The 57,671-nt window shown below is 72.0% G+C and carries 46 protein-coding genes and 1 other RNA gene (1 of these 47 running past the window's edge); 30 read left to right on the top strand and 17 right to left on the bottom strand.

Annotated features, from left to right (window positions below):
* The 7 genes from J2X59_RS11395 to J2X59_RS11365 all read left to right on the top strand — a co-directional run.
* On the top strand, positions 1 to 364 hold the 3' portion of the coding sequence (locus tag J2X59_RS11395) for a ribonuclease HII (RefSeq protein ID WP_326496751.1). Its footprint begins 341 nt before the window's first position; only the last 364 of its 705 coding nucleotides appear in the window; its start codon lies off the left edge, out of view; it ends in the stop codon at positions 362 to 364.
* A gap of 49 nt (positions 365 to 413) precedes the next feature.
* Positions 414 to 737 carry a DUF2469 family protein gene (locus tag J2X59_RS11390; RefSeq protein ID WP_058730091.1) on the top strand — a complete coding sequence of 108 codons (324 nt, stop codon included), beginning with the start codon at positions 414 to 416 and terminating at the stop codon, positions 735 to 737.
* Positions 738 to 872: 135 nt separating this feature from the next.
* On the top strand, positions 873 to 1,229 hold the full coding sequence (locus J2X59_RS11385; RefSeq protein WP_066654821.1) for a histone-like nucleoid-structuring protein Lsr2: 357 nt from the start codon (positions 873 to 875) through the stop codon (positions 1,227 to 1,229).
* A 153-nt stretch (positions 1,230 to 1,382) separates the two neighbouring features.
* A complete protein-coding gene (locus J2X59_RS11380; protein ID WP_326496750.1) occupies positions 1,383 to 1,736 on the top strand; it encodes a YraN family protein in 354 nt (117 codons plus the stop codon).
* The gene (locus J2X59_RS11375; RefSeq protein WP_326496749.1) at positions 1,733 to 3,253 is read left to right on the top strand and encodes a YifB family Mg chelatase-like AAA ATPase; all 1,521 of its coding nucleotides are present in this window, start codon (positions 1,733 to 1,735) and stop codon (positions 3,251 to 3,253) included. Before J2X59_RS11380 ends, J2X59_RS11375 begins: the two co-directional genes overlap by 4 nt.
* Complete coding sequence (dprA, locus tag J2X59_RS11370; protein WP_326496748.1) at positions 3,250 to 4,500, top strand: DNA-processing protein DprA; 1,251 nt, start codon at positions 3,250 to 3,252, stop codon at positions 4,498 to 4,500. The genes J2X59_RS11375 and dprA overlap by 4 nt, the downstream gene beginning before the upstream one ends.
* A gap of 27 nt (positions 4,501 to 4,527) precedes the next feature.
* A complete protein-coding gene (locus J2X59_RS11365; protein WP_326496747.1) occupies positions 4,528 to 5,532 on the top strand; it encodes a tyrosine recombinase XerC in 1,005 nt (334 codons plus the stop codon).
* Between the two features lie 64 nt (positions 5,533 to 5,596).
* Here J2X59_RS11365 and J2X59_RS11360 read toward each other — a convergent pair whose 3' ends face one another.
* Positions 5,597 to 6,211 (bottom strand): M23 family metallopeptidase, encoded by a 615-nt coding sequence (locus J2X59_RS11360; RefSeq protein WP_326496746.1) that lies wholly within the window; start codon positions 6,209 to 6,211, stop codon positions 5,597 to 5,599.
* 388 nt (positions 6,212 to 6,599) lie between these two features.
* On the opposite strand from J2X59_RS11360, the gene J2X59_RS11355 reads away from it, so the two are divergent.
* The 10 genes from J2X59_RS11355 to J2X59_RS11310 all read left to right on the top strand — a co-directional run bounded on the left by J2X59_RS11355 (position 6,600) and on the right by J2X59_RS11310 (position 15,471).
* Complete coding sequence (locus J2X59_RS11355) at positions 6,600 to 8,039, top strand: sugar porter family MFS transporter (RefSeq protein WP_066654813.1); 1,440 nt, start codon at positions 6,600 to 6,602, stop codon at positions 8,037 to 8,039.
* A 423-nt stretch (positions 8,040 to 8,462) separates the two neighbouring features.
* A complete protein-coding gene (gene rpsB / locus J2X59_RS11350) occupies positions 8,463 to 9,371 on the top strand; it encodes a 30S ribosomal protein S2 (RefSeq protein WP_326496745.1) in 909 nt (302 codons plus the stop codon).
* A gap of 80 nt (positions 9,372 to 9,451) precedes the next feature.
* Positions 9,452 to 10,279, top strand: coding sequence for a translation elongation factor Ts (gene tsf, locus J2X59_RS11345; RefSeq protein ID WP_066654809.1), 828 nt, complete (start codon positions 9,452 to 9,454; stop codon positions 10,277 to 10,279).
* A 155-nt stretch (positions 10,280 to 10,434) separates the two neighbouring features.
* Complete coding sequence (pyrH, locus tag J2X59_RS11340; protein WP_058729969.1) at positions 10,435 to 11,154, top strand: UMP kinase; 720 nt, start codon at positions 10,435 to 10,437, stop codon at positions 11,152 to 11,154.
* A 45-nt stretch (positions 11,155 to 11,199) separates the two neighbouring features.
* Positions 11,200 to 11,754, top strand: a complete 555-nt coding sequence (gene frr / locus J2X59_RS11335; protein WP_066654807.1) for a ribosome recycling factor — start codon at positions 11,200 to 11,202, stop codon at positions 11,752 to 11,754.
* Positions 11,754 to 12,764, top strand: a complete 1,011-nt coding sequence (locus tag J2X59_RS11330) for a phosphatidate cytidylyltransferase (RefSeq protein ID WP_326496744.1) — start codon at positions 11,754 to 11,756, stop codon at positions 12,762 to 12,764. Before frr ends, J2X59_RS11330 begins: the two co-directional genes overlap by 1 nt.
* 72 nt (positions 12,765 to 12,836) lie before the next feature.
* Complete coding sequence (locus J2X59_RS11325) at positions 12,837 to 13,385, top strand: DivIVA domain-containing protein (RefSeq protein WP_200884098.1); 549 nt, start codon at positions 12,837 to 12,839, stop codon at positions 13,383 to 13,385.
* Between the two features lie 60 nt (positions 13,386 to 13,445).
* Positions 13,446 to 14,426, top strand: a complete 981-nt coding sequence (locus J2X59_RS11320) for a transglycosylase SLT domain-containing protein (protein ID WP_235426340.1) — start codon at positions 13,446 to 13,448, stop codon at positions 14,424 to 14,426.
* A 14-nt stretch (positions 14,427 to 14,440) separates the two neighbouring features.
* A complete protein-coding gene (locus J2X59_RS11315; protein ID WP_251159688.1) occupies positions 14,441 to 14,746 on the top strand; it encodes a hypothetical protein in 306 nt (101 codons plus the stop codon).
* Positions 14,743 to 15,471 carry an alpha/beta hydrolase gene (locus J2X59_RS11310; RefSeq protein WP_326496743.1) on the top strand — a complete coding sequence of 243 codons (729 nt, stop codon included), beginning with the start codon at positions 14,743 to 14,745 and terminating at the stop codon, positions 15,469 to 15,471. The genes J2X59_RS11315 and J2X59_RS11310 overlap by 4 nt, the downstream gene beginning before the upstream one ends.
* A gap of 178 nt (positions 15,472 to 15,649) precedes the next feature.
* Here J2X59_RS11310 and J2X59_RS11305 read toward each other — a convergent pair whose 3' ends face one another.
* Positions 15,650 to 17,497, bottom strand: a complete 1,848-nt coding sequence (locus J2X59_RS11305) for a hypothetical protein (protein WP_326496742.1) — start codon at positions 17,495 to 17,497, stop codon at positions 15,650 to 15,652.
* Between the two features lie 185 nt (positions 17,498 to 17,682).
* Between J2X59_RS11305 and J2X59_RS11300 the strand changes: the two genes are divergently transcribed.
* Both J2X59_RS11300 and J2X59_RS11295 read left to right on the top strand, forming a co-directional pair.
* Complete coding sequence (locus J2X59_RS11300) at positions 17,683 to 19,422, top strand: hypothetical protein (RefSeq protein WP_326496741.1); 1,740 nt, start codon at positions 17,683 to 17,685, stop codon at positions 19,420 to 19,422.
* Complete coding sequence (locus J2X59_RS11295; RefSeq protein ID WP_326496740.1) at positions 19,419 to 20,453, top strand: tetratricopeptide repeat protein; 1,035 nt, start codon at positions 19,419 to 19,421, stop codon at positions 20,451 to 20,453. The genes J2X59_RS11300 and J2X59_RS11295 overlap by 4 nt, the downstream gene beginning before the upstream one ends.
* Positions 20,454 to 20,672: 219 nt before the next feature.
* Here J2X59_RS11295 and glgB read toward each other — a convergent pair whose 3' ends face one another.
* The 3 genes from glgB to J2X59_RS11280 form a co-directional block, all read right to left on the bottom strand.
* Entirely contained in the window at positions 20,673 to 23,360 is a 2,688-nt protein-coding gene (glgB, locus tag J2X59_RS11290; RefSeq protein WP_326496739.1) for a 1,4-alpha-glucan branching protein GlgB, read from the bottom strand.
* Positions 23,357 to 25,357 (bottom strand): alpha-1,4-glucan--maltose-1-phosphate maltosyltransferase, encoded by a 2,001-nt coding sequence (locus J2X59_RS11285; RefSeq protein WP_326496738.1) that lies wholly within the window; start codon positions 25,355 to 25,357, stop codon positions 23,357 to 23,359. The genes glgB and J2X59_RS11285 overlap by 4 nt, the downstream gene beginning before the upstream one ends.
* 153 nt (positions 25,358 to 25,510) lie before the next feature.
* A complete protein-coding gene (locus tag J2X59_RS11280; protein WP_326496737.1) occupies positions 25,511 to 27,565 on the bottom strand; it encodes a glycogen debranching protein in 2,055 nt (684 codons plus the stop codon).
* Positions 27,566 to 27,625: 60 nt separating this feature from the next.
* On the opposite strand from J2X59_RS11280, the gene J2X59_RS11275 reads away from it, so the two are divergent.
* On the top strand, positions 27,626 to 28,789 hold the full coding sequence (locus J2X59_RS11275; RefSeq protein WP_326496736.1) for a cysteine desulfurase family protein: 1,164 nt from the start codon (positions 27,626 to 27,628) through the stop codon (positions 28,787 to 28,789).
* Positions 28,790 to 28,951: 162 nt separating this feature from the next.
* Here J2X59_RS11275 and J2X59_RS11270 read toward each other — a convergent pair whose 3' ends face one another.
* Positions 28,952 to 30,442 carry a PD-(D/E)XK nuclease family protein gene (locus tag J2X59_RS11270; protein WP_326496735.1) on the bottom strand — a complete coding sequence of 497 codons (1,491 nt, stop codon included), beginning with the start codon at positions 30,440 to 30,442 and terminating at the stop codon, positions 28,952 to 28,954.
* Between the two features lie 271 nt (positions 30,443 to 30,713).
* On the opposite strand from J2X59_RS11270, the gene prfB reads away from it, so the two are divergent.
* From prfB to J2X59_RS11240, 6 genes are all read left to right on the top strand, one after another.
* Positions 30,714 to 31,823, top strand: a complete 1,110-nt coding sequence (gene prfB / locus J2X59_RS11265) for a peptide chain release factor 2 (protein ID WP_066654787.1) — start codon at positions 30,714 to 30,716, stop codon at positions 31,821 to 31,823.
* A gap of 72 nt (positions 31,824 to 31,895) precedes the next feature.
* Entirely contained in the window at positions 31,896 to 32,654 is a 759-nt protein-coding gene (gene ftsE / locus J2X59_RS11260; protein ID WP_066654786.1) for a cell division ATP-binding protein FtsE, read from the top strand.
* Complete coding sequence (gene ftsX / locus J2X59_RS11255) at positions 32,651 to 33,565, top strand: permease-like cell division protein FtsX (protein ID WP_326496734.1); 915 nt, start codon at positions 32,651 to 32,653, stop codon at positions 33,563 to 33,565. Before ftsE ends, ftsX begins: the two co-directional genes overlap by 4 nt.
* 135 nt (positions 33,566 to 33,700) lie before the next feature.
* Positions 33,701 to 34,177: an SsrA-binding protein SmpB gene (gene smpB, locus J2X59_RS11250; RefSeq protein ID WP_066654782.1), complete on the top strand. Its 477-nt coding sequence runs from the start codon at positions 33,701 to 33,703 to the stop codon at positions 34,175 to 34,177.
* 132 nt (positions 34,178 to 34,309) lie between these two features.
* Positions 34,310 to 34,687: a transfer-messenger RNA gene (ssrA, locus tag J2X59_RS11245) on the top strand.
* 176 nt (positions 34,688 to 34,863) lie between these two features.
* Positions 34,864 to 35,706 carry a hypothetical protein gene (locus tag J2X59_RS11240; RefSeq protein ID WP_326496733.1) on the top strand — a complete coding sequence of 281 codons (843 nt, stop codon included), beginning with the start codon at positions 34,864 to 34,866 and terminating at the stop codon, positions 35,704 to 35,706.
* Positions 35,707 to 35,713: 7 nt separating this feature from the next.
* On the opposite strand, the gene J2X59_RS11235 is transcribed toward J2X59_RS11240, so the two are convergent.
* From J2X59_RS11235 to aroA, 10 genes are all read right to left on the bottom strand, one after another.
* Positions 35,714 to 37,018, bottom strand: a complete 1,305-nt coding sequence (locus tag J2X59_RS11235) for an LLM class flavin-dependent oxidoreductase (protein ID WP_326496732.1) — start codon at positions 37,016 to 37,018, stop codon at positions 35,714 to 35,716.
* 2 nt (positions 37,019 to 37,020) lie between these two features.
* Positions 37,021 to 38,424 carry an O-acetylhomoserine aminocarboxypropyltransferase/cysteine synthase family protein gene (locus tag J2X59_RS11230; RefSeq protein ID WP_326496731.1) on the bottom strand — a complete coding sequence of 468 codons (1,404 nt, stop codon included), beginning with the start codon at positions 38,422 to 38,424 and terminating at the stop codon, positions 37,021 to 37,023.
* Positions 38,425 to 38,499: 75 nt separating this feature from the next.
* The gene (locus J2X59_RS11225) at positions 38,500 to 39,084 is read right to left on the bottom strand and encodes an NUDIX hydrolase (RefSeq protein WP_326496730.1); all 585 of its coding nucleotides are present in this window, start codon (positions 39,082 to 39,084) and stop codon (positions 38,500 to 38,502) included.
* 195 nt (positions 39,085 to 39,279) lie between these two features.
* On the bottom strand, positions 39,280 to 39,993 hold the full coding sequence (locus J2X59_RS11220; RefSeq protein ID WP_326496729.1) for a M50 family metallopeptidase: 714 nt from the start codon (positions 39,991 to 39,993) through the stop codon (positions 39,280 to 39,282).
* Between the two features lie 167 nt (positions 39,994 to 40,160).
* Positions 40,161 to 41,999, bottom strand: coding sequence for a glutamine--fructose-6-phosphate transaminase (isomerizing) (gene glmS / locus J2X59_RS11215; RefSeq protein ID WP_326496728.1), 1,839 nt, complete (start codon positions 41,997 to 41,999; stop codon positions 40,161 to 40,163).
* A 418-nt stretch (positions 42,000 to 42,417) separates the two neighbouring features.
* The gene (locus J2X59_RS11210; RefSeq protein ID WP_326496727.1) at positions 42,418 to 45,132 is read right to left on the bottom strand and encodes an ATP-binding protein; all 2,715 of its coding nucleotides are present in this window, start codon (positions 45,130 to 45,132) and stop codon (positions 42,418 to 42,420) included.
* 528 nt (positions 45,133 to 45,660) lie between these two features.
* The gene (locus J2X59_RS11205) at positions 45,661 to 46,446 is read right to left on the bottom strand and encodes an inositol monophosphatase family protein (RefSeq protein ID WP_209682271.1); all 786 of its coding nucleotides are present in this window, start codon (positions 46,444 to 46,446) and stop codon (positions 45,661 to 45,663) included.
* An 18-nt stretch (positions 46,447 to 46,464) separates the two neighbouring features.
* On the bottom strand, positions 46,465 to 47,607 hold the full coding sequence (locus tag J2X59_RS11200; RefSeq protein WP_326496726.1) for a hypothetical protein: 1,143 nt from the start codon (positions 47,605 to 47,607) through the stop codon (positions 46,465 to 46,467).
* A 120-nt stretch (positions 47,608 to 47,727) separates the two neighbouring features.
* Positions 47,728 to 48,786 carry a ribosome small subunit-dependent GTPase A gene (rsgA, locus tag J2X59_RS11195; RefSeq protein ID WP_326496725.1) on the bottom strand — a complete coding sequence of 353 codons (1,059 nt, stop codon included), beginning with the start codon at positions 48,784 to 48,786 and terminating at the stop codon, positions 47,728 to 47,730.
* Positions 48,783 to 50,171: a 3-phosphoshikimate 1-carboxyvinyltransferase gene (gene aroA, locus J2X59_RS11190; RefSeq protein WP_326496724.1), complete on the bottom strand. Its 1,389-nt coding sequence runs from the start codon at positions 50,169 to 50,171 to the stop codon at positions 48,783 to 48,785. The genes rsgA and aroA overlap by 4 nt, the downstream gene beginning before the upstream one ends.
* A 135-nt stretch (positions 50,172 to 50,306) precedes the next feature.
* Here aroA and J2X59_RS11185 point away from each other — a divergent pair, with 135 nt between their 5' ends.
* Genes J2X59_RS11185 through J2X59_RS11175 form a run of 3 tightly spaced genes read left to right on the top strand, consistent with a single transcriptional unit; the run spans position 50,307 to position 51,815 of the window.
* On the top strand, positions 50,307 to 51,083 hold the full coding sequence (locus J2X59_RS11185; protein WP_066658348.1) for a sigma-70 family RNA polymerase sigma factor: 777 nt from the start codon (positions 50,307 to 50,309) through the stop codon (positions 51,081 to 51,083).
* Entirely contained in the window at positions 51,080 to 51,322 is a 243-nt protein-coding gene (locus J2X59_RS11180) for a zf-HC2 domain-containing protein (RefSeq protein WP_066654764.1), read from the top strand. The genes J2X59_RS11185 and J2X59_RS11180 overlap by 4 nt, the downstream gene beginning before the upstream one ends.
* Positions 51,323 to 51,374: 52 nt before the next feature.
* Positions 51,375 to 51,815 (top strand): GNAT family N-acetyltransferase, encoded by a 441-nt coding sequence (locus J2X59_RS11175; protein ID WP_326496723.1) that lies wholly within the window; start codon positions 51,375 to 51,377, stop codon positions 51,813 to 51,815.
* A 171-nt stretch (positions 51,816 to 51,986) separates the two neighbouring features.
* Here the strand turns inward: J2X59_RS11175 and J2X59_RS11170 are convergent, their stop codons facing one another.
* Positions 51,987 to 55,733, bottom strand: a complete 3,747-nt coding sequence (locus J2X59_RS11170) for a multifunctional oxoglutarate decarboxylase/oxoglutarate dehydrogenase thiamine pyrophosphate-binding subunit/dihydrolipoyllysine-residue succinyltransferase subunit (protein ID WP_326496722.1) — start codon at positions 55,731 to 55,733, stop codon at positions 51,987 to 51,989.
* Between the two features lie 289 nt (positions 55,734 to 56,022).
* Here J2X59_RS11170 and J2X59_RS11165 point away from each other — a divergent pair, with 289 nt between their 5' ends.
* On the top strand, positions 56,023 to 57,462 hold the full coding sequence (locus J2X59_RS11165) for a GuaB1 family IMP dehydrogenase-related protein (RefSeq protein WP_251159708.1): 1,440 nt from the start codon (positions 56,023 to 56,025) through the stop codon (positions 57,460 to 57,462).
* Positions 57,463 to 57,671 lie beyond the last annotated feature (209 nt).

The following is a 57,671-nucleotide window of genomic DNA, read 5'->3' as shown; positions in this document are numbered from 1 at the left end:
GTGCCTCGACGACGCCGTCGTGGTGCTGGACGGCTCGTTCGACTGGTTGTCCCGTGCCGTCCCCACAGCGCTGGTCCCGTCCGCCCGGCCGCTCGACGTCGTGGTGCGCGTGAAGGCGGACCGGGACTGCGCCTCGGTCGCCGCAGCGTCCGTGGTGGCGAAGGTCGAGCGCGACGCCCTGATGGTCGCTGCGCACGAGGAGGCTCCGCACTACGGGTGGGCGTCCAACAAGGGGTACGGGTCCACGGCGCACTACGACGGGATCCGGTCCGTCGGGGCGCACGCGCTGCACCGGAAGAGCTGGCTGCACCAGGCGTCGAGCGTCGCCCTGGACGGCTTCGACGAGCTGGCCGTCACCGGCTGACCCACCCCGTCGTCCATCGTCGGTCGGCTCGCCGTAGACTGTGCGGGCGATGGATGACGACGAATTCGACGACTACGACCGCGAGGTCGAACTTGCCCTGTACCGCGAGTACCGCGACGTCGTGTCGCAGTTCCGGTACGTGGTCGAGACCGAGCGGCGGTTCTACCTGGCGAACGAGGTCGACCTCGTCCGCCGTGACACCGAGCACGACTTCTACTTCGAGCTCACGATGAACGACGTGTGGGTGTGGGACGTCTACCGTTCCGACCGGTTCGTGAAGTCCGTGCGTGTCCTCACGTTCAAGGACGTGAACGTCGAGGAACTCACGTCGCGGGAACTCGAACTGCCCAAGGAACTCGCACTCGACGAGTGATCCACAGCTTTACTGGAATTGCGACTCGGGCTTCTTCCGACGACATTCCCGCAATTGTCGCGCTACGGTGGTGGTGAAGCTTTTCCCGTGACCCACCGTCACGGGGATCACCACCCCTCGACCCAGGAGCACGACATGGCACAGAAGGTCACCGTCCAGCTCGTCGACGACCTCGACGATTCGCCCATCGCCGCCGGCGAAGGCCGCACCGTGGAATTCGCGTTCGACGGTTCGAACTACGAGATCGACCTGTCCGACGACAACGTGGACAAGTTCCGCGAAGCGATCTCGGACTACGTCGCAGCGGCACGGAAGGTCTCCGGTCGTCGTTCCGGTGGCAGCAGCGGTTCTGCGCCGAAGTCCGCGCCCAAGCGCGGGAACTCCGAGGAACTCGCGAAGATCCGCGACTGGGCGAAGGAGAACGGGTACGAGGTCTCGAGCCGCGGCCGTATCTCGACCCAGGTGCAGGAAGCGTACGCAGCCGCGCACTGACGCACGACCTCACGAGGCCCCGGATGTCCTGACGACATCCGGGGTCTCGTCATTCCTGCACAACATTCCCATCAAGAGTGCTCATCCACAGTTCCGTCATCCGGCCGACGGCGCCGGTTGCATTGCCGCATCGTCGTCGGTGGAGGCAACGACATGGAACGACGAACACTGGGGCAGTACGGCGAGGACCGCGCGGTGGAATGGCTCACGGCGCGCGGGTACCGATTGGTGGAACGGAACTGGCGGTGCGCACGCGGCGAGGTCGACGTGGTCGCCTGGCACGGGCGGACACTCGTGTTCATCGAGGTCAAGACGCGAGCGGGCACGGCGACCGGGCACCCGTTCGAGGCGATCTCCACGGCGAAGACCGCGCGCCTCCGACGGCTGGTGCCGCTGTGGTTCGCGGCGCATCCCGACACGCACGCCCCGGCGGTCCGTCTCGATGCGCTGGCGGTGCACGTGGCCGGTGACCGGCACGGCATCGAGCACCTGACGGGGATCCTGTGACCGGCATCGGTCGGTCCGCCGCGGTCGCCCTGCTCGGCGTGACCGGACGGCGGATCGAGGTCGAGGCGCACCTGACGAGCCAGCTGCCCGCCTTCAGCATCATCGGACTGCCGGACACCTCGTTGGGCGAGGCCCGAGAGCGGGTCCGGGCCGCAGCGGCGAACGCCGGGGCGCCCCTGCCGGCCCGGCGGATCACGGTCAACCTGACGCCGGCGGCGATCCCGAAGCGCGGATCGGGCTTCGACCTGGCGATCGCCATGGCGGTACTCGCCGGCGCGGACGTCGCGCCCTGCGTGAGCGAACGGGTCGTGTACATCGGGGAGCTCGGGCTCGACGGGCGACTCCGGCCCGTACCCGGGGTCGTGCCGATGCTGCTCGCGGCACGGGACGCCGGAGCCGAGCGGGTGGTGCTCCCCACGGGGAACGCCGAGGAGGCCCGGTTCGTGCGCGGCGTGGACGTCCGCGCCGTGGACTCGCTCCGTGCCGCCGCGATCGACGCCGGGGCGCTCCTCCCGCCGGTCGAGGTCGACCCGGTCGCCGCACCGCCGGTGCTCCCCGAGCGTTCACCCGTCGCCGAGCTGGCCGAGGTCGTGGGCAACCCCACCGGCGTCCGTGCCCTCGTCGCGGCGGCCGCCGGCGGACACCACGCCCTGCTCGTGGGACCGCCGGGCGCCGGCAAGACGATGCTCGCGGAACGGCTGCCGGGTCTGCTGCCGGACCTCGACGACGACGCGGCGCTCGAGGTCGCGGCGGTCCGGTCTGTCGCCGGGCACGGGGTCGCATCGTGGACCACGAGACCTCCGTGGGAGGCCCCGCACCACTCGGCGTCCGCGGCGTCCCTCATCGGTGGCGGCTCCGGCACGGTCCGACCGGGCGCCGTCTCGCGCGCGACACAGGGCGTGCTGTTCCTCGACGAGGCCCCGGAGTTCCCGCGCGCGGTGCTCGACGCGCTGCGACAGCCCCTGGAGTCCGGACGGATCACGGTGCACCGGGCCGCCGGGGCCGCCGAGTTCCCCGCACGCTGTCAGGTCGTGCTCGCGGCGAACCCGTGTCCGTGCGGCAACGCCGGTTCGACGCGGCAACCGTGCGAGTGCGCGCCGGCCACCGTCCGCCGGTACCTCGGCCGCATGTCCGGGCCGTTGCTCGACCGCATCGACATCCGGGTGCGGGTGCCGCGGGTGACCACCGGCCTGATCCGCGGTGAGGACGGCACGACCCCCAGCACGGCCCAGGCTCGAGCGACCGTCGAGGCGGCACGCCACGCGATGCGCACCAGGCTCGTCGGTACGGGGTGGACCCGGAACGCCGAGGTGTCGGGGGCGTGGCTCCGCGGCCCCGGGCGGGTGGACCGGCGGGCGACGACGGCGCTCGACCAGGCGCTCGACCTCGGCACGCTGACGATGCGCGGCTGGGACCGGACGATGCGCCTCGCCTGGACGCTCGCGGACCTGCAGGGGGACGACCGGCCGGGTGAGCGGCACGTGCGCGAGGCCCTCGCCCTCCGGAGTGCGCTGTGACCGGGGCGCCCGACCTGCTCGAGACGGTCGCGGTGCTCCTCGGTCGGGCTGTGGCCGACGCGGTGGACCCGGTGGAGGCAGCGGCGCGCGTGGCGTGGTCGGCCGTCGTGGAGCCGGGGGACGCGGTGGCGGGGATGCTCGTCCAGGGACTCGGGGCCGAGCGCTCGTTCGCGCTCGTCCGGTCGGCGTGCGACGACGGACCCGTGGGCCTGCTCGACTCCTGCATCGACCGGGGTGTCCCGGGGGCTGAGTCCCCGGCACCCTTCGCCCGCACGCTGCGGGTCGCCCTCGAGCGCTGGCGCCCACGGCTCGCCCGGGTCGACGTGCTGACGACGCTCGAGACCGCGCGCGCGGTCGGTGCGCGGCTCGTCGTGCCGGGCACGGCCGGGTGGCCCACCGGCGTCAACGACCTCGGGCCGCACGCGCCCGTCGTGCTCTGGACGCGGTCGGGGCGTCGGGCCTCCGGTCCTGCCCTGGCCGTCGTCGGTTCGCGGGCGAACACCGTCGCAGGGGCCGAGGCGACCGCGGAGATCGCCTCGGCGGCCGCCGACGCCGGGTGCACGGTGGTGAGCGGTGGGGCGTACGGCATCGATGCGACCGCGCACCGGGTCGCGGTCGCGGCGGGCACGCCGACGGTGGCGGTCCTGGCCGGCGGGATCGACCAGCTCTACCCGACGGGCAACGTCGAACTGCTGCGGAACGTCGCACGGCAGGGCAGCCTGCTGGCCGAGTCCCCGCCGGGTACCCGGCCGACACGGTGGCGGTTCCTCGCACGGAACCGACTGATCGCGGCGCTGGGTGCGGCGACCGTGGTGGTCGAGGCCGGGGCCCGCTCGGGCGCGTTGAACACGGCGCACCACGCTGCGCAGCTCGGCCGCCCCGTGTTCGCCGTCCCGGGGGCGTTCTCGTCGTCGGCGTCGGTCGGGTGCCACCGTCTCGTCGCGCAGGGGCGTGCTCAGATCGTCGTCGGTCCGGGCGACCCCGTCGACGCCGCCGTCGGACGACGCGGATCCGGACGTGGCCAGCCGTCGAGGGACGGTGGGCCGACGCGCGCCGACGAGCCGATCGGCGGGCGGCAGGACCCCGAGGTGGTCCGGGTCCTGGACGCACTCGGTCGACGGGCGCTCGGCGAGCAGGAGATCGCCGTGCGCTCGGGCATGTCGGCGGGTGCGGTGGCGGACGCGCTCGCGCTGGCCGAACTGCAGGGGCTCGTCACGCACACCGTCGGCGGGTGGACCAGGTCGTGACGGCGCCGGACGCTTACCCTGGGGTCCGTGGCGGAGCAGGCGGACGGGCGACTCGTGGCGGCGGTCGAGTCGTTCCTCGACCACGTCCGTGGCGCCCGGGGCCTGAGTGACCAGACCGTCCGTGCCTACGCGAACGACCTCGACCAGCTGGTGCAGTTCGCCGACGAGCGGCGGATCGCCGCCACCGCGGACCTCGGTCTCGAGGTGCTCCGCGACTGGCTGTGGGAAGCGGACCGACGCGGGCTCGCCCGGTCCACGATCGCGCGCCGGTCGTCGTCGGTGCGGGCGTTCACCCGCTGGGCCAGCGAGACCGGTCTGCTCGACACCGACCCAGCTGTTCGACTGCGCGCGCCCAAGGGGGCGGGTCACCTGCCGCGCGTGGTGTCGACCGACCAGGTCCGGACGGTGCTCGACGGACTCGCGGCTCGGGCGGACACGGACGACCCTGCTGCGCTCCGCGACCTGGCGGTCGTCGAACTGCTCTACGCCGCGGCGATCCGGGTGAGCGAGCTCGTCGGCATCGACGTCGAGGACGTCGACCGAGACCGCCTGACCGTGCGAGTGCTCGGCAAGGGCGGCAAGGAACGGGTGGTGCCGTTCGGCGTGCCCGCAAGGGACGCGCTCGAGGCCTGGCTCGGACGGGGTCGCCCGGTCCTCGCTGCGCGCGCTGCCGAGCGGTCACCGGCCCCCGCCCGGCAGTCGGACACCTCCCCGCAGCCGGACCCCTCCGAGCAGCAGGTGCAGCGCTCCGGCGGGCCCGCGCTCTTCCTCGGCGACCGGGGTGGCCGACTCGGGGTCCGCAGCGTGTACCGGGTGGTCGCTCGAGCGCTCGGAGACCTGCCGGGCGCGGGTCCGAGCGGGCCGCACACCTTCCGGCACACCGCGGCGACGCACCTGCTCGACGGGGGAGCGGACCTCCGGGCCGTGCAGGAGCTCCTCGGGCACGCGAGCCTCGGGACGACGCAGATCTACACGCACGTCTCGTCCGCCCGGCTCCGGGAGGTCTACCGAACGGCGCACCCCCGCGCTTGACGGCGAACGGCCGGGCGGGAGTCCCGACGCCGTTCCGCAGCACGGCCTCGCGGCCTCCGGCACGTCACCCCGGCCACGCCGACTCCGGGAGCAGGACCGGCCAGGCAGCCGGCGACAGGAACCGCAGCGGATCGACGTAGCGACCCTCGACCCGTGCGCCGAGGTGCAGGCACGGATCGGCGGCGGCACAGTGTCCGACCGTGACGACACCGACCACCATCCCCTGCTGGACGGCGTCGCCCGTCGCCACCGAGGGTTCGACGGAGTCCAGCGTGCTCACGAGGCCCTCCCCGTGGTCGATGGTCACGACGCCCCTGCCGGCGACCTGCCCGGCGAACGACACCGTGCCGTCCGCCACCGCGACCGCAGGGGTACCGACGGACGTAGCCAGGTCGATGCCGCGGTGACCCGGCGCGTAGTCGTCCGCGGGTGCCTCGAACGGTCGGACCACCTCGCGCGTGCCCGTCGGCCAGACCCACGGCGCCGGAGCGACGTCCTCGCTCGCCACGATCGTTCCGGCCGAGCGGCCAGCCTCGTCGGACGTCGCCGGGTGCCCCGACAGGAGCGCACTCGCGAGCGCGACCACGAGCGGACCCGCGAGTTCGACCAGGAGTGCGACCGCGAGGACGAGGAGCCCACCCGGCCGCCCGGGCCGAGGGAGGAGCGGTGACCGTCTCATGTGACGAGGGTCGTCGAGACGCGCCCGGGCACGAGCGGCGGCAGGCCGATCTGGGGACGGTGCCCGCTGCCTCCAGGGCTGTGCAGGGACGGCTGTCGGACGGCGCCGCGCCACACCACGTCCTCTCGCGGTGCCGGCTGCGACACGACACGCGTCGATCGACGCGTGCAACGTCGGCGAACCCGTGCGATCCACGGCGACCCCAGAACGCGTCCAACCCCGCATGGCCCGCCGCGCAGCCGCGCCGCCGCGCCCCGATGTGCCCCGCGAGCCGCCAGCGAGTACAGTCGGGGCCGCTCCGGAACACGCAACGCCGCTCGGACGGCGAACCAGCCGACCGCCGGGGCACCGTGCGCCACCCAGCACGGCGGCAAGAACCTGGAGCACCGTGTCGAACACGTCCACCCAGCACGGCGAGGACCGTGCGTTCAAGGGGAAGGTCACCCTGTTCGCCATCGCGGCGGCAGTCGGCGGCTTCCTCTTCGGATTCGACTCCTCCGTCATCAACGGAGCCGTCGACGCGATCAAGGGCGAGTTCGGCCTGTCCGAGGCCGCCAGCGGCTTCGCGGTCGCCTCCGCGCTCATCGGCTGTGCCTTCGGTGCCTACTTCGCCGGTCGCCTGGCCGACCGCTGGGGCCGGACGCGCGTCATGTTCTGGGCAGCGGTGCTGTTCTTCGTCAGCTCGATCGGCTCCGCCTTCGCGTTCGCGACCTGGGACCTCGTCATCTGGCGTCTCGTCGGTGGCCTCGGCATCGGTACCGCGTCGGTGATCGCCCCCGCGTACATCTCCGAGGTCTCCCCGAAGGCGATCCGCGGTCGACTGGCGTCCTTCCAGCAGCTCGCCATCACGCTCGGCATCTTCGCCGCCCTGCTCTCCGACCAGCTCTTCGCGGTGACCGCCGGTGGCGCCTCGGAGCAGGTCCTCGGCCTCGCCGCCTGGCGATGGATGTTCCTCGTCGGTGTCGTGCCGTCCGTCGTCTACGGCGTGCTCGCGATCACCCTGCCGGAGTCCCCGCGCTTCCTGCTCTCGAAGGGCCGTGCCGACGACGCCCGTGAGGTCATGGGCAAGATCGTCCCGCGTGACACCGTGAACACGAGCCTGGAGGAGATCCAGGACGGCATCAAGAAGGAGGCCAACGAGAAGAAGGGCTCCATCCGGGGCAACCGCTTCGGCCTGCAGCCCATCGTCTGGGTCGGCATCATCCTCGCCGTGCTGCAGCAGTTCGTCGGCATCAACGTGATCTTCTACTACTCGACGACCCTCTGGCAGGCGGTCGGGTTCAAGGAGAGCGACTCGTTCCTCATCTCGACGATCACGTCGATCGTCAACGTCGCCGTCACGTTCATCGCGATCTTCACCGTGGACAAGCTCGGCCGGAAGCCGCTGCTCGTGGCGGGCTCGTCGGGCATGTTCGTCTCGCTCACGATGGTCGCGATCGCGTTCTCGCAGGCCACGATCGTGGACGGCGCGCCGAGCCTGCCCGGCTCCTGGGGCATCATCGCGCTGATCTTCGCGAACCTGTTCGTGGTCTCCTTCGGCGCCACCTGGGGTCCGCTCATGTGGGTCCTGCTCGGCGAGATGTTCCCGAACCGCATCCGCGCGACCGCGCTCGGTGTCGGCTCGGCCGCCAACTGGATCGCGAACTTCGTGGTCACGATCTCGTTCCCGGTGCTCTCCGGCTTCAACCTGACGGTGACCTACGGCATCTACGCCCTGTTCGCCCTGCTCTCGCTGTTCTTCGTCATCGCGAAGATCCCGGAGACGAAGGGCCGCTCCCTCGAGGAGATGGGCATCACGGCAGAGGGCGACACGGTGTCGGCGAAGTAGCGTCCACCGGCGTCACCACCCGACGGGAGGCGCGGTGCGGGTCGGACCCGCACCGCGCCTCCCGTGCGTCCCGGCTCCGTCGTGTCCCGGGCACGGTCGTGTCCGGGCGCCGTCGTACCGGGCGCGGTCGTGTCCGGGCTCCGTCGTGTCCGGCGACGGCCTGGGCGTCCGGACCTGCTAGCATTGCGACCGCAGCGCGCTCCGGCGCGCTGACTTCGCGCGTCCACAGTGCTCGTGCAACAGCAGTGCTCGTCCAACAGCAGTGCTCTCGCCACGACACGTTCCGCGGCCACCGGTCCTGCTCTCACGAGCGGGCGGCCGCGCGGACAGGGCGCCAGGGGTCACGGCCACCGGTCGCGACCGACACAACCGCAACCGTGCGCACGGCCGAACAGTCGTGTGCCGAGAACAAGGAGGGACGGCATGGCCGTCGTCACCATCCGCCAGCTGCTCGACAGCGGCGTCCACTTCGGACACCAGACCCGTCGGTGGAACCCGAAGGTGAAGCGCTTCATCCTCGCCGAGCGCTCGGGCATCCACATCATCGACCTGCAGCAGTCGCTGGCCTACATCGACCGCGCGTACGACTTCGTCAAGGAGACGGTCGCGCACGGTGGCACGATCCTCTTCGTGGGCACCAAGAAGCAGGCGCAGGGCTCCATCGCCGAGCAGGCGACCCGCGTCGGCCAGCCGTACGTCAACCAGCGTTGGCTCGGCGGTCTGCTCACGAACTTCCAGACGGTCTCCAAGCGCCTCGCGCGCATGAAGGAGCTCGAGGAGATCGACTTCGACGACACGACGAAGGGCTTCACCAAGAAGGAGCTCCTCATCAAGAAGCGCGAGCTGGACAAGCTCCACAAGACCCTCGGTGGTATCCGCAACCTCACGCGGACCCCGAGCGCGCTCTGGGTCGTCGACACCAAGAAGGAGCACCTCGCGATCGACGAGGCGCAGAAGCTCGGGATCCCGGTCATCGGCATCCTCGACACCAACTGCGACCCCGACGAGATCACCTACCCGATCCCGGGCAACGACGACGCGATCCGCTCCGTCGGTCTCCTGACTCGCATCGTCGCCGACGCCGCGGCCGAGGGCCTGAAGACCCGCCACAACGGCGGCGACGAGGAGACGGCCGAGCCGCTGGCCGAGTGGGAGCAGGAGCTCCTCTCCGGTGAGCAGGGTGGCGCGCAGGGCGCTCCGGCAGCCGAGACCGCTCCCGCAGCCGAGGCTCCCGTCGAGGAGAACGACGCCGACGCGCAGGTCGCCGCGAAGGAGATCGGCGAGCCGATCGCCGACGAGGCCAAGAACGCCGAAGCCACCTCGGCCGAGTAGTCACCGGGGGCGTCGGGCCGGTCGGCTCGGCGCCCCTTCCCTCTCTCTCCACAACACCAGTCCAGAAAGGACTCCAGTCAATGGCCAACTACAGCCTTGCTGACGTGAAGAAGCTCCGTGAGGACCTCGGGGCCGGCATGATGGACGCGAAGAACGCGCTCGTCGAGGCCGACGGCGACTACGACAAGGCCGTCGAGCTGCTCCGCATCAAGGGCGCGAAGGCCGTCGCCAAGCGCGACGACCGTGCGACCTCCGAGGGTGTCGTCGTCGCGACGACCGAGGGTGGCGCCGCCACCGTCGTCGAGCTCGCGAGCGAGACCGACTTCGTCGCGAAGAACGAGAAGTTCACCACCCTCGCCGACAAGGTCGTGGCCGCGGTCGCCGCCGCCGGTGCGTCCGACGTCGAGGCCGGCAACGCCGCGCCGCTCGACGGCAAGACCGTCGCCGAGACGATCGACGAGGCCGCCGCCGCGCTGGGTGAGAAGCTCGCGCTGCGCACCGTCGTCCGTGTCGAGGGCGATGCCTTCGAGGTCTACCTGCACAAGACCAGCCAGGACCTGCCGCCGCAGATCGCCGTCGTCATCGCCTACGCGGGCTCCGACGCCGCCGAGGCGCGGTCGATCGCCCAGCACGTCGCGTTCGCGAACCCGACGTACCTGACCCGCGACGAGATCCCGGCCGAGGCCATCGAGAAGGAGCGCGCGACCGTCGAGGCGATCACGCGCGAGGAGGGCAAGCCGGAGGCCGCCCTGCCGAAGATCGTCGAGGGTCGCCTCAACGCGTACCGCAAGCAGGTCGCGCTCCTCGAGCAGGACTACGCGAAGGACAACAAGCTGTCCGTCGCGAAGGCCGCCGAGAACGCCGGTCTGACGATCCAGGGCTTCGCCCGCGTCAAGGTCGGCGCGTAACGAACCCGTGACGGGGCTCGGAACCACATCGGTTCCGGGCCCCGTTTTCTGCGCGCTGCGACGTGCGCGGAGCCGGCCGGGAGGCACGACCTCCTCCGCCGGACCGGCTGCGGCCGGGTAGATTCCCACGAGACATTCGACGAAGGGTGCGCCACATGACGAACGAGAAGACCGGACGCCGCCGGGTCCTGCTGAAGCTGTCGGGGGAGGCGTTCGGGGCCGGGTCCCTCGGGGTGAACCCGGACGTCATCAGCACCATCGCCAAGGAGATCGCACAGGCCGCGCAGGACGTCGAGGTGGCCATCGTGGTCGGCGGCGGCAACTTCTTCCGCGGTGCCGAGCTCTCGCAGCGCGGCATGGACCGCGGTCGTGCCGACTACATGGGCATGCTCGGCACCGTGATGAACGCGCTCGCGCTCCAGGACTTCCTGGAGCAGGCCGGAGCGGCGACCCGGGTGCAGTCCGCGATCAGCATGACCCAGGTCGCCGAGCCGTACATCCCGCGGCGCGCCGAGCGGCACCTCGAGAAGGGGCGCATCGTGATCTTCGGTGCCGGTGCGGGCCTGCCGTACTTCTCGACCGACACGGTCGCCGCCCAGCGTGCGCTCGAGATCGACGCGCACGAGGTCCTCGTGGCCAAGAACGGCGTGGACGGTGTGTACACCGCCGACCCGAAGAAGGACGCCACGGCCGAGAAGCTGCACCACGTCACGTACCAGGACGCCCTGCTGCAGGGCCTGAAGGTCGTCGACGCGACGGCGTTCTCGCTCTGCATGGACAACGGCATGCCGATGCACGTCTTCGGCATGGAGGGCGAGGGCAACGTCGCGGCCGCCATCCGCGGGGAGCGCATCGGCACGGTCGTCAGCAACTGACCCGCACGCTGACTAGACTCGACGCAGTACCGAAGGAGAACCACCGTGATCAGTGATGTCCTGACCGAAGCCACCGAGAAGATGGCGAAGGCCGTCGACGTCGCCAAGGACGACTTCGCGACCGTCCGTACCGGACGCATCAACGCCGCCCTCTTCCAGAAGATCCCGGTTGACTACTACGGCACCCCGACGCCGCTCGCGCAGCTCGCGTCGCTCCAGACGCCCGAGGCACGCACGCTCATCGTCACGCCGTACGACAAGTCGGCCCTCAAGGAGATCGAACGCGCGATCGCGACGTTCCCGAACCTCGGCGCCAGCCCGTCGAACGACGGCGAGATCGTCCGCGTGACGATCCCGGAGCTCACGCAGGACCGCCGCAAGGAGTTCGTGAAGCTCGTGCGCGGCAAGGGTGAGGACCACAAGGTCGTCATCCGGAACATCCGTCGCCGCGCGAAGGACGACCTCGACGCGCTGAAGGGTGAGATCTCCGACGACGAGATCGCCCGCGGCGACAAGGACCTCGAGGCCCTGACGAAGAAGCACGTCGACCAGATCGACGACGCGCTGAAGAAGAAGGAAGCCGAACTCCTCGAGGTCTGATGCGTCTCCCCGAGCCGGGCGGCGACCGCCCCACAGAACCGCGCCCGACCGGAGCAGCCCCGACCACGAAGAAGGGGCTGCGACAGGACTTCGATGCCCGTGCCCGTGCGGCGCGCGCCGACTTCGAGGCGCAGCTCAAGCAGCGCAAGAAGGACTTCGGCGCGCGCAACGAGGCACTGACCGCCCGCACCGGCCGCAACCTGCCGGCCGCGATCGCCATCGCCCTGGCGTTCGCGGTCGTCATGCTGGGGTCGCTCCTCATCTGGAAGCCGGCGTTCATGGTCGTCGCGGCCTTCCTGCTCGGGGTGGCCGTCTACGAGCTCGCGAGTGCGATGCGGTTCGCCGGGCGCGACGTGCCGCGCATCCCGAGCGTGGCCGCGGCCGTCGTCATGGTCCCGGCAGCGTTCCTCGGAGGGCAGGTCGCGGCGCTGTTCGCGATCCTCGGCGGCATCGTCCTCATCGCGGTCTGGCGGCTCGTCGAGGTCGCGATCGCGCGGGAGAAGCCGCCGGCCGGTCACGTCGCCCGCGACCTGACGAACGGCCTGTTCGTGCAGGCCTACATCACCCTGCTCGGTGCGTGCATCGTGCTGCTCTCGGCCCAGCCCCGCGGTGAGCTGTGGGTGATCGCCTTCATCCTGGTGGTCGTCGCCGTCGACACGGGTGCGTACGCCACCGGGCTCAACCTCGGCAAGCACCCGATGGCGCCGCGGATCAGCCCGAAGAAGACCTGGGAGGGCTTCGCGGGATCGGTCGCCGCGAGCATCCTGGTCGGCATCGTGGTGACCTGGCTCATGCTCGGTCTGCCCTGGTGGACCGGCATCGTCCTCGGTGTCCTCATCTCGGGCTCCGCCACGCTCGGCGACCTGACCGAGTCGATGATCAAGCGCGACCTCGGCATCAAGGACATCTCGTCGTTCCTGCCCGGGCACGGTGGGCTGCTCGACCGCATCGACAGCATCCTGCCGTCGTCGGCCGTGGCCTACGTGTTGTTCCTGGTGGTCGTCCACTGACCTGAGCGCCCGACGCCCTGTCGGACCGCGCGTCCAGGTGGCGCCATGGTCCGGTGCTGGCAGAATGTCGCCGTGGCCACGACCTTCCCCTCCGCAGACCGCAAGTCCCTCGGGTACGACGTCGACGAGGTCGAGCGGTTCCTCGAGGACGCCCGTCGTGCGTACACCGCCGGCGACACCGCTCCCGGCATCGAGGCGGCGAAGATCCGCAGGACCGCCTTCTCCATGCGCAAGGGCGGCTACTCCACGGCACACGTCGACGCCGCGCTCGAGCGCCTCGAGGACGCCTTCGCCGCTCGCGAGCGGGAGCGCGAGATCGCCGAGACGGGTCAGAAGGCCTGGTACGCCGAGGCCCGCGCCAAGGCGTCGGACGTCGTCGCGCGACTCGAGCGTCCCACCGGGCAGCGGTTCGCACGCACCAGCCCGCTCGGCACCGGCTACCACCCGAAGGACGTCGACGTCTTCGCGGAGCGGCTGGCGGGCTACTTCCGCGACGGCAAGCCGCTCAGCCTGACCGAGGTCCGGTCGGTGGTGTTCCGCCCGAAGCACGGCGGCTACCGCGAGGCGCAGGTGGACGCGCTGCTCGACGCGGTCGTCGAGGTCATGCTCGCCGTCCGCTGACGACGCGCGGGACACCGGTGCTTCTCTTCCCGTGACCGTTCCGTTATCCTGGACCCACTCATGGGCAGGCACACGGCAGACCTCAGCTCCGACCGCGGTACCCGCGAGCACCTCGACCGTCCGGTCGTCGGTGAGCGCCGCGCGGCACGCGACCGACTCCGCACGACGGGGCACTCGGTCCTCCACGAGACCCCGCGGGTCGAGACGGCAGCGCTGCCGTCGACACCGCTGGGCGCACCCGTGACGGCGCCGACCCCGGTCGCGACGTCCGCCGCACCGGCGACCGCTCCGGTCCTCGTCCGCGGACCGATCGCACCGACCGGTGCTGCCGACCCGCGCATCGTCCAGCAGCGACGCGCGGTCGCCGCACCGGCGAAGCCGAAGGCTGCCCGGACCCTCAACTCGTTCATGCGCGGACGCGCGACCATCCCGACGCTGTCGTTCTTCGCCGTCTTCGGCTTCGTCGGCGGCTCGCTGTTCAACCCGATGCAGCCCGACGTTGCCCAGGCCGCCGTCGTCGCCCCGGTGCTCGTCAAGGCGCCCGTGGAGCCGCAGCAGTTCACGGCACACGGCACGTACGCCGCGTTCGACGTGACGCGCGACGGCTACGGGGTCACGCTGCCGAAGCCCAAGGTCGAGGAGAAGCCGGCCGAGGCCACCGACGACCAGGCCGACCCGGCAGCGAAGAGCACGGCCGTCACGCCGTCGAACACGCTCGCGGCGACGGCCGCGACGCCGAACCCGGGCAGCGCGCAGGAGATCGCCCAGCAGATGGTCGCCGCACGCGGCTGGGGGAGCGAGCAGTTCAACTGCCTCGTGTCGCTGTGGAACAAGGAGTCGGGTTGGCGCGTCAACGCGTACAACCCGAGCGGTGCCTACGGCATCCCGCAGGCGCTGCCCGGCAGCAAGATGGCCACGGCCGGTGCGGACTGGCAGACGAACCCCGCGACGCAGATCACCTGGGGTCTCAACTACATCTCCGGCGTCTACGGCACCCCCTGCGGCGCGTGGGGCCACAGCCAGTCCTACAACTGGTACTGATCGGCAGTTCCGGGGTGCCGCGCAGCAACCGACCGCGGCGACCCCGTGGTCGTGGTCCCGAGCCGACCGAGGACGAGACCGGTCTCGACCGCCTCATGAGTTCGTGGAGGCGGACCGAGGTCCGTCGCGGTCGTACCTTCACCGTGCAACCGGTGTCCGCGGCGTCCGCACAGAAGGAGTACGTCTGTCCGGGCTGCGGCCTGGCCGTGCTGCCGGGTGTCGCGCACGTGGTGGTCTGGCGCGCAGACGGTGTGCTCGGGGACGACGCCGACCTGGCGTCCCGCCGACACTGGCACAACCACTGCTGGAGCATCGCATGAGCACCGAGATCCGCTCGAACACCGAGCTCCCCGCCCGTCGTACCGACATCGAACTGGTGACGGACGACCACCTCACCCTCGTCGGCGAGCTCGCCGAGCCGCTCGACCGGCCCGCGCGGGGCACGCTCGTGACGCTCCACCCGCTGCCGACCGCGCACGGGTTCATGGACAGTCACGTGCTGAAGAAGGCGGCCTCGCGCCTGCCCGCGCTGGCCGACATCGCGGTGCTGCGGTTCAACTTCCGGTCGGTGACCTCGCCACGGGGCACGTCCGAGGGCGTCTTCGGTGACGGTGAGTCCGAGGGCTTCGACCTCCGCGCCGCCGTGCACGAGACCGTCGCACGCGGACTGCCGACCCCGTGGCTCCTCGGCTGGTCGTTCGGCACCGAGGTCGTCCTCAAGCACGGCCTCGAACACGTCGCCGCGGGGAACGTCGCCGGTGTGGTGCTGCTGTCGCCCCCGCTGCACCGGACCTCGGACGACGAGCTCCGACGCTGGGCGGACGTGGACGTCCCGGTCGTCGCGCTGGTCCCGGAGCACGACGACTTCCTGCAGCCGGAGGACGCGGTCCGCCGCTTCGCCGTCGCGCCGAACGTGCGGGTCGTCCCCGTCGCGGGCGCGAAGCACCTGTGGGTCGGGGAACGGTACGTCCGCACGGTCCTCGACGCCGTCGCGGACCTCGTGGTCCCGGGCAGCGCGCCGCTGCCGACGCACCTCGACGACTGACCACACGGTCGGCGTTGCGACCGGGCTGACGCCACCGACCGGTCAGGGCCGGACGGCGACCGTGCCCCGCGAGCCGACCGTCCCGGGTGAGCGGCGAGCGCCACGGCTGCCGCGGGGGGGACGCGATCCGGCCCGGAGACGCGCGGTGCGCCTCCAGGCCGGGTCGCGGATGCCGTCCTCAGCGGGCGGTGGCGTCCTCGTCGAGGGCCTCGTCGTCCGCCGGACGGCCGGCCGCCACGGGGGACTCGTCGAGGAGCCCGGTGGCGTGCGTGAGCACGCCGCGCAGGTTCTCCAGGTACCCGGCGACGGCGTCGCGCTCGGTGCGGATGGCGGCGAGCCGGTCCTCGGACTCGGCGATCGCCGCGGCCGACCGTTCCTCGGCCTCCGCGATCATCCGGTGGACTCGCTCCTGGGCGTCGCTGACGATGGTGCGTGCACGTTCCTGTGCCTGCGCGGTGCTCGTGCGCTCGAGGTCGTCGGCCTCCTGCTGCAGCCGCTCGGCGCGCTCCCGCGCCTCGGACGCGCGGCGGGTCGCCTCGGCGAGCTGCAGGTTGGCCTCGTCGAGGTACTTCTGCGTCTCGGCCACCGTCTCCTGGTGCTTCTGCAGGTAGTCCTGCTCGGCGTCGTCACGGCGGGCGGCGAGCTCGGACTCGAGCGCCGCGCGGGCCTCGTCGCGTTCTCGGGCGATCGCCGTGCGGACCTCGTCGCGTTCCTGCTGCAGGTCGGCGCGCACCGTGTCGACCTCCTGCTGCAGCGCCGTGCGCTCGGCCTCGAGGTCGGAGAGCTCGGCCGTGCGGCGGTCGGCGATCTCGGTGTCGACCTCGGCGTGCTCCCGCTCGCGGCGCGCAGCGAGCTCGTCGGCGTGCTCGCGAGCGGCGCGCTCGGCGGCGGCGTCGGTCTCGGCGCGCTCGCGTTCGATGCGGGCGCGGTGCTCCTCGAGTTCCGCGGCGATGCGGGCAGCGGTCTCCTCCACCAGGCGTGCGTTCTCGGCCCGGGTCTGCTCCTCGTCGACACGGAGCTGCGCACGGGCGGCCTCGAGCTCCTGGTCGAGGGCGGTGCGGGCCTCGGCTGCCTCGCGCTCCCAGCGTGCGCGGGCGGCACCGAGTTCGGCGTCGAGCTCACGACGACGGTCGCTGGTCTCCGCCTCGAGTGCGGCCCGGCCGCGCTCGACCTCGGACTCGAGCTCGGCCCGGCCGGTCTCGAGCGCGAGCTCGTGCGCTCGGCGCTGCTCGTCGCGCTCGCGCTGCCAGGCAGCGCGGCCCTCGGCGACCTCGCGCTCGAGGGCGGCGCGCCGCGTGGTCTCCTCGCGGTCGAGGTCCGCGGTGCGCCGGGCGTGGTCGGCCTCGAACACACTGCGTCGGTGCTCGGTCTCACGGTCGAGGTCGGCAGCGGCGCGACGGGCGTCCTCGGCCGCGCGCTGCGCGTCCTCGCGCAGCTCGGCGACCTCGCGCTCGACACGGGCACGCAGGGCATCGGTCTCGCGGATGGCGACCGAGCGGACCTCGGCGGCCTCGGTGACGGCTGCACCCCGGACGGCGGCGGCCTCGTTGCGGGCGTCCTGGGTCAGCAGGCCGGCCTCGGCACGGGCACGCTCGATCGTGTCGGACGACTCAGCCCGGGCGCGGGTGAGCTCGTCGGTCGCACGGGAGCGGGCGTCCTCGAGGGTCTCCGACGCCTCCTGCCGGGCTTCGCGGAGCAGACGCTCGGCCTCGTGCCGACTCGATGCGCGGAGCCGCTGGGCGTCGATGTCCGCCTGGCTGATGAGTCGGGTCGACTGCTCCTCGGCCACGCGCAGGGTGGACTCGAGGCGGGTGCCGAGCCCGCTGTAGGTCGGGGTGCCGGCCTCGTCGAGCTCGCCCTGCAGGTCCGCGACACGCGCCTGCAGGAGACGGATCTCCTTGGCGGCCTCGGCGCGGTCGGTGTTCGACTTGATGAGTTCGCGGCGGAGCTCGTTCACCGAGCGGTCCACCTCGTCGCGGCGGTACCCGCGCAGCTCGGTCCCGAACTCGGCCTCGTCGTTCGCCACGTGTTGCTCCTGGGGGTCGGCGGAGGGCCAGCCCTTGGCCCGCGGACGAGTCTAGTGGCGGCCCACCGGCGCCGACTGAGCCCGTGGACAGCGGTGGGGGATGCGATGTCCAGGGTGCCTCGCTATCCTGGGGCGCTGATTCGCGCGCCGATCCCCCCACCCCCGGCGCGGTAGGGAGAAGATCCGTGCGATTCGTCCTGGCGATCGTCAGTTTCGTCATCGGTCTGCTGCTCGTCGGTCTCGCGGTCGGGCAGCGCACCGTGTTCGCGCCACCCTCGTCGCTCGTCGCGGAGTCGTCGAGCACGGCCTCGGCCCCGGTGACCGTGATCCCGGGGTCGACGCTCAACGCGAACCCCGGGTACCAGCGCATCGACGTCTCGGGTTCCGGGACGGTGTTCGCGGCCTACGGCAGGACCGCCGACGTCGACGCGTGGATCGGTGACGCGAAGCACACCACCCTGCGCTTCGACGCCGAGCAGGACCGCCTGGTCGGCCGTACGACGGGATCGGCCGACTCCGTGCCGGACCCGAAGGGCAGCGACCTCTGGTACCAGGAGTGGGACGGTGCGGGGCGGTTCACCGTCCGGTTGCCCGCCGACGTCTCGGTCGTGGTGCTCGCCGACGGGTCCGACGCCGCGCCGACCGACGTGTCGGTGACCTGGCCGCGCGACACCGCGACGCCCTCCGTCGGTCCGCTCCTCGTCGCGGGCGGACTCTTCCTGGTCGGTGGCGTCGCGCTGCTGGTCTGGGCGTTCCTGCACCAGCGTCGTGGTCGTGGTCCGCGTCGCCGCAGCGGTGGGTCGCGTCCGCCGCGCGTGCGGGCGTCGCGTCGTGCAGCCGCCGCGGGGGCACAGGTGCCGGTCCGCGGTCGTCGTGGCCGTCGTTCCCTGGTGGCCGTGCCGATCGTGCTCGTGGGGGCGCTCGGTCTCGCTGGCTGCTCGTCGGACTACTGGCCGCAGGGCGGTGGCTCCGGCGCCACCCCGACGCCGACCGCCTCGGCCACCGGCGCCGCGGACTCGACCGAACCGACCGCTGCGACCGAGCAGCAGATCCGCCGGATCGTCGAGCGGGTTGCCGAGGTCGCGTCGAAGGCCGATGCCGACCGTGACGCGACGCTGCTCGAGACCCGCTTCACCGGGGCCGCCCTCGACTTCCGCAAGGCGAACTACGCGATCCGCGAGAAGGACACCGACGTCGAGACGCCGCCCGCGATCTCGGCCGGTCAGGTCTGCGTGGCACTCCCGCAGCAGACCGACAGCTGGCCGCGCACGATCTTCACGGTCGTCGCCGAGGACTGCTCCGCGAAGACCGCTCCGCAGGCCCTCACCCTGGTGCAGGACAGCGCGCGCGACGACTACAAGGTCGCTTACGACGTGTCGCTCGAGGCAGCTGCGGAGATCCCGAGCCTGGCGCCGACGTCGATCGGTGCGGCACGGCTCGCCGGGGACACGAAGCTCCTGCGCATCGCGCCCGACGACATCGCGGCCGCGTACGGCGACGTGCTGGCGAAGGACTCCGACAGCGACTCCGCCTCGCTCTTCGCCTCCGACGGCGACGGTCTGCGCTCGACGATCGGCAAGGCGTACAAGGACAAGAAGGCCGAGTCGCTGCCGGACACCGCGAAGATCGAGTACTCGTCCGAGGTGCCCGACGACGGCGCCGTGGCGATCGCCACGGACGGTGCGGGTGCGCTCGTGTCGGCCTCGCTCGACGAGGTCGAGAAGGTGACCCCGACCGCGGCCGGCGCCGAGGTCAACACCGAGGGGGCGGTCGAGGCCCTCTCCGGCGTCGACTCGAGCACGAAGGGGATCAGCGCGACGTACAGCGTCCAGCTGCTGTTCTCCGTGCCGCCGGTCGGCAGTGATGAGAAGGTGGTCCTGCTCGGGTTCACGCAGGGCCTGACCGCAGCGAGTGAGGTGCAATGACCAACGTCCCCCCGACCCCGTCCGGTCTCCGCGGAGCCGTCGACCTGTCGTCCCTCGTCGACCGCGCACAGCGGCCGACGCAGCAAGCGGGTGCTCCCGCCGGAGGTCCGGGACCGGCCGCGGGCACCGGTGGCGCCGGCGCCGCTCCCGTGCCGGGCGGCGTCCCGGCGACCGGTGCCGGTCCCGACGCCGACCTGACCGTCCCGTCGCTCGTCATCGACGTCACCGACCAGAGCTTCCAGGACGTCCTGCAGCTCTCGTCCGTCGTCCCGGTGATCGTCGACATCTGGGCGGAGTGGTGCGGGCCGTGCAAGCAGCTCTCGCCGATCCTCGAGCAGCTGACCGCGGAGTACGACGGTCGCGTGGTGCTCGCCAAGGTCGACGCGGACACCAACCCGCAGCTCGTGCAGGCGTTCCAGGCGCAGTCGATCCCGACCGTCGCCGCCTTGATCGGTGGTCGGCCGCTCGGACTCTTCGTCGGCGCGCTGCCCGAGGCGCAGGTGCGCGACGTCTTCGAGCAGGTCGTCGCCGCTGCCGAGCAGAACGGCGTGACCGGTCGGGTCACCGTCGACGGCGCTGCCGAGACGGAGCCCCAGGGCGAGCCCGCTCCCGAGCCGCTGCCGCCGCACCACCAGGCAGCGTACGACGCCATCGAGCGGGGCGACTACGCCGCCGCCGTGCAGGAGTACAAGACCGCGATCGCGCAGGACCCGAACGACCAGATGGCCGTCGCCGGGCTCGCGCAGGTCTCGTTGCTCGACCGGTTGAACGGTCGCACGGCCGACGAGCTCCGCAGTGCCGCGGCCGCGGCGCCGCAGGACGTCGAGGCGCAGATGGCCGTCGCCGACCTGGACGTCAGCGGAGGGCACGTCGAGGACGCCTTCGGGCGGCTGCTCGACCTGGTCCCGACGGTGTTCGGCGCGGACCGTGAGACGCTGCGCGTCCGGCTCGTCGAGTACTTCGAGCTGATCGGGGTGGACGACCCGCGTGTGGCCGCGGCACGGCGCCGTCTGGCGAGCGCACTGTACTGATCGACGCGCCACCGTCGGCCGGTGCGAGACGCCGGCGTCGGTGCGAGACGCCGCAGGAACCACGAGACGCCCCCGGGAACGGGGGCGTCTCCTGTGTTCGGGGGCGTCTCGCGCGGCGGCCACCGCGGACGACACGGGCGGCCGACGGACGGGAGGCCCGGTGCCAGCTGGCACCGGGCCTCCCGTCCGTCCCGTGGTCGCGTCCGCGCGGCGGCGGGGTCAGTCGGCCAGTCGCAGCCAGACCGCACCCAGCGGCGGGACCACCAGGTGTGCCGAGGCCGGGCGGCCGGCCCACGGCGTCTCGTCGGCCGTGACCGAACCCATGTTGCCGACACCGGACCCGCCGTACTCCGTGGCGTCGGTGTTGAGCACCTCGTGCCAGGTGCCCGCAGAGGGCAGCCCGAACCGGCGCTCGACGGGTACCCCGGAGAAGTTCACGAAGACCGCGAGGCGGTCGTCGCCGTCCTTCCGGAGGAACCCGAGCGTCGAGTGCGGCGCGTCGCCGCCCTCGATCCACTCGAAGCCCTCGGGGGAGGAGTCGTGCGTCCACAGCGCCGGGGTCTCCTTGTAGACGCGGTTCAGCGACGCCACGAGGTCCTGCACGCCGAGGTGTCCCGGATCGTCGAGGAGCCACCAGTCCAGCCCCCGGGCCTCGGACCACTCCGACGGCTGGGCGAACTCCTGGCCCATGAAGAGCAGTTGCTTGCCGGGGTGCGCCCACATGAACGCGAGGTACGCCCGGACGTTCGCGAGCTTCTGCCACTCGTCGCCGGGCATCTTCCCGTAGAGCGAGCCCTTCCCGTGCACGACCTCGTCGTGGCTGATCGGCAGGGTGAACTGCTCACTGAAGGCGTAGACCAGCGAGAACGTGATCTCGTCGTGGTGGTACGCACGGTACGCCGGGTCTCGCTCGATGTACTGCAGCGAGTCGTGCATCCAGCCCATGTTCCACTTCTGGCCGAAGCCGAGCCCGCCGGCGCTCGTCGGCTGGGTGACACCGGGCCACGAGGTGCTCTCCTCGGCGATCATCACGATGCCGGGGTAGCGCTTGTAGGCCGTGGCGTTCGTCTCCTGCAGGAACGAGATCGCCTCGAGGTTCTCGCGACCGCCGTGGATGTTCGGCAGCCACTCGGTGCGGGAGTAGTCGAGGTACAGCATCGAGGCCACGGCGTCGACCCGCAGGCCGTCGATGTGGAACTCCTCGAACCAGTAGAGCGCGTTCGCCACCAGGAAGTTGCGGACCTGAGGGTGCCCGAAGTCGAACACGAAGGTGCCCCAGTCGAGCTGCTCACCGCGACGCGGATCCGGGTGCTCGAACAACGCGTAGCCGTCGAACTTCGCGAGTGCCCACTCGTCCTTCGGGAAGTGTCCCGGTACCCAGTCCATGATCACGCCGATGCCGGCGCTGTGCAGGCGGTCGATCAGGTAGCGCAGGTCGTCCGGCGTGCCGAAGCGCGCGGTCGGAGCGTAGTACCCGGTGACCTGGTAGCCCCACGAGCCACCGAACGGGTGCTCGGCGAGCGGCAGGAACTCGACGTGGGTGAACCCGAGGTGCTGCACGTGGCCGATGAGCGCATCGGCGGCCTCGCGGTAGGAGAGCCCGGGGCGCCACGATCCGAGGTGCACCTCGTAGACGCTCATCGGCGCATCGTGGGTCGTCGTCTGCGCCCGACGCTCCATCCAGGCGGTGTCGCCGTCGGACCACGTGTGGTCGGAGGCGGTGACGACCGAGGCGGTCAGCGGCGGGACCTCGGTGCGTCGGGCGAACGGGTCCGCTCGCTCGACCCAGCCGGAGTCCGTGAGGATCTGGAACTTGTACCGCTGCCCGACGAGGGCGCCGGGCCAGAAGAGCTCCCACACGCCGAGGTCGTTCAGGCGACGCATCGCGGTGGTGCGGCCCTCCCACCCCTCGAAGTCCCCGATCACGCGGACGGCGGTGGCGCGGGGTGCCCACACGGTGAACGCGACGCCGTCGACGCCGTCGACGGTGCGGACGTGCGCGCCGAGGTGCTGCCAGAGCTGCTCGTCACGGCCCTCGCCGAACAGGTGGAGGTCGAGCTCGCCTATGGTCGGCGCGAAGCGGTAGGCGTCGTCGGTGGTCCACGTCGCGTCGTCGGCGTCGGTGGACTCGTCGAGGTCGTAGTCGGCCTCGACGCGGTACCGACCGAGCGTGCCGGTCGTGGCACCGGCCCAGAGACCGTCGCCCTCGTGGGTGAGTTCGATGTCGTCGCCGTCGGGGCGCACGATGCGGACGGCCGTCGCGAGGTGCCGGACGACGCGCACGCTCGTGCCCCCGTCCACCGGGTGGGGACCGAGCACGTCGTGCGGCTGGGACCAACGGCCCTCGGCCACCTGCTGGCGGAGCCAGTCCTCGACCGGCGCGGGCCGGGGAGCGGCTCCCGAGGTCGGGGCGACGTCGCTGCCGCCGGCGGGCGCCGCGGAGTCCGGTGCTGCGTGCTGCGGTGCTGCGGACTCGGGTGCTGCGACGAGGTCCGCCGCGGTCGCCGTCGCACCCCGTGCCGCCGAGCGTCCGCCCTCGGAGAGCGGTGCGTCCGCGCCGTCCACCGACGCACCGGTCGGGTCCGTGCGCTCCGGGCCGGTCGGTGCCGGGGCGCCGTCACGAGCTGCGCCGGCGAGGGTCGCCGACTCCGGGACCCCGCGGTCCGGCGTCTCCTCCGCCACGGGCGCGGCGCCGGGGAGGTCCTCGTGCGGTGCCGAGACCCGTGGCTCGTACCGGGGTGCGGGTTCGTCGGCCGGCGGGACCACGCCCGGGGCACGGGAGCGGGTCACGGGCGGCGGCGGGGGCGGCACCGGCGGGACGCTCGGCCCCTGGCCTCGGTCCGGGGTGGCGGGGGTGGGACGGTCGGAGCCCATCGGCGGGATCCCCTTCGGGTCGCTGTCGGTCATCGGACGGGTCCCTCCACGACGAGCAGGTGCACGGGCTCCTGGAAGGCGTCGAGGCGGACGTAGTTGGACGAACCCCACTCCCAGCGCTGCCCGGTGACGACGTCGCGGACGACGAACGGCTGCTCGTTCGGCAGCCCGAGCGCGGCGAGGTCGAGGTGCACGGTGGTCTCGCGCGCCGAGTGCGGGTCGACGTTCGCGACGACGATCACCGTGTCCGCGCGGCCCGATCGGATGAACTCGGCGGGCAGGTGCTTCGAGTAGACGACGATCGCCGGGTCCTCGGCGTCGTGGACGTGCAGGTTCCGGAGCTGACGCAGCGCGGGGTGGGCCTGACGGAAGCGGTTGAGCATCGTGACGTACGGCGCGAGGCTCGCGCCCTCGGCCTCGGCCAGGGCGAAGTCGCGCGGCTTGTACTCGTACTTCTCGTTGTCGATGTTCTCCTCGGACCCCGGGCGTGCGACGTCCTCGAAGAGCTCGTACCCGGCGTACATGCCCCAGGTCGGCGCCCCGGTCGCGGCGAGCGCGGCGCGCACCTTGTAGCCGGCGCGACCGCCGAACTGCAGGTACTCGGTGAGGATGTCGGGGGTGTTCACGAAGAGGTTCGGGCGCAGGTAGGCGCTCGTCTCGTGGCTGAGCTCGGAGAAGTAGTCCTCGATCTCCTCCTTCGTGTTCCGCCACGTGAAGTACGTGTACGACTGCTGGAACCCGGCCTCGGCCAGGGCGCGCATCATCGCCGGGCGGGTGAACGCCTCGGCGAGGAACACCGTGTCCGGGTGCTGGTCGCGGACCTCGCGGATGACGCGTTCCCAGAACCAGAGCGGCTTGGTGTGCGGGTTGTCGACGCGGAAGATGCGGATCCCGAACGCGATCCAGTGCTCGAGGACCCGCAGGACCTCGGCGACGATGCCCTCGGGGTCGCTGTCGAACTGGATCGGGTAGATGTCCTGGTACCGCTTCGGCGGGTTCTCAGCCGTGGCGATCGACCCGTCCGCCCGGACCGTGAACCACTCGGGGTGCTGGTCCACCCACGGGTGGTCCGGGGAGCACTGGAGTGCGAAGTCGAGCGCGACCTCCATCCCGCTGTTCTTCGCCGTCTCGACGAAGTCGCGGAAGTCGTCCTCGGTGCCGAGGTCGGGGTGGATCGCGTCGTGCCCGCCATCGGGACCACCGATCGCCCACGGGCTGCCCGGGTCGTGCGGTCCCGGGGTGAGCGTGTTGTTCGGGCCCTTGCGCGCCGTGGTGCCGATCGGGTGGATCGGCGGGAGGTAGACCACGTCGAAGCCCATGCGCGCGACGGCCGGGAGCCGGCGGGCCGCGGTGCGGAAGTCGCCGCTCCTCCACGAGCCGTCGGCGTTCTTCTTCGCCCCTTCGCTGCGGGGGAAGAACTCGTACCAGGCGCCGACGCCCGCGCGCTGCCGCTCGACGTCGAGGAGCTGCGTGGGGGAGTGCGTCCGGAGCGAGGTCAGCGGGGAGTCCTCGACCTCACCCGTGATGCGCGGGTCGTCGACGACGGCGAGGCGCTCGGTCGGCTCGAGGTCGGTGTCCCGCAGCTGCTCGGCCGCGCGGACGGCGGCGCTGGAGTCGGTCTCGGCGGCGAGTCGGTCGAGCAGGACGGCGCCGTCGAGGAGCGTCGCCTCGGTGTCGACACCGGCGGCGATCTTGAGCCGGGCGGCGTGCAGCCACGTCGCCCAGTCGTCGGAGAACGACTCGACGTGCCACGTCCAGACGCCGACGTGGTCGACCTGCACGGTGGCCTCGTAGCGGTCCGTGCCGGGAGCGCCGAGCAGCATCGGCACGGTGCGCGTCCCGCCGTCCGGGCGTTCGAGCACGAGGTCGGCGCCGATGATCCCGTGGCCCTCGCGGAAGACGGTCGCGCCGAACGTGATCACCTCGCCGTCGAACGCCTTGCCCGGGAACCCGTTCGGGGTCGTCGGCGCGAGCTGGGTGATCGGGATGCGCCCGATCTTCGGTCGGCGGGGTCGATCTGCGGTGGCCACGGAGGCGACGCTACCCGGCCGGAGCGCTCGCGTTCCCCGGAACGCGTTCCCTGTGCAGTGTCGGGCGCGCCACACGGCGTGTGCAGGACGCGCACGTACGGGCTCCGTCGCCCGTTCCTTCCCCGGACGGGGGCGCGTCGGGCCACGACCGCCCTACGACACCTCGAAGACGTGGATGCCCGGGCCGTACGCGGTGAAGACCTGCCCGCCCGGCCGGAGCCGCTCGTGGTCGCGGTGCTTCTCGCTCGACCAGGCCAACCGGTACCCGAGCACGTCCTGTCGAGCCGGCAGCGTCAGGTCCCGCGTCCGCCCGCTGCCGTGCACGACCACGAGCACCCGGTCGAACGGTTCGTGCTCCGGCGTCGACTCGGCGAAGTACTGCACGACCCGGTGGATGGGCTGGTCCCACCCCTCGGGGGTCATCGGCTGCCCGTCCGGTCCGTACCACGCCATGCGCGACGCGCCGGGGGTCTCCCGCCCCTCGACCCCGAAGCGGGTCGGCCGCAGCGCCGGGTGCGCTGCGCGGAGCCGCGTGAGCGCCGCGACCGCCTCGGTCATCGCCTCGGCGTCCTCGTCGTCCGACCAGTCGACGGCGGTCAGGTCGTCGGACACGACGTAGGCGTTGTTGTTGCCGTGCTGCGTCCTGCTGCGCTCGTCGCCGGCGGTCAGCATCGGGATGCCCGCCGAGAGCATCAGGGTGCCGACGAGGTTCCGCATCGACCGGCCCCGGGCGGCACGCACCCCGCGGTCGGCCGTGTCGCCCTCGATCCCGTGGTTGAACGAGCGGTTGTCGTCGGACCCGTCCCGCCCGTCCTCGCCGTTCGCCTCGTTGTGCTTGCGGTCGTGCGAGACGAGGTCGAGCAGCGTGAAGCCGTCGTGGGCCGTGACGAAGTTGACGCTCGCGAGGGGGCCGCGCTCCTGGCCGAAGGTGCCGCGGGACCCCGTGAGCGCCTCGGCGAGCCGACCGATGCCCGCCTGCGGGGTGCCGTTCCGGCGTTCCTCGGCGACGTCGGTCAGCCAGAACTGACGGACGGTGTTCCGGAACCCGTCGTTCCACTCGCTCGTGCCGGGGCCGAACGCCCCCGTGCGCCATCCGTCGGGACCGACGTCCCACGGCTCGGCGACGACGAGCACGTCCTGCAGGTCCGGGTGCTGCCGGATGCGCTCGAGCAACGGGTGCGCCGGGTCGAACACGTGGTGCTCGTCGCGGGCGAGCGCCGCCATCAGGTCGAACCGGAACCCGTCGACCTGCACCTCGCGCGCCCAGTAGCGCAGGCTGTCGACGATCATCTCCGCGGTGGCCTCGACCGAGGTGTCGAGCGTGTTCCCGCAGCCGGTGGTGTCGTAGTACGACGCACCGTCCTCGGTCCAGCGGTACCGCCCCGCCCCGTCGATGCCGCGCAGCGAGGTGGTGGGTCCCCCGGTGCCCTCCTCGGCGGTGTGGTTGTAGACGACGTCGAGCAGTACCTGGATGCCCGCCTCGTGCAGGAGCCGCACCATGCCCTTGAACTCGCGGAGCACCGCGGAGGCACCCGCGGTACGGGCGTCCGACGAGGCGTGGGCCGCGTGCGGTGCGAAGAACCCGAGGGTGTTGTAGCCCCACGCGTTCTCGCGACCGGCGTCCCGGAGCCACGCCTCGGTGTCGAACGCGTGCACGGGCAGCAGCTCGAGGGTCGTCACGCCGATGCGGCGCAGGTGGGCGATGGTGCTCGGGTGCGCGACGCCGGCGTAGGTCCCGCGCAGGTGCTCGGGGACGTCGCGGTTCGCAGCGGTGAGCGTGCGGACGTTCGCCTCGTACACGACGGCCCGGTCCAGGGGGACGTCGGGCTTCGGCACACCGCCCCAGTCGAAGGCGTCGTCGACCACGACGCTCGTCCACCGCGGGCCGCCGCTCGCAGCAGCCGTCGCCGCGGGGACGATGCCACGCGCGTACGGATCGAGCAGCGGTCGCCCGGGGTCGAACGCGTGGCGGGGTCCGTCCGGACCGTCGACGAGCAGGTGGTACCGATCGCCCGGCCGCACGTCCGGCGTCTCCGCCGCCCACCGGTCGGTGCCGTCGGTCCGCGACAGGACGTGGCGGGTCTCGGCACCGTCGGCGTCGACGACCACGAGGGTCACCGCGGTCGCGGAGGCGGAACGCACCGAGAAGCGGGGCGCGCCGTCACCGAGGCGGAAGCCGGGGGTCTCGTCGATCGCGGTGCGGTGCATGACGACCAGGGTACGAGGGGCCGGAGGTATCCTGTGAACGCACACGGAAGGGGCGCAGTCATGCCGGTCTACCTCGACCACGCGGCGACGACGCCCATCCTGCCCGCGGCGCTCGCCGCGTTCACCCGGGCCCTGGTCACGGTGGGCAACCCGTCGTCGATCCACAGCGCCGGCCAGCGCGCGAAGATGCTGCTCGAGGACGGTCGTGCCGCGGTCGCCCGGTCGCTCGACGCGGAGCCCGTGGAGGTCGTCTTCACCTCCGGCGGCACCGAGAGCATCAACCTCGCGGTCAAGGGGCTGTACTGGGCGCGGCAGCAGGACCGTCCGCGGCCGCGCATCGTCGTGCCGGCGGGCGAGCACCACGCCACCGTCGACACGGTCGAGTGGCTCGAGCGCCACGAGGGCGCCGTCGTCGACGTGGTCCCGCTGGACGCACAGGGTCGCGTCGACCTCGTCGGCCTGGAGGCACGGCTCGCCGACGCCTCGGACGTCGCCCTGGTCACGTTCCTGTGGGCGAACAACGAGGTCGGGACCCTGCAGCCGGTCGACCGCATCGTCGAGCTGGCGCACGCCGCCGGTGTGCCGGTGCACAGCGACGCCGTCGCGGCGTACGGCCAGGTCCCGGTGTCGTTCGCGGCCTCCGGCCTCGACGCGCTCAGCGTGTCGGCGCACAAGATCGGAGGACCGGTCGGGATCGGCGCGCTGGTCCTCGGGCGCCGTGCGACGGTCGAGCCGCTCATCCACGGCGGTGGCCAGCAGCGACAGGTCCGCAGCGGGACGCAGGACGCCCCGGCGGCGGCGGCCTTCGGGGTCGCCGCCGACGCCGGGCTGCACGACGCGTCGGCCCTGCGCGACCGGCTCGTCGCGGGGGTCCTGGAACGCGTCCCGACCGCCGTGCTCATGGGCGACCCGGTCGACCGTCTCCCCGGCAACGCCCACTTCACCTTCCCCGGGTGCGAGGGCGACTCGCTGCTGTTCCTGCTCGACGCGGCCGGGGTCGCCGTGTCGACCGGGTCCGCCTGCCAGGCCGGCGTCCCGGAGGCGTCGCACGTGCTGCTCGGCATGGGCCTGTCCGAGGACGAGGCCCGCGGCGCCCTGCGCATCACGCTCGGGTACACCTCGACCGACGCCGACGTCGACGCCTTCCTCGCCGCGCTGCCGGGGGCGGTCGCGCGAGCGAGCCGAGCGGGCATGTCCTCGCGCGCGCCGTCGCTCGGACGGTGAGCCGGTCGCCCGACAGCCAGCAGCTCAGCATTGCGCAGCCGGCCGACCGCGGGCAATCGATCGACCTGCTGTCCGGTCGGTCGGCGGATGTCGCTCGGAAGGGTTCGGTGCTCGTGCTCGGCGAACGTCCGGACGCCGCCGGCGTCGGTCAGGTCCTCCTCGCTACGACGCTTCAGAGATCGGGTAGCCGAGCGCCACGAAGTGTCGGATCAGCGGCAGGTGGATGTTGCGGCCCGCTTGCGCTGCGCTCCTGTACCCGCGCTGCCAGGAGACTCGGTAACGACCGTCGTCGAGCAGCAGAGGCCCCATCTCGTCGCGGAGAGCCACCTCGCGCGCCCGGTACCGCGCTGCAGCGGCAGGCGAGTACGCGTGGACGTCGGGATCGATGATGATGTCCGCCCCGGTGAAGCTGTTCCCACGCGGAGTGCCGACGACTCGCGCGATGACCGCTCCGAACTCCCTCGAGAAGTCCGACACGGTCGTGGCGTCGTGCTCCTGCGCGAAAGCGAGCGCGATCTTCTGCAGCAACTCGATCTTGGTCAACTTGCGAGCACGATCGTCACCCCAGAAGAATCGCGACGTGTCGTTCGAGACCCGCTGCGGACGGTGATCCCAGATGTACTCGATGAGGCGACTGAACTCGGCCTGCGACAGCGCGTGACCATCCAGGAGGTCGTTCAACGCGTCGAGAGTTGCGATGACATCGACCGGATCAGTGCGAGCGGAATCGAGGTACTGGTCGTCTCCCGGGCGTCGGTGTTCCTCGTCGACGTAGCCCAGCGCGTTCGCAAGTCCCGTGAGCACTGGTGCGAGCGACGACGCACCGACGGTGGGGGAGCCTGCAGGATCTTCGCCCTCGAACAGACCGTGGATGTCCTGGTCGAGCTTCACGTGGTAGCGGCGGTGGATCGCGCGTCGGAAGTCTCGGACGATCTTCTCTGCATCGCTGCTACCCCGTGCCGACAGTGCGCTTTCTGCGTCCGCCAGAAGTTCTTCGAGCCGCTCGTACGTCAGTGTCTGGAAGTCGGGATCCTCGGCGGTGTCACCGGTGCGGGGGGTCAGGTAGACGAAGTACCTACCGGACTCCGGGACGTTCCGGTAGTGGCCGGCTTCAGCTTCCCAACCGTCAGCCCGCTTGTGGAGACGGCTCTTCTCCTCGGAGTCGAGCGAGGAAACGTCGATGGCCGTGTGGATCGATCGGAAGTCCCCACGGATCACCCAGTTGTACCAACGAGTCTGTCCGACATCGAGCCCGCTCCTGGCGTGTTCGATGGTGTCGGTCTTGTTCTCGATCACCAGCGTCGACAACGGTCGGCCCTGTTCGTCGTGATCGACCAACAGGATGTCTATGTTGCGCCATTCGCGAGGGTGCACCCGCGCGCGCGGCGAGATCACGGGCACGACCTCGGGATCGAACGCGGCGTTGACGAAGCCCTGAGCAAAGGAAGGTCCGAGTCCGTGACTCCCTTGCGGATCGAGGAGCCAACCGATCATCTTGCTGTACCGGATCTCGCCTGCAGCGTCGCCGTAGTCGACCACGTCCCAGAAGTTGGCGACGGGGTTCAGTACGTCCCTCACGACCGCGGAGCTGTCGCCCTCGATGAGCCTTGCAATAGCGTCAGCAACTTCCCCGTTCCGGTGTTCGTTGTCCACGGAGGTCTCCCCTCGATCCGACCGCTTCGTCACTGTTGGGACTATCTCACGTCTGGTCGGCGCCTCGGTGCTCCCACACGGAGTCCCGGGACAGGCAACGGAACGTCAGCCGATGGTGTCGACGTGGTCGTCCTGGGCAAGTGGTGGGTGACGACTCCCGGCGAGGCGCTCCGGTCGACCGCGATCCGGTTCGCCAGCCCCGACTCGTGCCCGTGCTCGCGCTGGATGGTCGGTCGGCTGCGCGCGACGTGCGCCGCTAGGATCGGTGACCATGGTCGAACTTGACTTCACCGAGCAGCTGTCCGCCCTCCGCGAGACCTTCGGCAACATCCGCTCGGTCGTCGACGTCGACCGGCTCCAGCGCGAGATCGCCGAACTGAGCGAGCAGGCGGGTGCCCAGGACCTGTGGGACGACGTCGAGCACGCGCAGCAGGTGACGAGCGCGCTCTCGCACAAGCAGGCAGAGCTCCGGAAGATGACCGACACCGAGCAGCGCATCGACGACCTCGAGGTCCTCGTCGAGATGGCGAACGAGGCCGACGACGCCGACTCCGCGGCCGAGGCGCAGGACGAGCTCAAGGCCATCCAGAAGACCATGGGCGACCTCGAGGTGCAGACCCTCCTCGACGGCGAGTACGACGAGCGCCCCGCGGTGATCACGATCCGCGCCGGTGCCGGCGGTGTCGATGCGGCGGACTTCGCCGAGATGCTCCTCCGCATGTACCTGCGCTACGCCGAGCAGCACGGCTTCAAGACCACCGTCATGGACACCTCCTACGCGGAGGAAGCGGGCATCAAGTCCGCGACGTTCGAGGTCGACGCGCCGTACGCCTTCGGCACGCTCTCGGTCGAGGCCGGCACGCACCGCCTCGTCCGCATGTCGCCGTTCGGTGCCGCGGGCAAGCGCCAGACCTCGTTCGCCGCGGTCGAGGTCATCCCGCTCATGCCGGAGACCGCGGTCATCGACATCCCGGAGAACGACATCCGGGTCGACGTGTTCCGGTCCTCCGGCCCCGGTGGCCAGTCGGTCAACACCACCGACTCCGCCGTCCGCCTGACCCACCTGCCGACCGGCACCGTCGTGTCCATGCAGAACGAGAAGTCGCAGATCCAGAACCGCGCCGCCGCCATGCGCGTGCTGCAGTCGCGCCTGCTGCTCCTGAAGAAGGAGGAGGAGAACGCGAAGAAGAAGGAGCTCGCCGGCAACATCACGGCGAGCTGGGGCGACCAGATCCGCTCGTACGTCCTGGCGCCGTACCAGATGGTCAAGGACCTCCGGAGCGAGCACGAGGTCAACAACCCGTCGTCGGTGTTCGACGGGGACCTGGACGGCTTCATCAACGCGGGCATCCGCTGGCGCAAGCAGGGCGACGATTCCTGAGCGAGCTCGCGGGGGAGTCGAGCCGCGCGCCTCGGTTGACTTCCGGCCCACCCGACCTAGCCTGATCCGGTCATGATCAAATTCGACCAGGTCACCAAGGTCTACTCGGGCAACCCGAGTCCCGCGCTCGACGACCTCTCCCTCGAGATCCTCAAGGGTGAGTTCGTCTTCCTCGTCGGCGCGTCCGGCTCCGGCAAGTCGAGCTTCCTCCGCCTCGTGCTCAAGGAGGAGAAGCCGACCCGCGGGCAGATCCACGTGCTCGGCCAGCGCCTCGGCGCGCTGTCGTCGCGCAAGGTCCCGTACTTCCGCCGCAACCTCGGTGTGGTCTTCCAGGACTTCCGGCTCCTGCCGAACAAGAACGTCTTCGACAACGTCGCGTTCTCGCTCCAGGTGATCGGCAAGAGCAAGGGCTTCATCAGCGAGGCCGTCACCGACGTGCTCAAGCTCGTCGGCCTGGCCGGCAAGGCCACCCGCATGCCGCACGAGCTCTCCGGTGGTGAGCAGCAGCGCGTCGCGATCGCCCGTGCGGTCGTCAACAAGCCGGCGATCCTGCTGGCCGACGAGCCCACCGGCAACCTCGACCCGACCACCTCGGCGGGCATCATGGCGCTCCTCGAACGCATCAACCAGGGAGGCACCACCGTGCTCATGGCGACGCACGACGCCAGCATCGTGAACCAGATGCAGCGTCGGGTCATCGAGCTCTCGAACGGCACCGTCCTGCGCGACGAGCAGTCCGGCGGGTACCAGACGCAGGCGCTGCCGATCCAGCGCGGCTCCGGCGTCTCGAACACGACCGGCATCCAGACGATCCCGGGGCTCATCCGATGAGGCTCGGGCTCGTCATGTCCGAGGTCGGCTCGGGCCTGCGGCGCAACGCGTCGATGGTGGTCTCGGTCGTCCTGGTGACCTTCATCTCGCTCACCTTCGTGGGCACGGCGATCCTGCTGCAGATGCAGATCAACCAGATGAAGGGGTACTGGTACGACCGGGCGCAGGTCGCGGTGTACCTGTGCACCGACACCGACACCACCGGCAACTGCACCGGTGCCAAGGCGACCGAGGACCAGCGCGAGCAGGTCCAGGCGCAGCTCGACTCGTCCACCCTGAAGCCGTACATCGAGAAGACGTACTACGAGGACCAGGACCAGGCGTTCACGCGGTTCAAGGAGCAGTTCAAGGACTCGCCCGCGACCGAGTTCGTGAAGCCGGAGTACCTCAACGAGACCTTCTGGGTGAACCTGAAGAACCCGTCGCAGGCGGACGTGCTCGTCGAGAGCCTGTCGAAGGTCGCCGGCGTGCAGAGCGTCGTCGACCAGCGCGGGTACCTGCAGCCGATCTTCAACCTGCTCAACGCATCGTCGTACACGGCGATCGGCATCGCGTCGCTGATGCTCGTGGCGGCCGTGCTGCTCATCGCGACCACCATCCGACTCTCGGCGTTCAGCAGGCGACGCGAGCTCGGCATCATGCGCCTGGTCGGGGCGTCGAACCGGTTCATCCAGACACCCTTCGTGCTCGAGGGGGTGATCGCCGCCGCGATCGGAGCGGTGCTCGCCGGTGGCGCGATCACCGCGGTGGTCTGGTTCTTCGTCCGGAACTACCTGGCGCAGCGGTTCTCCGGTACGGCGTTCATCGGCATGGGGGACGCGGCCATCGTGGTCCCGTCGGTGATCGTGATCGGTGTGCTGCTCGCGGGGGTCTCCGCGTTCATCGCGATCCGCCGCTACCTGCGGGTCTGAGGCAGTCCCTCCGGGAGGACGACCACGTCCACGACCGCGGCGCGCCGGGAAGGTGCGCCGCGGTCGTCGTGTTCACTAGGCTGTAGGGCTGCGCAGCAGCACCGGGGCCCGTGCCCGGTCACGAAGGGAGTCATCATGGCGAAGGAACGCGGCGAGAAGATCGTGGCGACCAACCGTCGCGCGCGCCACGACTACCTGATCGAGGACACGTACGAAGCGGGCATGGTGCTCTCGGGTACCGAGGTGAAGTCCCTCCGCGAGGGGCGGGCCTCACTCGTCGACGGCTACGCGTTCATCGACGGTGGCGAGGCCTGGCTCGACTCCGTGCACATCCCCGAGTACACCGAGGGGACGTGGAACAACCACGCGCCGCGGCGGAAGCGCAAGCTCCTCCTGCACAAGCAGCAGATCGTGAAGATCTCGCACAAGACCGCGCAGGGCGGGTACACGCTCGTGCCCATGAAGATCTACTTCCACGACGGCCGGGCGAAGGTCGAGATCGCGGTCGCCAAGGGCAAGCGCGAGTTCGACAAGCGTCAGGCCCTGCGCGAGAAGACCGACAAGCGCGAGGCTGAGCGCGCCATGCGCTCGCGCAACCGCCTCGGCGAGTGAGCGCGGCGGGGTGAGCCCTCGGCGAACGTCGGTGGCGCCGTTCAGCACACCCCGCTAGGCTGGGGTCCGCTCCTCACGGGGAGCATCGGCAACTCAACAGCGTGACAGCGGCTCGCACGTCACGGCCCGTACGGGGATGATCGGTTTCGACATTGCCTGTGTGCCGACGGGAAGCGGGCCGAGGACCCACGGTCATCTCGTGAACGATCCGTGGAAAACAACAAGTGCCAATTCCAAGCGCACTGACTTCGCTCTCGCTGCGTAAGCAGCCCAGCACATGAAGTCCGTCGGCCAGGTGATCGTCTTCTAACCTGAGTTCCGGCGTCATCCAGAGGACTTGCTGCACGGTTGCGCCTCAGGGCCGTGCGGGACTTGCACTGAGACTGGGCCCGTCGTCCTAGAAGCCGGTAGCAAAGGACGGGGCCGAGCAGAACGACTCATCCGGATACGCCCGTAGAAGACGTCGAACCGCAGCGATGGACGGGGGTTCGATTCCCCCCATCTCCACCAACGCCGTGCCGTCGAGCCGCTGTCACGCTGAACCTCCGCCGGTCCCGCCGGCCTGAACGCCCCGTCGTCGTCCTCTGGACGTCGCCGGGGCGTTCGTCGTTCCCCCGGGGTCCCGGACTACTGTCCGGAGCGAGCGCGGGGCTGGTCCTGCGTCGACCCGACCGGGAGGGCAGCACGTGGTGCAGGAGATCGCGATCCGAGTCCGTCTGCGCGAGCAGGACCGTCTGGGACTGGCGGAGTACGAGCGGATCGTGGGGTCCGTCGCGACCGTCGCCGCCGTCGTCGCCTGGTTGCCCACGCCCGGGTCACGGCTCGTCGTCCGCGGTCGTGGTGCCGAGCCGGTGCGCCTCGAGACGGTGTCGTACGGCACCGTGTTCGAGATGCTCGTCGTGCTCGACCAGCGCTCGGCCGCGGTCGAGCGGGCAGCGTCGGCGGTGGCCGCGCTGGTGACGTCGGTGCGCGACGAGCACGTCGAGGACGACGTCGCGGGCATCGCCGGCGAGTTCGACCGCTTCGATCGGTCGGCGCCGCGTGGTCGCTCGGCGGTGGAGCGGGCGCTGCGTGGGTTCCTCGAGGGAGCCCGGGCCGACGTGCTCGCACGGAGGACCACCACGCGGGTCCGTGCTGCCCAGGCGCTCCTGCGGCTCGCCGAGGACGGGGCGGAGCTCGTGGTGGAGCGGGTCGAGGACGCCCTGGCACCCGTGGTCGAGGAGCAGCAGGTCGACGTGCTCTCGGACGCCGGCACGTCCGTCGTGGTCGAGCCGGTCGACGGGATCGCGCCCTCCGGTGTCCGCGCCTCGCGCACGGTGGTCGACGACGACTTCCCGGCGGAACAGCCCGGCGAGCAGGACGAGGGCACGAAGCCCGAGGACGAGGGCAAGAAGACCAAGGACAAGGACGAGAAGCAGTCCGACAAGAAGAAGGACAAGAAGAAGAAGGACGAGAAGAAGAAGGACGAGAAGAAGAAGGACGAGAAGAAGTCCGCCAAGAAGAAGGGCAAGAAGAAGAAGAAGAAGTAGGGCCCGGTCAGAAGTCGAACAGGTTCGCCCGCAGGCCGCCGTCGCCGTACTCCCGGCGCAGCAGCCCACGGCGGCGCAGTGCAGGCACGAGGTCGCCCGTCAGCCGGTACACCTGCGCCGGGTGGAGGTCGCCGGACAGGATGAACCCGTCATTGTCCGCGTCCGCCCCGAGCTCCTCCACGAAGTCCGCGAACTCCTCGGCCGTCCCGACGAACCCCTCGCGCGCGCTGATCCGCCCGAGCCGGGCCTTCCGGGTCAGGAGTTCCCGGAGGGGCGCGTCCGGCGTGTCCCCGACCAGCCCGCGGACCGTGCCCGCGGACACGTGGTCGCCGAAGGTCCCGTCCGGGATCGGTGCGTCGAGGTCGAGGGCGAGCAGGTCCGTCTCGGAGTCGCTCGACCACGCGACGGCGGCGGCCCGGAAATCGGCGTCCGACGGGTGTCGTGACGCGGCGACGACGCGCTCGGCCTCCTCGACCGAGGGCACCAGCACCGGCTTGAGCACGAACAGCACCCGCAGGTCGTCCGCGCTGCGTCCGGCGTCGGCCGCGGCGGTCAGCACCCTCGACCGGTACGCGCGGACCGCCTCGGCCGTCAACGGTGCGAGTGCGAGCTGCACGTCCGAGTGCGTCCCGGCGAACCCGAGTCCGCGTCCGGATCCGCCGGGGGAGACCACGACCGGGTCACCGTCGAGCGGGAGCGCGTTGAGCGGGCCGTCGGCGGTGAAGTACGCGCCCTCGTGGTGGAACGCGTCGAGTGCGTCGCCGTCGGCGAAGTGCCAGTCCGTCGGGTCCCCGACGTAGCCGTCGCCCCACGAGTGCCACAGCCGTCGGAGCAGCGTGATCCACTCCTCGGCGCGGTCGTACGCGGCGTCGTGCGGCAGCGGTGCCGCCCCGACGTGCCGGGCGCTGCCGGTGTCGGTCACGACGTTCAGCCCGAAGCGGTCCGAGGACAGGTGCGCGAGTGTCGCGGCCTGCCGCGCGGCGAGGTACGGCGGAGTGATGCCGGCGTTCACCGTCGGTGCGATGCCGATGTGCTGCGTCACCGCGAACAGGTACGGCGCGAGCAGCAGCGGGTCGTGCTTCGGACCGCCGTACGCCTGCCGGATGCGCAGGTCGAGGGTCGCCGGACTGCCGAGGGAGATCGCGTCCTCGGCGATCACGAGGTCCATCCCCGCCTGCTCGAGCGCCCGGACGGACTGCTGGTACAGGTCGGGCTTCGTCCAGTCGTGGCCCCAGTCCCAGTCGGACCGTCCCCAGGCCTGCGGGCCGAACCCCCGCGAGAAGAAGTACCCGAAGTGCTGCAGGTCGCCCACCGTCAGACCTCCTGCACGACGAGGTGGCCCTGCGGGACAGCGCGTGCGAGGGCCGCGACCTCCGTGGCGGGGGTGAGGCGGGCCTCCCGGCCGGCGCCGTCCCGTCCGGTGGCCGCACGGACCGCCGCGAGGCCGCGCTCCACGTCGGCGAGCAGGTCGGCGACGTCCTCGATGCCGACGGACAGCCGGACCAGGCCGTCGCCGATGCCGAGCTCCGCCCGCTCGGCCGCGCTGCGGCCGGCGTGCGTGGTGGTCGCGGGGTGCAGCACGAGCGAGCGCACGTCACCCAGGTGGGTCATCCGACTGATCAGCTGCACCGCGTCGATGAAGGCGCGGGCGGCGGGCTCGCCACCGGCGAGCGTGAAGGCGAAGACCGAGCCGGCCCCACGGGGCAGGTAGCGCTGGGCGAGGTCGTGGTACGGACTGGAGGCGAGCCCCGCGTGGTCGACGCTCGTCACCTCCGGCTGGCGCTCCAGGAAGGACGCGACGGCCAGCGCGTTGGCGACGTGGCGCTCGACGCGGAGCGACAGCGTCTCGATGCCCTGACGCAGCAGGAAGGCGTTGAAGGGCGACGGCGTCGGACCGATCCGCGACGCGACGACGTCACGCGCGTACACCGCGAAGGCCCGGCTGCCGTGGCGCTCGACGTAGCTCTGCCCCCCGAGGGCGCGGTCCGGCGTCGTGAGGTGGGCGAAGCGTTCCGGCGTACGGCCCCAGTCGAAGGTCCCGCCGTCGACGACGAGCCCGCCGAGGCCGGCACCGTGCCCGGAGAGGAACTTCGACGCGGAGTGCACCACGACGTCGGCGCCGTGCTCGACCGGCCGCACCAGGTACGGCGTCGCCAGGGTGTTGTCCACGACGAGCGGCACGCCCGCCCGGTGCGCGGTGTCGGCGACCCCGGCGATGTCGAGGACGTCGTTCTTCGGGTTGGGGATCGTCTCGGCGAAGAAGAGCTTCGTGTTCGGACGGACCGCGCGGGCCCACGCGTCGAGGTCGCGCTGGTCCGCGACGAAGTCGACCTCGATGCCGAGGCGCGCCAGGTTCTGCAGGAGCAGGCCCTTCGTGCCCTCGTAGATGCTCCGGGCGCTCACGACGTGGTCGCCCGCCTGCAGGAGCCCGAGGAGCGCCACCGTCACCGCCGCCTGGCCGCTGCCGACGAGGATCGCCTCGGCGCTCCGTTCGAGCAGTGCGACGCGGCGCTCGACGTCGGCGTTCGTCGGGTTGCCCAGCCGTGTGTAGGTGTACCCGTCGTCGGTACCGGCGAAGCGCTCGCGGGCCTGCTCGAAGTCGTCGAAGAGGAAGCCCGAGGTCATGTGGATCGCGGGGATCCGCGCTCCGTGTGCGGTGTCGGGCAGGAACCCGCCGTGCACCTGCTCGGTGGCGAAGCCGTGGCCGTCGTTCGACATGGGGTCCTCCTGGCGTGTCCGTCGTGCGGGTACTCTCGCAGGCCGGACGGGACGGTGGGGCATTGCGGCGTCGGGTTACGGGCCGGCGGTGCCACCCCGAGCGGGAGCGGCCGTGCTCGCGTCTGCGTCTGCGTCTGCGTCTGCTCCGGCGAGCAGTGCGGCGAGGCGTCGGGGGAGTCCCGGGGCGATCGGCTCCGGGAGCGCGTCGACCGGGAACCACCGGACGTCCTCGCTCTCGTGGCTCACCGCCGTCCGGGTGGAGGGGTCCGCCGTGGCGACGAAGCCGACGTCCCAGTGCGCCGCGCAGGAGAAGCCGCCGTGCAGGTCGTGGCGGTCCAGGTCGGCCACGACGCCGTCGTCGAGCTCGAGGCCGACGATGCCGGACTCCTCGCGGGCCTCGCGCCGAGCCGCCCCGGCCAGGTCGGCGTCCTGCGGCTCGAGGTGCCCGCCGAACTGCACCCAGAACCGGCCCTTGCGGTGCAGGCAGAGCAGGACGCGGGACCGATCAGGCGAGAACACGAAGCACGACGCCGTCAGGTGCTCCGTGCCGAGGGAACGGTCGAGTGCAGCGTCCCCGGTGCCGCGGACGAACCCGACGAACCGCTCGCGGTCGGGCGACGGCGCGTCGGTGAGCGCGGCGAGGGCATCGGCGGGGTGCATCCGACGATCGTGGCACGGCGGACGGGTACGTGTACGCGACGAGACGCGTGTCGATCGACGCGTGGGACGTCGGTTCGTGCGCCGGCATCGTGTGCGTGTGCATCGTTCGACATCGCACCGGTCGATCGACGCGTGCGATGTCGCAGGAGCGCGGCCGGGCTGCCGACGCCGGCCCGCCGACGCCTCGAGCCCGGGTCAGAACAGTGCGCGCACCCCGGCGGCGACGGTGTCCCCCGTGGCGAGGAGCGGCTCCCGGGCGAGCCACACCGCCACCCCGTTCACCGCCACGAAGAGCACGAACCACAGCACGGCCGGCACCCGCATCTCGGCGGCGGCGATGTGGAAGTCGGTCTGCACCCGGGCGCCGGTCAGCAGCCAGCGGGCGACGTGCACGAGGGACCGCAGACCGTCCACCACGAACGCGGTGCCGACCGCGGCGACGACGAGCACGGTGGCCTCCGACGGCCGGACCGCCACCCACAGCGCGAGCGCGTCGAAGCCGAGCACGACGAGCAGGCCGAACCAGTTCCGCACGAACGCCAGGGCCACCAGGCCGACGACGGCGAGCACCACGACGGGGAGCCACCGCGACCCCTGGAGCACCCCGGAGACGAGCAGCACCCCGGCCCAGAGCGGCGCGCTGTACCCGGCGAAGAGGTTGAGGACCCGGACCAGCCAGCGGATCGCCGCCGGCACGCGCCCGAGTCGGACCCAGGCCTCGCCGGAGCCGTCGGCGTGCAGGTCGATCCGGTCGATGCGTCCGCCGAACGGCACCACGACGACGCAGTGGCCGACCTCGTGCACGATGGTGGCCGCGATCCGGGCGACCCGGCCGATCAGGGGCACGACGGGCAGGACGGCGCCGACCAGGACGGCGACGAACACGAGGGGCGGGGCTGCTGCGGTCAAGACGCCAGGATGGCAGCACCCACCAAGAGGACGCTGACCGCGCGGGCCGTCGGGTCAGCGGACGGCGTCCACGACGACGAGCACCACCACGACGACCGTCGCGACGACCGCGAGGCCGGTCAGGACGACGAGGAACACCGTCACCCGGTTGCGCTGCACGTGCCTGGCTACTCGACCGTCACCGACCTCGCGGCGGCGCGGGGCTTGTCCACCGCGCAACCGAGCTGCAGCGCGAGTTCACGCGCCAGCATCTGCAGGGGCACGACCGCCTCGACCGGACCCCAGGGTGCGAGCGACCGTCCCCAGGCCAGGTCGGTGGCCTCCGCGCGGTCGGCGATCGCCGGTACGTCGGAGCCCGCACCGCCGATCGTGACGACGAGGCCGCCGCGGGCCCGGACCTCGGCGACGGCGGAGGCGATGCGTGGGTCCCCGTGGTCGACCACCACGACCGGGGTACCGTCGTCGACGAGCGCGAGCGGACCGTGCTTGAGCTCACCGACGGGGCAGGACCGCGCCCACCGGTAGGCGAGCTCCTCCACCTTCAGCGCACCCTCGGCTGCGTAGGGCAGCCCGGGCCCGCGGCCGACGAACAGGAACCCGGGAGCGTCACGGACCGTCGCGGCCAGGAGCGGGATGCGCTCGGCTGCGACCGCAGCGGCGGCCGCCATCCGCTCGGGCAGTCCGGAGAGCTCGTCGACCAGGGCTGCGGCGCGGGTCGGCTCGAGCCGGCCCGAGGCGACCAGTGCCGACAGGACCGCGGTCACGCCGACGACCACCTGCGCCGTGAAGGTCTTCGTCGCGGCGAGCCCGACCTCGGGTCCGGTGTGGCAGGCGAGCACCGCGTCGGCTCGGCGGGCGAGGGACGAGTGCACGTCGTCCGTCAGCGCCAGGACCGGGTACCGGTCGTCGAGGCGGTCGAGCGCCCGGAGGACGTCCGCGGTCTCCCCGGACTGGCTGATGGCGACGACGAGGGTGTCGCGACCGAGGACGGCGTGGTCCACCTCGCTCGCGACGACGATGTCGGTGGGCACGCCGCCGAGGGTGCGCGCGGTGCCGGCGATGACCTGGCCGGCGTGCAGCGACGTCCCGCAGGCCACGACGGCGAGCCGCTCGAACGCCGGCAGCCCGAGCCCCGTCCAGGTGCTGCCGTCCGCCGTGCGCTGCCGGACGCGCTCGAGCAGGTCGGCGACGACCCGGGGCTGTTCGGCGATCTCCTTGGCCGTGTGGTCCGGGTGGTCGCCGAGGTCGACGTCGAGCGCGGTCGTGGCGAACGGGGACGGGGTGGGGAAGGGCACGGGCACGGCGATGCCCTCCGACGACCAGCTCCACGCCTCGCCGAGCTCGACGACGTCACCGTCCCGGAGCGGCACGAAGGTCTCGCACCACCGGGCGATGGTGCCGACGTCGCTCGCGACGAAGTCACCCCGTGCCGAGCGTGCGACGACGAGGGGCGACCGGTTCGCGGCGGCGACCATGCGGCCGTCCCGGGCGTCGAGCACGACGATCGCCCAGGACCCCCGCAGTTGCGCGGTCGCGATCTGCACCGCGAGCACGAGGTCCGGGTCGACGCGGAGTGCACGCTCGACCAGGTGCCCGATGACCTCGGAGTCGACCTCGGACCGGAACACGTGCCCCTGCTGCTCGAGCGTCGCCCGCACCCGTCCCGCGTTCTCGACGGTCCCGTTGTGCACGACGCTGATCCGGCCGGAACAGTCGGCGTGCGGGTGCGCGTTCTCCTCGCGCACCGTCCCGCAGGTCGCCCAGCGGGTGTGCCCGATCCCGAGCCCGGTCGAGGCGTCCTCGGCCGGTACCGCGGCCGCCCGTGCAGCGAGGTCCGCCCGCAGGTCCACGACGCGGGACACCGACCGGACCGTGGCGATCCGACCGGCGGCGGTCCGCACCGCGACGCCGACGGAGTCGTACCCCCGGTACTCCAGCCGTTCGAGACCGTCGAGCAGGAAGGGGGTCACGTCGTCGCTGACGCGCGCCGCGATGATGCCGCACATACGGTGTCCGTTCGGGTGGGGGACCGGCCCGGTGCCGGGGAACGGCACCGACCGCCGCCGGGTCTGCCGCGGGTCCGGGTCCGTCGCCCGGCCGGTCCACCCGCGGATCAGGCGGGGGCGGACCGGGAGGGTCGGCGGTTCGGGTACCGGACGGTCGTGATCCGCGGACGGGCCCTTCCGGGAAGGGCACGACGGTCGGTGCACCACGAGCCTCGCCCGGCGGGTCCGCCGGGACAACACCGCGCAGCGGCTCTTGCGGTTCACCGCGCGAGCGGTGCGACCCGACGTGTCGTCGGTGCGGACTCCCGCAAGCCGGCTCGCGGTCCGACGCCGGGCGTGACGGCCGGGAGGCCCGGTACCAGCTGGTACCGGGCCTCCCGTCCGTCGAGCGGTCGCCCTGCGTCCGCGGGTCGCGCGATCAGGTGAGCAGCGCCACCAGGTGCGAGCGCGAACGCGCACCGACCTTCCGGTAGATCTGCGTCAGGCGCAGCTCCACGGTGCGCTGGGACATGAACAGCGACGAGGCGATCTCGCGGTTGCGGTAGCCCTCGGTCACCTTCTGCACGACGGCGCGCTCCTCCGCGGTCAGCTGGGTGAGCACCACGGACGCGTCCGGGGCGCTCCGCGGCGACCCGGGGACCGGGGCGGACAGCACCGGACCGGACCGCAGCGACGTCGGCACGCCGAAGGCCGGCATGGCCGCCGTCGGCGCGGGCGTCGCCAGCGGTCGTCGCAGACCGGCCGCCTCGTACGCGGCCGCGGCGGCGGCGCCGAGTCGGGGCCGCTCGGCGTCCGTGCCCACCGCCGACAGGGCGGCGAAGGTGCGAGCGCGCTCGTACTGCGAGTCGTGCGGCTGGAACAGCTCGAGGGCTCGACGACGCGCCGTCTCACGGGTGGCGTCGTCGGCGACGAGCGCCAGGCTGCGGGCCAGCACGAGCGCGCCCCAGCGGGACGGCCTGGCGTGGTGGTCGGCCGCGAGCCGGGCCGTCGCGTTCCGGGCGTCGTCGATCCGGCCGAGGCGCACGTAGCCCTCGACCAGGTCGCCGAGGTGCCGCAGCACGGTCGGGTTGCGCAGCGACCGGCCGACGGCGTCCGCCGCCTCCAGGGCGGTCACCGCCTCGTCGACACGACCGTCGAGCAGCAGCACGCGCCCGCGGAGTGCGTGCAGCCGGGCCGTGGTGCCCCAGAGCAGCACCGTCGAGCGGAGCGCCAGGCACCGGTCCACCACCTCGAGCGCCTCGAGCGAACGGCCCTCGGCGAAGTGCCGCCACGCGACCGCGACCGCCCGCGACGGCTCGCGGAGCCGCTGCGCGGACAGGGCGCTCCCGGCCTCCCAGGCGTCGATGGCGCGGAGGGCTTGCCGGAAGTTGCCGGATCGCAGCTCGTTCTCGGCGGACAGGTAGCGGGCGCCCTCGACCCACACGGCCTCGGTGTCCTGCCCGCGGGCGACGACGAGCGCGAAGACGCGACGTGCGCTCCGGTACCGCTCGGCGAGGCTCAGCGCGTGTGCCACGAGCAGGAGTGCCGGGTCGGACATCGCCATCAGCCGCGCCGTCGAGAGTCCGTCGTAGAGCTCCGTGTCGGCGGGCAGCGAACCGTCGAGCGCGGCGACGAGGCACTGCACGGCGCCGGCGATCTCCGCGGTGTGCGGGGTGATCACCGGACCGAGCTGCTCGACCCGGGCGAGCAGGTCGCGGGCCTGCTCGAGGTCCCACGTCTCCGCCCGGAAGCTCGCGACCATCGCGAGGAGCCCGGCGGTCGCGGGGGCTTCGGGTGCCTCCGCGTCCACGGGCACGAGGAGCTCGTCCGCGTGCACGGTCTCGCCGCGCAGGTACTGCACGGAGTACAGGACCCGCAGGCGCCGGACCTCGTCCGACCCGCGCCGGAAGGGGCGCATCGCGGTGAGGTAGCGCGCGGCGAGCCCGAGCTGACGCTGTGCGAACAGCGCCTCGGTGACGGCGAGCAGTGCCGTCCGCTCGTCCTCACCGCCCGAGCCGACGTGCAGGGCACGCTCGGCCAGGGCGACCGCGGCGTGCGGTGCCCCGTCGGCGACGTAGCCCGCGGCGGCGTCGAGCAGCGCGACCACGTCGGGGACGTCGTCGACGAAGCTCCGGTGCCACGCGGCGGCGCGCGGGTCCGCCTCGGCGCTCGCCGCGGCGAGCTCGCGGTGCAGCGTGCGCCGGGTGCGTGCGGACATCCGCCAGTACAGGGCCGACCGCAGCAGCGGGTCGCGGACCGTGACGGTCTGGCCGCGCACGACGACGAGCCCGGCGTCGACGAGGTCGTCGACGGCGTCGCGGTCCCATCCGGTCGTCCTGGCGACCGGCACGAGGGACAGCCGGGCGAGGACGTCCAGACCACGTCCCGCGTCGTCGGTGTCGGTGTCGGCGGCACCCTCGACCACGTCGAGGGTCAGCGCCGCGATGGCCTCGGTCGTGGCGGTCGGGCGCAACGGCAGCACGAGCGGTTCGGTGCCGGTCAGCTGGGCGGTCGAGAGCATGTCGAACTGCTCGCGGAGTGCGCCGGGGTTGCCGCCCGTCGCAGCGGCGAGGATCGCGAGGACGCCGTCGTTCGCGCCCTCCGGCGCCATCGACCGGGCCAGCGCGAGGGACACGTCGGCGGCAAGCGGTTCGAGCCGCAGCACGGGGAGGGCCGTGAGCGGACCGTCCGACGGCACGGTCCGGACCGTTGCGACCAGGCGCAGTGCCGTGCCGGCGAGCCGACCCGCCAGGAACGCGATGAGCTCCTGGCTCTCGCGGTCCATCCGGTCGAGGTCGTCGATCAGGACGACCGTCGGCGGCAGGGTCAGGGTCTGCACGGCCTCGAGGAAGTCGTGCGCGGCGGCGAGCCCGCTCGTCGCGCCACCGGCCTGCAGCAGGTGCGCGATGTGGGCGGTCGCCCGGGGATCGTCGAGTGCGGTGAACAGGGAGGTCACGCCGGCCAGGGGCCAGCGGGACTCGCTCCCGTTGACACCGACCCGCACGACGGGGAGGGAGACGCGGTCAGCGACCGCGTCGAGGACGCTGCTGCGCCCGGAACCAGGGTCGCCGACGACGACCATCGCGGACTCACGAGGGAGTACAGCGAGGGTCGCGATCCGGTCGACCTCGAGACGGCGACCGGTGAGTGCCATGACTCACCGGCCTCCGGGTCCGGGGACGGAGACTGCGGTGGGCGTCCGGTCGGCAGCGCGGCGGGAGACCACGGCGACGGACGGGATCCGGTCGGCGTCACGGGCAGGGACCGTGGCGACGGACGGACGCGAGGCGGCGACGGAGCGCACACCAGGGCTGTCGGTGAGATAACGCGGACGACGAGTGAGGGTGCACTCGGTTCCGCCTGGGAACGATGAAGTCATCGTCTGGACCACCCCTCGGGTCAGGGTTTTCGGACGAGTAAAATGGACGACGGACCCGACACGGTCCGGGTCTAGGGAACCCGGTGCGTCCGATCAGCCGTGAGCACGATAACCCGCCCATCGGACGCCACCGAAGTGCTCGTCAGCAGAGTGTCCGACTCGCCTGGCCCCAGTCCGGGGGGTCTCTGCCCCCGTCCGGGGGTCCGGCACCGTCGGCCGGGCCGCGCGCAGGGGACAAGCGGGGTACACCGCGGCGCAGCACCCGCCCTGCCCCGGTGTCGCCCGTGTCGGGACGACCAGGGGCTACGGACGCCGGATGACGTCCACGACGGCGTCGTGGACGTGCCCGTTCGTGGCGAGGGCGCTGCCGTGCCACGGGCCCGGGTCGCCGTCGAGCGAGGTGAAGCGGCCGCCCGCTTCCTCGACGATCGGCACGAGGGCCGCGATGTCCCACGGCTTGAGGTCGGGTTCGCCCGCGACGTCGAGGACCCCCTCGGCGACGAGCATGTACGACCACATGTCGCCGTACGCCCGGGTGCGCCAGACCTTGCGGGACAGGGTGACGAGGGCGTCGAGCCGGTCGTCCTCGTCCCACTGCTGGATGCTGTTGTAGCTGAGGCTCGCCTCGGACAGCGCCGTGACGCCGGAGACCCGCAGGGGCCCGTCGGTCGAGTGTGCGCCGAGCCCCTCCGCGGCCCACCAGCGCTTGCCGAGCGCCGGGGCGCTGACGACGCCGAGCACCGGGCGGCCGTCGACGGCGAGGGCGATGAGGGTCGCCCAGACCGGCACGCCCCGCAGGTAGTTCGCGGTGCCGTCGATCGGGTCGACCACCCACTGCCGGTGCCCTTCGCTCAGGGCGTCGGCGCCGGTGTCCGCCGTCGTCTCCTCGCCGAGGAACGCGTCGTCCGGGCGCTCGGCCGCCAGGCGCTCGCGCAGGGCACGCTCGACCGCCTGGTCGGCGTCGGTGACGTGCGTGCTGTCGGCCTTCGTCGTGACGTGCAGGTCGGCGGCGCGGAACCGCTCGAGGCTGATCGCGTCGGCGGTGTCGGCGAGGGAGCGGGCGAAGTCCAGGTCGGCGCTGAGGTCCACGGAGGTCAGGCTAGCGCCCTAGGCCGCGACGACCTGCTCCTCCTCGTAGCGCGACACCGCGCGCTCGCGGGCGATGCGGGTCCGGCGTGCGGCGAGCCCGTGCACGAGGACACCGAGCAGCACCGCGACGACCAGCCACAGCACGAGCACGACCACCGACCGGGTCAGCGACGCTCCGGGGAAGTACACGAGGTCCTGCGCGGCGCCGAGCCAGGCCGCGCCGCTCCAGAACGTGTTGAGCGCCGCGAAGAAGCCGGGCTGGAACGACGGCTGGAAGATCCCGCCGGAGCTCGTGAAGTTGAGCATCACGAAGAGCATCGTCAGGATCGGCGTGGTCCACCGCCCGAGCAGCGGGTGCAGCCCCACGCCGAGGGCGACGATGACGGCGTCGTAGAGCCACGCGAACAGGAAGACCTGCCAGCGGTGGTCCGGGATGACGCCGTACAGCGCTCCGGCGACCAGGACACCGATGCCGGCGACGACCCCGGCGGTGACGGCGCCGACGACGACCGTCCAGAGCGCGCGGAGCTTCGCGGCCGCCGCGGCGACGGCGATCGCCGAGGCGTACCCGCCGACGCTCAGGCCGACGAGCAGGAAGAAGAGTCCCTGGCCGGTCGGGTCCTCGTCACCGGTGGGAACGACGTCGTGCACGGTGAACGGCAGGTGCTGCTCGTAGGCGATCGGCAGGAAGACCTTCTGAGCTGCGGTCGCGGTGGTCTCGCTCGCGGCCGTGGAGACGTAGAGCACGGCGCCGTCCGTCCCCGGGGCGTACACGGCGGCGAGGTCGCGGTCCCGGACCTGCCGTTCGGCCTCGGCCGTCGAGTCGACGACGTGCGCGACCAGCCGGCCGTCGGAGCCGTCGGTGACGGTCTGGGCGAACACCTGGGCCTCCGGGCCCTGGCCGACGATCCCGACCGGGAGCTCGTGCGGGGTCGGAGCGTGGAACGCGCCGAGGTAGGCGAGGCTCATCCCGACCGCCAGGAACAGCGGCACGAGGATGTGCGACCCGAAGGACCGCAGCGACCGTCCGAGGTGTTCGGGGTGCAGGACCGCCGCGACCGCCGCCGTGGGGCGGTCGGCTCGCGACGGGTGCTCCGCCGCGTGGTCACCGTGGTGGGCCGGTTCGGGTCTAGCTGTGTTGTTCTCTGCAACTTCGGGCACGAGGGGCAACGGTACACCCGCGCCGCACGCGATGGTCCCCACGCACGCGACGGTCCCCGCGCGCGGCGCGGTCTCCACGCGCGGGACAGTCCCCACGCGCGGGACGACCCCCGCCTCGGGTCAGTCCGCGCCGGGGTCGTCCGCACCCATGCCGGTGAGCAGGGCGCGGAAGGAGTCGAGCCGCTCGACGCCGGTCGCCCCGAGCTCCCCGTCGTGCACGCGGTCGACGATCTCCCAGTCGTGCGCCTGCGCGAGCGGGATGCCGTCGGCGGGCTCGCGCACCGGGACGGCGTGCGCCGCGAAGGCCCGGAAGACGTTCTCGGGCTGCACGTGCCCGAGCCCGAACGACCGGACGCCGGGGGTGTCGATGATCCACCCACCGTCACGGACGCGCAGCGCGATCGAGGACGACGAGGTGTGCCGCCCGCGACCGGTGACCGCGTTGACCACGCCGGTCGCGCGGGTCGAGCCGGTGATGGCGTTCACGAGCGTCGACTTGCCGACGCCGGAGTGCCCGACGGTGACGGTCACCGTGTCGTCGAGCACCTCGTGCAGGGCGTCGAACGGCACGTCGTCCGACCGGCTCGTGACGATCCGGAGGTCCAGGCAGGCGAAGTGCGCCAGGAACGGTGCCGGGTCGGCCAGGTCGGTCTTCGTGATGCAGAGCACCGGGTCCAGGCCGGCGTCGAACGCCGCGACGAGGTACCGGTCGATGAGTCGCGGGCGCGGCTCGGGGTCCGCCGCCGCGACGACGATCAGCATCTGGTCGGCGTTCGCGACGATCACGCGCTCGACCTCGTCGCTGTCGTCCGCGCTCCGTCGGAGCAGGGTCGACCGCTCGGCGACCTTGACGATCCGCGCGAGCGAACCGGCGTCGCCCGAGACGTCCCCGGCGAGCGACACGTGGTCGCCGGTCACGACCGACTTCTTGCCGAGCTCCCGGGCCTTCGTCGCCGTGATCACCCGCTCGTCGTCCTGGCCGGCCGACACCAGCACGCCGAAGCGCCCGCGGTCGACGTTCGTCACCCAGCCGGTCGGGGCGTCGTCGTAGTTCGGACGGGTCTTCGTGCGGGGCCGGTTGCCCTTCGGGTTCGGCCGGATCCGCACCCTCGACTCGTACTGTCCGTACGGCTCGTCCTCGTCGGTGTCGTCCCCGTCGACGTCGTCCCACCAGCTCACGGCGTCACGCTCCCGTCCCGGTGGCCCGCAGCCTGGTCCGCACCGGTCGCCACCAGGTCCGCCCAGAGCTCGGGGAACTGCGGCAGCGTCTTCGCCGTGCAGCCGACGTCGTCGACGGCGACGCCGTCGACGACGAGACCGACGAGGGCGCCCGCGGTCGCCATCCGGTGGTCGTCGTACGCGGCCCAGCCACCGCCGTGGAGGCGGGCGGGCGTGATCCGCAGGCCGTCGTCGAGTTCCTGCACCGAGCCTCCCGACCGGTTCACGTCCGCCGCGAGGGCGGCGAGGCGGTCCGTCTCGTGGCCACGCAGGTGGCCGATCCCGGTGATCTCGCTCGGCCCGTCGGCCAGGGCCGACAGCGCGACGAGCGCCGGTGCGAGTTCGCCGCCGCGGGACAGGTCGAGCGTCACACCCGGCAGGGAGGCTCCACCCGCCACCCCGACGCCGCCGTCGAAGACGAGGTCGTCGCCGTCCCGCGTGACGGTCGCGCCCCACAGGGGCAGGAGCGTCTCGAGGTCGGCACCGACCTGCGTGGTGTCGGTCGGCCAGGTGCGGATCCGGACGGTGCCGCCCGCGACGAGCGCAGCCGCCGCGAACGGCGCGGCGTTCGACAGGTCGGGCTCGATGACGACGTCGCGCGCCGCGATCGGGCCCGGGTGCACCACCCACTCGCCGACGGTCGGCTGGTCCACGCGGACACCGCGAGCGCGGAGCGCCGCGACGGTCATGTCGATGTGCGGCAGGCTCGGCAGCCGCTCGCCGACGTGGGTGAGGTGCAGGCCCTCGTCGAAGCGGGGCGCCGACAGCAGCAGCCCGGACACGAACTGCGACGACGCCGACGCGTCGATCTCGAGACGGCCCCCGCGGACCGATCCGGTGCCGGTGAACGAGAACGGCATCGCGCCGTCGCCGTCGTCCGTCACGTCGACCCCGAGGTCGGCGAGGGCGCGGATGATCGCGCCCATCGGTCGCCTCCGCGCGTACGGGTCGCCGTCGACCGTCACGGGGCCGGTCGCCAGCGCGGCGAGCGGCGGCAGGAAGCGCATCACGGTGCCGGCCAGCCCGCAGTCGACGGCGACGTCGCCGTGCATCGGCGCGGGTGTGATCCGGAGGTCCGGCCCGTACGGGTTCGGAGCCGTGCTGTCCGCGGGGACGACCTCGTCGATCCCGACGCCGAGCTGCCGGAGCGCGGCGACCATCAGGGCGGAGTCGCGCGAGTGCAGGGGGAGCCGGATGGTCGAGGGGCCGTCGGCCAGCGCCGCGAGGACCAGCTCCCGGTTCGTCAGCGACTTCGACCCGGGCAGGGCGACGTCGCCGCGCAGGGGTCCGCGGGCGAGGGGTGCGATCCAGGGATCGGGCTGCTGGGAATGCGTCGACTGGGCCATCGGTTCACCAGGGTACTGAACACCGCGGGAGGACCATTGGCGACAGCGACACTCGAACGGTCACGGACGGCACTGCCGACCGTGCGGACGACGATCGACGGCTCGCTCGGCGGGCTCGGCCTAGACTCGTCCGTGATGACGACCGACGAACCGCAGGCAGCACCGCACGACCTGGTCGAGGAGACCGAGGCGCAGCTCGACGCGGTGTCCGAGGAAGCGGACGCCCTCGAGCCCGAGGCCGAACCGGCGGACGAGAAGACCGTGTCCGAGGCCGAGCTGCGCTCCCTGTTCGAGGACCAGGCGCTCCCGTTCATGGACCAGCTGTACGGCGCCGCGATGCGGATGACCCGCAACCCGGCCGACGCGTCGGACCTGGTGCAGGAGACCTTCGTCAAGGCGTACGCGGCGTTCCGGCAGTTCCGTCAGGGCACGAACCTCAAGGCCTGGCTCTACCGGATCCTCACGAACACGTTCATCAACACGTACCGCAAGAACCAGCGGAACCCGTACCAGGGCACGATCGACGAGCTCGAGGACTGGCAGCTCGGCGGCGCCGAGAGCGTCACGCAGTCCGTCTCGGCGCGCTCCGCCGAGGCCGACGCGATCGACCACCTGCCGTCCTCCGCCGTGAAGGACGCGCTCCAGTCGATCCCCGAGGACTTCCGGATGGCCGTGTACTTCGCGGACGTCGAGGGCTTCTCCTACCAGGAGATCGCCGACATCATGAAGACCCCCGTGGGGACGGTCATGAGCCGTCTCCACCGTGGACGCCGGCTCCTCCGCGGGCTCCTGGCGGACCACGCACGCGAGACCGGCATCGTCCCGGACGCAGCGTCGACGGCGACGATGCGCGGGCGGGGCCGGAAGACGACTGCGGCCGCTGGTCGCACCGACGGGAAGGACGCACGATGAGCGGCTGCGACTGCTCGAAGGCCAAGGCCGAGCTCGAGGAGTTCCTGCACGACGAGCTCTGCCGCGAGGATGCCGCGGACATCCGCGAGCACATGGAGTCCTGCGAGGACTGCACGAGCGAGCACCGCGTGGGTGTCGTCCTCATGGAGACGGTGAAGCGCGCCTGCGCCGAGACCGCGCCGGACCAGCTCCGGACCGAGATCCTCGCGCGCATCCGCGTGGAGCAGGCGACGCACTAGGCGCGACCGTCCGCGGTCGTCACACGTCGCCGGCGCTGGGTAGGGTCGCCCCATGACCCTCACCGCCGAGTCGATCACCACCTGGTCCGACACGGACGTCGCCGACGTCACCGCCCTCGTCCGTCTGCTCGGGCACGTCGTCGACGAGTCCGCGATGCGCGCACGGCTGGAACGGCTCGTGCCCGAGGCCGGGCACCGCACGTGGCTGGTCCGTGGCGACGACGGCCGAGCGGTCGCCGTGGCGGGTGCGCAGGTCACGTGGTCGTACGCGAGCGACGAGCCCACCGCGCAGCTCCTGCTGCTGGTGGTCGACCCGTCGGCCCGGAGGCTCGGGACCGGTTCCGCGCTCATCGACACGTTCGAGACGTGGGCGGGTGAGCAGGGAGCGCACCGGCTGAGCGCCGTGTCCGCCGCCGCGACGGACAGTGCGCACCGGTTCTACCAGAAGCGCGGGTACCACGAGGCCGGGGTCCGCTACACGAAGCTCAAGTAGCGTCGGGCAGCGCCGGACGCTACGGTCCGGTGCTGCTGCGTGCTGCCCCTGCTGCGTGTCGCGTGCTGCCGCTGCCTCTGCTGCTACCGCTGCGTGCCCAGGAGATGCGCCCCTGACGGACGATGCGCCCCGTCTCCACGGGGCGCATCGTTCGTCAGGGGGCGGGTCGGATCAGCCGAGCGCCTTCCGGACGACGTCGGCGGCCTCACCCGCGGAGCGCTTCGACGACCCCGTCGCCGGTGCGGCACTCGCCGGGCGCGAGGCCACGGAGAGCGGACGGCCGTCGAGGTGCGGCGACAGGTTCATGCACACGAACGGCCAGGCGCCCTGGTTCTCCGGCTCCTCCTGGGCCCAGACGACCTCGGCCTGCGGGTAGCCCGCGAGCACCCTGAGCAGCTCGTCGAGGGGGAGCGGCGCCAGCTGCTCCAACCGGACGAGGGCGACGTCGGTCGCGCCGGACTTGTCGAGCTCGGCGCGGAGGTCGTGGTGCACCTTGCCCGAGTGCAGCACGACGCGGCGCACCGTGGCCTTGTCGGTCACGCGGTCGTCGTCGAGCACCTCGTGGAAGGAGCCGTTCGTGAAGGCCTCGACCGGGCTCGTCGCCTGGCGGAGGCGGAGCATGGCCTTCGGCGTGAAGACGACGAGCGGCTTCTGCGGGCGCTCCCACGCCTGGCGACGGAGCAGGTGGAACCACGACGCCGGCGTCGAGGGACGCGCGACGATCATGTTGTCCTCGGCGCAGAGCTGCAGGTACCGCTCGATGCGCGCCGAGGAGTGGTCCGGCCCCTGACCCTCGTAGCCGTGCGGGAGCAGGAGCACCAGACCGGAGCGCTGTCCCCACTTCTGCTCGGCGGACGAGATGAACTCGTCGATGACGGTCTGCGCGCCGTTCGCGAAGTCGCCGAACTGCGCCTCCCACAGCACGAGGGCCTCGGGACGTTCGACCGAGTAGCCGTACTCGAACGCCATCGCCGCGTACTCGCTGAGCAGCGAGTCGTAGATGTACAGGCGGGCCTGGTCCTCGGCGACGTTGGCGAGCGGCAGCCACTCCTGCCCGTTCACCCGGTCGTGGAAGACCGCCTGGCGCTGCACGAAGGTGCCGCGTCGGGCGTCCTGGCCGGCGAGCCGGACGGGCTTGCCCTCGACCAGCACCGACCCGATCGCCATGAGTTCCGCCATCGCCCAGTCGATGCCGCCGGAGCGGGTCATCTCGGTGCGCTTCGTGAGGAGCTGCTGCAGCTTCGGGTGGATCGAGAAGCCGGCGGGCGGGTTGCTGTGCGCGTCGCCGATGGCCCGGACGAGTTCCTCGGAGATCGCCGTCTCGTGCACCTCGACCTCGGCGTCGTCACGCTGGGCCGTCGGACGCTCGAGACCGTCCACGGCGCCGTCGTCGTCCGTCGTGATGACGGGCATCGTGCCGGTCTGCGCCTCGTGGGTCTCGGCGAAGGCGCGCTCGAGGCGGTCCTGGAAGTCGCGGTGCGCCTCGTCGTACTCCTCCTGCGTGATGTCGCCGCGACCGACGAGGGCCTCGGTGTACAGGGTGCGGACGGAGCGCTTCGCCTCGATGAGGTTGTACATGAGCGGCTGGGTCATCGAGGGGTCGTCGCCCTCGTTGTGGCCGCGGCGGCGGTAGCAGACGAGGTCGATCACGACGTCGCGGTGGAACTCCTCGCGGTACGCGAAGGCGAGCTCGGCGACGCGGGCCACGGCCTCGGGGTCGTCCCCGTTGACGTGGAAGATCGGCGCCTGGATCGTCTTCGCCACGTCGGTGGAGTACACCGAGCTGCGCGCGGACTCCGGGGGCGTGGTGAACCCGACCTGGTTGTTGATGACGAGGTGCACCGTGCCACCCGTGCGGTAGCCGCGGAGCTGCGACATCTGCAGGGTCTCGACGACGACGCCCTGGCCGGCCATGGCCGCGTCGCCGTGCACGAGCACCGGCAGCACGCCGAAGGTGCCGGGCGGGGTGCGGTCCTGCTTGGCGCGCACGATGCCCTCGAGCACGCCGTCGACGGCCTCGAGGTGTGACGGGTTCGCGGCGATCGTGACGGGGATGCTCGAGCCGTCCGACGCGCGGAAGACGCCCTCGGTGCCGACGTGGTACTTCACGTCACCGGAGCCCTGACCGGACACGGAACCCGGGAGCGACGACCCCTCGAACTCGCGGAAGATCTGCCCGTAGGTCTTGCCGGCGATGTTCGTCAGCACGTTGAGGCGGCCGCGGTGGGCCATGCCGATGGCGACCTCGTCGAGGCCGGCGCCCGCCGCGTGCTGGATGAGGGTGTCGAGGAACGCGATGGTCGACTCGCCGCCCTCGAGCGAGAAGCGCTTCTGGCCGACGTACTTCGTCTGCAGGAAGGTCTCGAACGCCTCGGCCTCGTTGAGCTTGCCGAGGACGCGGAGCTGCTCGTCCTTCGACGGCTTCGAGTACGGCACCTCGATGTGGCCCTGCACCCAGCGGCGCTGTTCCGGGTCCTGGATGTGCATGTACTCGACGCCGACGGTGCGGCAGTAGGCGTCGCGCAGGATGCCGAGCACGTCGCGCAGGGGTGCCGTCGTGGTGCCGGCGAGGCCGCCCGTGACGAACTCGCGGTCGAGGTCCCAGAACGTCAGCCCGTGGTTCTCGAGCTCGAGGTCGGGGTGGGTGCGCTGCCGGTACTCGAGCGGGTCGATGTCGGCCATCAGGTGCCCGCGTACGCGGAAGCTGTTGATGAGCTCCTGCACGCGCGACGTCTTGTTGACGCGGTGGGCCAGGTCGACGTTGATGTCGTTCGCCCACTGGATGGGCTTGTAGGGGATGCGCAGCGCCGAGAAGATGCCTTCGTAGAACCCGTGCTCGCCGATGAGTCGCTCGTGCACCTTCTTGAGGTACTCGCCCGAGCCGGCGCCCTGGATGACCCGGTGGTCGTAGGTGCTCGTCAGCGTGATCGTCTTGCCGACGCCGAGCTCGACCAGGGTCTTCGTCGCGGAGCCCTGGAACTGCGCCGGGTACTCGAGCGCACCGGCGCCGATGATCGAGCCCTGGCCCTTCGTCAGGCGCGGGACCGAGTGCACGGTGCCGATGCCGCCCGGGTTGGTGAGCGAGATCGTCGTGCCCTGGAAGTCGGCCGGCGTGAGCTTGTTGTCGCGGGCGCGCTTGACGAGGTCCTCGTACGCGGCGAGGAACTGGCCGAAGGTGAGGGTCTCGGCGCGCTTGATGCTCGGGACGAGGAGCGAGCGGGTGCCGTCCTTCTTCGGGACGTCGATCGCGATGCCGAGGTTCACGTGCGCGGGCTCCACCACGAAGGGCTTGCCGTCGCGCTCCTCGTAGAACACGTTCTGGCTCGGGAAGTCCTTGAGCGCCTGCACCATCGCCCACCCGATCAGGTGGGTGAAGGAGATCTTGCCGCCCCGGGCCCGGCGCAGGTGGTTGTTGACGACGATGCGGTTGTCGATCATCAGCTTCGCCGGGATCGTCCGGACGCTGGTCGCGGTCGGGACCGTGAGCGAGGCGTCCATGTTCGAGGCCAGCGTCTTCGCCATGCCCCGGAGCGGGGTCGCCACGTCCTCGTGGGTCTCCTCGTGGTCGTCGGCCTCGTCGTTGGCCTCGGCCGGGATCGGCTGCGGGGTGGGCTGGCGCGAGGTCGTCTTCGCCTGGATCGGACCGGCGGGCTTCGCCTCGCCCGGGGCGTCACCCGTGGCGGGCTGCTGCGTGGTCGACTGCGACGAGGACTGCGCGGGGGCGGGTGCGCTGGGCGCCGAGCCGGCGGCGGAGTCGCCCCCGGTCTGCGAGCGGTGGTAGCTCTCGAGCACGGGCCACCACGACTTGTCGACGGACTCCTTGTCGGCGACGAACTGCTCGTAGAGCTCGTCGACCAGCCACTCGTTCGCCCCGAATTCGCCCGCGGTCTCGTCCGTACCCGTCAGATGGCTCGACACAGCCGATCGCCCACTCTCCGTCGATAGATGCTCGTGTGTGTCGTGCGGGGCAACCCTGCTCCGCACTGGCCGCCAGCCTAGCCGTTCCGCGCCGACCGTTCGGTGACCGTCGGACGCGCGCCGCGCCTCCCGGCCGTGCTCGCGCGTGTCGGGACGGGGGCCGCCCACCGGACCGGTGGACCCGACGACGGGTGTCGCGCAGCAGGGGTCCCGCTCCGGCGTCGACGGTGCGCCGGGGAGACCTCCCGCACGCGCGTCCGCGCGGCTGCGGAGCCGTACAGTGGCCCCCATGAGGTTCTACGAGACGCGGCCGACGCACGACCTGACCTACTCCGACGTCTTCCTCGTGCCGAGTCGGTCCGGGGTGACGAGCCGCTTCGACGTGGACCTCGCCACGAACGACGGCACGGGCGCCACGATCCCGATCGTCAGCGCGAACATGAACTCGGTGACCGGCCCGCGGCTCGCCGCGACCCTCGCCCGCCGCGGTGGGCTCGGTGTGCTGCCGCAGGACATGCACCTGCAGGACCTCGACGCCGCGATCCGCTGGGTCAAGGAGCAGCCGGTCGACTTCGACACCGCCTACGACATGCGCGCCGACACCACCGTCGCCGAGGCGCTCGAGCAGCTGCTGCCGGTGGCAGGTCGCGGGGTCGTGGTCCGCGACGGCGCGGGGGAGTACCTCGGCTGCGTGCCCGCCGCCCGGCTCGGCACCGCGGGTGCGGACGCGACGATCGGTGACCTGCTGCACGGACCCTCGACGGCCATCGACGCCGACGACGCCGGTACCCCGCGGCACGTGTACGACGTGCTCTCCGCCGCCGAGGTCGACTTCGCGCCCGTGGTCCGGCACGGCAGGGTCGTCGGCACCACGAGCCAGACCAGCGCGATCCGCTCCGACATCTACACGCCCGCCGTCGACGGGGACGGTCGCCTGCGGGTCGCCGCCGCGGTCGGCATCAACGGCGACGTCGCCGCGAAGGCGAAGGCCCTGGCCGCCGCCGGGGTCGACGTGCTCGTGCTCGACACCGCGCACGGCCACCAGGAGGGCATGCTCCGCGCGCTCCGCACGGTCTCGGCGCTGGGTCTCGGCCTGCCGATCGTCGCCGGCAACGTCGTCACCGCCGACGCCGTCGCGCACCTCGTCGACGCCGGTGCGACGATCATCAAGGTCGGCGTCGGACCGGGCGCGATGTGCACCACGCGCATGATGACGGCCGTCGGCCGCCCGCAGTTCTCCGCCGTGCTCGAGACCGCCGCGGCCGCCCGGTCGCTCGGCGCACACGTCTGGGCCGACGGCGGCGTCCGCTACCCGCGCGACGTGGCACTCGCGCTGGCCGCCGGAGCCTCCGCCGTCATGATCGGTTCGTGGTTCGCCGGCACGCTCGAGGCGCCGGGCGTGCTCCGTCGCGACGCCGCGGGCAAGGCCTACAAGGAGAGCTGGGGCATGGCGTCGGCGAAGGCCGTGCGGGAGCGCTTCGAGCGCCTCGACCCGTACGAGCGGGCCCGCAAGGCGCTCTTCGCCGAGGGCATCTCGTCGTCGACGATCTACCTCGACCCGGAGCGGCCGAGCGTCGAGGACCTGCTCGACATGATCACCACCGGCATCCGCAGCTCGGCGACGTACGCGGGCGCGTCCTCGTTGACCGAGTTCGCCGAGCGGGCGCTCGTCGGCATCCAGTCGGCCGCCGGCTACGAGGAGGGCAAGCCGCTCCCCGTGAGCTGGTAGCGGCGCGGCGCAGGTCGGCCGCTGACCCGAGTCTCGGCTCCACGGACACGTTCGCGGTCCCACCGCCCCGAACGTGTCCGCCTGGCCGAGTCTCGACCAGGACCGACAGACGGACGGGAGGCGCGGGGCCAGCGGGCACCCCGCCGCCCCGCCGGCGGCCGGTGGGGTCAGCGCCGCCCGGGCGCGTCCGCGACCGTGCCCCCCACGTA

The sequence above is a fragment of the Curtobacterium sp. 260 genome (assembly GCF_030803485.1).
Taxonomy (GTDB): Bacteria; Actinomycetota; Actinomycetes; order Actinomycetales; family Microbacteriaceae; genus Curtobacterium.
Note: the sequence above shows the minus strand (reverse complement) of the source record. Positions and strands in the feature narration are given on the sequence as shown.

Coding starts and splice junctions, on each gene's coding strand:
- J2X59_RS11390 (WP_058730091.1), top strand. CDS start 414: ATGGATGACGACGAATTCGACGACTACGACCGCGAGGTCGAACTTGCC.
- J2X59_RS11385 (WP_066654821.1), top strand. CDS start 873: ATGGCACAGAAGGTCACCGTCCAGCTCGTCGACGACCTCGACGATTCG.
- J2X59_RS11380 (WP_326496750.1), top strand. CDS start 1,383: ATGGAACGACGAACACTGGGGCAGTACGGCGAGGACCGCGCGGTGGAA.
- J2X59_RS11360 (WP_326496746.1), bottom strand. CDS start 6,211: ATGAGACGGTCACCGCTCCTCCCTCGGCCCGGGCGGCCGGGTGGGCTC.
- rpsB (WP_326496745.1), top strand. CDS start 8,463: ATGGCCGTCGTCACCATCCGCCAGCTGCTCGACAGCGGCGTCCACTTC.
- tsf (WP_066654809.1), top strand. CDS start 9,452: ATGGCCAACTACAGCCTTGCTGACGTGAAGAAGCTCCGTGAGGACCTC.
- pyrH (WP_058729969.1), top strand. CDS start 10,435: ATGACGAACGAGAAGACCGGACGCCGCCGGGTCCTGCTGAAGCTGTCG.
- J2X59_RS11330 (WP_326496744.1), top strand. CDS start 11,754: ATGCGTCTCCCCGAGCCGGGCGGCGACCGCCCCACAGAACCGCGCCCG.
- J2X59_RS11320 (WP_235426340.1), top strand. CDS start 13,446: ATGGGCAGGCACACGGCAGACCTCAGCTCCGACCGCGGTACCCGCGAG.
- J2X59_RS11310 (WP_326496743.1), top strand. CDS start 14,743: ATGAGCACCGAGATCCGCTCGAACACCGAGCTCCCCGCCCGTCGTACC.
- J2X59_RS11295 (WP_326496740.1), top strand. CDS start 19,419: ATGACCAACGTCCCCCCGACCCCGTCCGGTCTCCGCGGAGCCGTCGAC.
- glgB (WP_326496739.1), bottom strand. CDS start 23,360: ATGACCGACAGCGACCCGAAGGGGATCCCGCCGATGGGCTCCGACCGT.
- J2X59_RS11280 (WP_326496737.1), bottom strand. CDS start 27,565: ATGCACCGCACCGCGATCGACGAGACCCCCGGCTTCCGCCTCGGTGAC.
- J2X59_RS11275 (WP_326496736.1), top strand. CDS start 27,626: ATGCCGGTCTACCTCGACCACGCGGCGACGACGCCCATCCTGCCCGCG.
- prfB (WP_066654787.1), top strand. CDS start 30,714: ATGGTCGAACTTGACTTCACCGAGCAGCTGTCCGCCCTCCGCGAGACC.
- ftsE (WP_066654786.1), top strand. CDS start 31,896: ATGATCAAATTCGACCAGGTCACCAAGGTCTACTCGGGCAACCCGAGT.
- ftsX (WP_326496734.1), top strand. CDS start 32,651: ATGAGGCTCGGGCTCGTCATGTCCGAGGTCGGCTCGGGCCTGCGGCGC.
- smpB (WP_066654782.1), top strand. CDS start 33,701: ATGGCGAAGGAACGCGGCGAGAAGATCGTGGCGACCAACCGTCGCGCG.
- J2X59_RS11230 (WP_326496731.1), bottom strand. CDS start 38,424: ATGTCGAACGACGGCCACGGCTTCGCCACCGAGCAGGTGCACGGCGGG.
- J2X59_RS11225 (WP_326496730.1), bottom strand. CDS start 39,084: ATGCACCCCGCCGATGCCCTCGCCGCGCTCACCGACGCGCCGTCGCCC.
- glmS (WP_326496728.1), bottom strand. CDS start 41,999: ATGTGCGGCATCATCGCGGCGCGCGTCAGCGACGACGTGACCCCCTTC.
- J2X59_RS11210 (WP_326496727.1), bottom strand. CDS start 45,132: ATGGCACTCACCGGTCGCCGTCTCGAGGTCGACCGGATCGCGACCCTC.
- aroA (WP_326496724.1), bottom strand. CDS start 50,171: ATGGCCCAGTCGACGCATTCCCAGCAGCCCGATCCCTGGATCGCACCC.
- J2X59_RS11185 (WP_066658348.1), top strand. CDS start 50,307: ATGACGACCGACGAACCGCAGGCAGCACCGCACGACCTGGTCGAGGAG.
- J2X59_RS11180 (WP_066654764.1), top strand. CDS start 51,080: ATGAGCGGCTGCGACTGCTCGAAGGCCAAGGCCGAGCTCGAGGAGTTC.
- J2X59_RS11175 (WP_326496723.1), top strand. CDS start 51,375: ATGACCCTCACCGCCGAGTCGATCACCACCTGGTCCGACACGGACGTC.
- J2X59_RS11165 (WP_251159708.1), top strand. CDS start 56,023: ATGAGGTTCTACGAGACGCGGCCGACGCACGACCTGACCTACTCCGAC.